Here is a 57,671-nt window from a genome sequence, read left to right as displayed (position 1 = left end):
CGGTGGCTGCGCTGGAGGCGAAGATCGCCGCGCTCAGCGACGAGGATCTGGCGGCGCAGACCGATCGCCTGCGTGAGCGCCTTGCCAAGGGCGAGTCGCTGGGCGCAATCCGGGCCGAGGCTTTCGCCACCGTGCGCGAGGCCGGCAAGCGCGTGATGGGCATGCGCCATTTCGACGTGCAGCTGATCGGCGGCGCGGTGCTCAACGACGGCAAGATCGCCGAAATGCGCACCGGTGAAGGCAAAACCCTGATGGCAACCTTGCCGGCCTATCTGAATGCCTTGACCGGCAAGGGCGTGCACGTCGTCACCGTCAACGACTACCTGGCGCGCCGTGACTCCGAGTGGATGGGCCGCATCTTCCGCTTCCTTGGCATGAGCGTCGGCGTCGTCGTGCCGGGCCAGAGCAATGCGGAAAAGCGCGCGTCCTACGCCGCCGACATCACCTACGCCACCAACAACGAACTCGGCTTCGACTACCTGCGCGACAACATGGCGTTCTCGCGCGGCGACAAGGTTCAGCGCGGCCAGCACTACGCGATCATCGACGAAGTCGACTCGATCCTGATCGATGAGGCGCGCACGCCGCTGATCATTTCCGGGCCCACCGACGACGACCCCGATCTGTATCGCAAGATCAACGCCTTCATCCCGAAGCTGCGGCGGCAGCAGGAAGAAGAAGGCGCGGGCGATTTCTGGGCGGACGAAAAATCCAAGCAGGTGCATCTGTCCGAAGATGGCCACGAAAGCGTCGAGAACGCGATGCGTGCCGCCGGCCTGCTCGGCGAAGACGACAGCCTGTACGACGCCGCCAACATCATCCTGATGCATCATCTGAACGCGCTGCTGCGCGCGCACAACCTGTATCGCCGCGACGTCGAGTACATCGTCCGCGGCGGCCAGATCATCATCATCGACGAGTTCACCGGCCGCATGATGGCCGGCCGCCGCTGGAGTGACGGCCTGCACCAGGCGATCGAGGCCAAGGAAGGCGTGACGATCCAGCAGGAGAACCAGACGCTGGCGTCGATCACCTTCCAGAACTATTTCCGTCTGTACGAAAAGCTCTCGGGCATGACCGGCACCGCCGACACCGAGGCCTACGAATTCCAGAACATCTACAACCTGGAAGTGGTCGTGATTCCGACCAACCGGCCGATGATCCGTATCGATCGCGGCGACCAGGTGTTCATGACCGCGGAGGAAAAATTCGACGCGGTGATTCACGACATCAAGGAAGCGCACGCCAAGGGTCAGCCAGTGCTGGTCGGCACCGCCAGCATCGAGACTTCCGAGTTGCTGTCGGGCTTGCTCAAGAAAGAGAACATCGTTCACGAAGTGCTGAACGCCAAGCAGCATGAGCGTGAAGCCGACATCGTCGCGCAGGCGGGCCGCCGCGGCGGCGTGACCATCGCCACCAACATGGCCGGCCGCGGCACCGACATCGTGCTCGGCGGTTCGCTGGAAGCGACGCTGCATGCGATTCCGGCCGAGGATACCGCGGCACGCGAAGCCGCCAAGGCCGAGTGGCAGCAGCGGCATGACGAGGTGCTGAAGTCCGGCGGCCTGCTGGTGATCGGCTCCGAGCGTCACGAGTCACGCCGCATCGACAACCAGCTGCGTGGCCGCTCCGGCCGCCAGGGCGATCCGGGCGCGACGCGCTTCTACCTGTCGCTCGACGACAGCCTGATGCGCATCTTCACGCCGGTGCGCATGCGCACGATGCTGAAGAGCATGGGCATGGAGAAGGGCGAGGCGATCGAACATCGCTGGGTCACGCGCGCGATCGAAACCGCACAGCGCAAGGTCGAGGCGCACAACTTCGACATCCGCAAGAACCTGCTCGAATACGACAACGTCGCCAACGACCAGCGCAAGGCGGTCTACGAATTGCGCGACGAGCTGATGGGCGCCGAGCGCGTCACGCCGATGATCGACGACATCCGCGGCGACGTCGTCGAGGCGGTGATCGACGTGCATATCCCGCCCGCTTCGGTCGAGGATATGTGGAACATCGCCGGGCTTGAAGAAGGTCTGCGCAAGGACTTCTCGCTGTCGCTGCCGATCAAGGACTGGCTGGAAAACGAGAAGGATCTCGACGAAAAAGGCCTGCGCCGGCGCATCGAAGACGAACTTGCCAAGGCTTACGCCGACAAGAAGGAAAGGATCGGCGCGAACGCGCTGGAGCATTTCGAGAAAGCCGTGTCGCTGCAGGTGCTCGACAACTTCTGGCGCGAGCACCTGGCGTCGATGGACTACCTGCGCCAGGGCATCCACCTGCGCGGTTACGCACAGAAAGACCCGAAGCAGGAATACAAGCGCGAAGCCTTCACGATGTTCAACGACATGCTGTCGCGCTTCAAGCATGAGGTGATCTCGATGCTGTCGCGGGTGCAGATGCAGACCGAAGCCGAAGTCGCGGCGATGGAAGAGCAGCGCCGCCAGCAGGAAGCGCGTCCGCTGCAGTTCCAGCACGCGGACGCACCGCCGAGCGTCGAGGATGCGGCGGCCGAGCCCGAAGCAGTCGCCGCTCCGCGCACCCTGGCCCCGCCGCCGCCGCCGGTTCCGCGCCCCGAAACCTTCGTCCGCGAGCAGCAGAAAGTCGGTCGCAACGATCCTTGCCCCTGCGGCTCCGGCAAGAAGTTCAAGAACTGCCATGGTGCACTGGCCTAGCAGTCAGCGTGTAGGTTGGGGTGAGCGCAGCGAACCCCAACATCGGCGCGGATGAATGTTGGGGTTCGCTGCGCTCACCCCAACCTACGCCCTAAGCCTCCCCCGCAAGCGGGGAGGGAATAAACTGGGCTCATGTCGATCCGGCTCACCGCACTGCACATCTATCCGCTGAAGTCCTGCGCGGCGTTGGCGCCGACCCAGATCGAGGTCGAGACGCGCGGGCTGGCTCACGATCGCCGCTGGATGATCGTCGACGCCGGCAGGCGCTTTATCACCGGCCGCGAGCAACCCCGGCTGGTGCTGATACGCGCCGAACCGACGCCGCGCGGTCTGCTGCTGCGCGCACCGGGCCTACCGGATCTGCTGGTTGCTCCGCCGCGCGCGTCGGCGGAACGGATCGAGGTCACGGTCTGGCGCAGCCTCGTCGATGCCGCGCTCGCGTCCGACGAGGCCCACACCTGGGTGTCGCGTTTCCTGCGCGCCGATTGCAAGCTGGTCTACATGGACGCGTCCGCCGCGCGGCCTGTCGATCCCGAGTATGCGCAGCCCGGCGACGAAGTCAGTTTTGCCGACGCGTATCCGTTGCTGCTGATTTCGCAGGGCTCGCTGGCCGCACTGAATGCCAAGCTGCATCAACCGGTATCGATGCTGCGCTTTCGTCCGAACCTGGTCATCGACGGAGTGCCCGCGCACGCCGAGGACGGTTGGAAGCGCATGCGGGTCGGCAAGATCGAATTCGAGCTGTTGAAGCCTTGCGTGCGTTGTGGCTTCACTACCGTGATTCCAGAAACCGGCGCGCTCGATCCGCGCGGCGAACCGCTGCGCACCCTGGCGAACTATCGTCGCGGTGTGAAAGGCGTGCAGGGAGTTATCTTCGGCATGAACGTGATTGCGCGCGGCCGCGGCCGGATGACAGTCGGCGATACGGTCGAAGTGCTTTCGTAGGTCGGCAATCCCTTGCCGACGTGCTCAAGTCATTGGGGAGCACACGTCGGCAAGGGATTGCCGACCTACGGCTGCTGCAATGCAGCGTTCCACCTGTCGGTGCTGACGCTGCCGTCAGTCGTGGATTCAAGTTATGCGGCAATGAAGCCGACAACATGTTGGTAAGTACTCGTGCAAGACGAATCGGAGTCAAACAGATGAACAGCATGCTGCATGCCCCGCTCAGCGAATTCAGCCTTGAAGCGCGCACCGACGACGCCGGTGCCAACCACACGCCGTATACCGTGAAGCTCGCCATTGCCGAGCAGCCGGTAAAGTCTTCACGCAAGGCCCTGCATAGAGTCAGCGTCGAGCTGACGTGTGATGGCCGCGCGGTTCGGGACGCCGACGTTGCCGTCGAATTCCATCCGCTGCACGCACCTCGGGCCCAGCCCATCTACTCGCTCAGCGAACTGGTGCTGGCGCCGCAGCATCGCGCAGAGAACGCCGGGCAGTTCGATGGTGCAGTCGCGCTGCAGGCGGGCGATTATCGCGTCGACGTGACGATCAATCACGAGTCGCATGCGGGTTTTGTGATTCACATGTAGACACCGTAGTTCGGCAAAGGATTGCCGACCTACGGAAAACCGAGCCCAACAAAAAGGCCGCATTCTGCGGCCTTTTTGTTGTTGCCAGTACAGCTAATCGCGCGTCAGGATGATGTAGATCGCGTGGATTACGCCGGGGATGTAACCGAGCAGCGTCAGCAGGATGTTGATCCAGAACTGCGCGCCGATGCCGACCTGCAGAAATACTCCCAGTGGTGGTAGCAGGATCGAAAAAATAATGCGGATCACGTCCATGACGGCTCTCCCTTGTTGGTTGAATCGAGCGATGGAAGCTACGGCGTTTTCGATGAATCATCGCTGACGAAAAAACCAAACCCCATTCCTGAAATCTAGCGGCGTCTACGCAGATCCAAGGTGCATGGGTAATCCGGGTTGGGCGTCTCCGCGGCCGGCCAGTAGTTTGCCGGCGTGTGGCCGTAAGGCGCGAAGCGCGACAGCCGCCGTGCCTCGGCCTCGTAGCTGTTGACCGGGAAGGTCTCGTAGCTGCGGCCGGCCGGATGCATCACGTGATAAGTGCAGCCGGCGATCGCACGCTTGTTCCAGTCGTCGTACAGATCGAAAACCAGCGGCGTATGCACGCCGATGGTCGGATGCAGCGCGGCTGCCGGTTGCCAGGCGCGATAACGCAGGCCGGCGACGAACTCGTCGCGCACGCCAGTCTCGCGCAGCGGCAGGCGGCGTCCGCCGACGGTGATGAAATGTCGGCCCGGCGTCAGGCCCTTGGCTTTGATCTGCATGCGTTCCAGCGACGAGTCGACATAGCGCGAAGTGCCGCCGACCGAGGCCTCTTCGCCGAGCACCGGCCAGGGTTCGAGCGCGTGGCGCAGCTCCAGTTCGACGCCCTCGTGCTGCAGCACGCCGTGCAGCGGAAAACGGAACTCGTAGTGCGGCAGAAACCATTCGTCCTTGAAGGCGAAGCCGGCACCGCGCAGATCGCCCAGCACTTCCTTCAGATCCTGCCAGCAGTAATGCGGCAGCATGAACTGGTCGTGCAGGCGCGTGCCCCAGCGCACCAGCGGCCGCTCGTAAGGTTTGTTCCAGAACCAGGCGATCAGCGCGCGCAGCATCAGCTGCTGAGTCAGGCTCATGCGCGGATGCGGCGGCATTTCGAAAGCGCGGAATTCGACCAGGCCGAGGCGGCCGGTCGGGCCGTCCGGCGAATAGAGTTTGTCGATCGAGATTTCGGTGCGATGCGTGTTACCGGTGACGTCGACCAGCAGGTTGCGCATGATGCGGTCGATCAGCCACAGCGGCACCTGCTGCCCCGGCGGCGGCAGCTGCTGTAGCGCGATCTCGAGTTCGTACAGGATGTTGTCCTGGGCCTCGTCGATACGCGGATGCTGCGAGGTGCTGCCGATGAACAGGCCGCTGAAGAAATAGCTCAGCGCCGGATGGTTCTGCCAGTAGCGCACCAGCGAGCCCAGCAGATCGGGCCGGCGCAGGAACGGCGAATCTGCCGGCGTCGCGCCGCCGACGACGAAATGGTTGCCGCCGCCGCTGCCGACCGCGCGGCCGTCGATCAGGAACTTTTCGGTCGCCAGACGCGCCAGGCGCGCTTCCTCGTAGACCGTCAGTGTGATCTCGCGCAGCTCGGCCCAGCTGTGCGCCGGATGGATATTCACTTCGATCACGCCCGGATCGGGCGTGACCTTGAGCACGTTGATGCGCGAATCGGTCGGTGGCGAATAGCCTTCGATACGCACCGGCGCGTCGAGTTCGGCAGCGACGTCCTCCACCGCGGTGATGATCTCGATGTAGTCCTCGACGCCCGAAGTCGGCGGCATGAATACACACAGGTAACCGTCACGCGGTTCCACCGTCAGCGCGGTGCGCACGTTGCCGCCCTGCAGGTAGGCACCGCGCCTGGACGGCTCGGGCTGGTCGCGTTCGGCGATCAGTTTCTGCTGGCGCTCGCGGCGGCGCTGTTCCTGCTCGGTGAGCGGCGCCTGCAGGAACGGCTGACGGCGGATGTCGGCGTCCTCCAGCGGATCGACCTGGCGCATCGGATCGTACGGAATGATGTGCGGATACTGCGCGGCCGGTATCCACGGCAACGCTTCCAGCGGCAGACGGAAGCCCACGGGGCTGTCGCCGGGGATCAGGTACATGCGGCCGCCGCGGAAAGTCCAGCGCTCGCTGATCCAGGCCCGCGACTGCCAGCGCTGCACCGGCAGCACATAGCCCTTGGGCTGATCCAGGCCGCGCGAAAAAGTCTTGGCGATGCGCGCGCGTTCTTCCGGGTCCTTGATCTTGTTGTCGTCGGTGGCGACGTTGTCCGGCAGGCGGCCTTCGCGGTGCAGGTAGTAGAACGCGTCCTCGTAGGCTGGTAGCGCATTGTCGGGATCGATTTCAAGCCGGCGTGCGAGGCCGCGGATCAGTTCGCGCGCCAGCAGCGGCGTCGCCTTGGACGTGCCTTCGGAGAGATCGCTGCGCACGATCGGCCTGCCGTCGCCGCGCCAGTACAGCGCGTAGGCCCAGCGCGGCAGCTGCTCGCCCGGATACCACTTGCCCTGGCCGTAAGTCAGCAGGCCGTTCGGCGCGAAGCGCTCGCGCAGCCGTTTGATCAGCGCGTTCGCCAGGCCCTGCTTCATCGGCCCGACCGCGGCCGTGTTCCATTCGGCGCCCTGGCGGTCGTCGATCGAGATGAAGGTCGGTTCGCCGCCCATGGTCAGGCGCAGATCGCCGGCGACGATCTGCTGGTCGACCTGGTGACCGAGCGCGTCGATCGCGGCCCATTGGTCCTCGGTGTAGGGCTTGGTCACGCGCGCCGATTCGTGCAGGCGCGTGACCTTCATCTCGTGCCCGAACTCGGTCTCTAACTCGTCTTCCTCGTCCTTGCGCACGAAGCTCATCGAGCCCGAGATCGGCGCCGCGCTGCCCGGCTCCGGCGTCGCGCACAGCGGGATATGGCCTTCGCCGGTCAGCAGGCCCGACGTCGGGTCCAGGCCGATCCAGCCGGCGCCCGGCAAGTAGACTTCGCACCAGGCATGCAGGTCGGTGAAATCGACTTCGGTGCCGCTGGGGCCGTCCAGCGACTTCACGTCCGGCGTCAATTGCACCAGATAGCCGGAGCAGAAGCGCGCGGCCAGACCGAGGTTGCGGAAAGTCTGCACCAGCAGCCAGGCCGAATCGCGGCAGGAGCCGGAGCCGATATCCAGCGTCTCTTCCGGTGTCTGCACGCCGGGTTCCATGCGGATCAGGTACTTCACCGCCTGCTGAACGCGCGCGTTCAGGCCGACGATGAAGTCCACCGTGCGCAGCGGCGTCAGATCGATCGAGTCAACGAAGGCCTTGAACTTGGGCGTCAGATCGTCCAGGCGCAGATAGGGTTCCAGCTCCTTTTTCAGCACATGTCCGTAGGAGAACGGAAACTCTTCGGCGTCGGGCTCGACGAAGAAGTCGAAGGGGTTGTAGACCGCCATGTCGGCGACCAGGTCGACGGTGACCTTGAATTCGCTGACCGCGTCCGGGAACACCACGCGCGCCAGCCAGTTGGAATACGTGTCCTGCTGCCAGTTGAGGAAATGCGGCTCGGGCTCGATGCGCAGCGAATAGCTCAACACGCGGGTGCGCGAATGCGGCGCCGGGCGCAGCCGGATGATCTGCGGAGACAGCGTGACCAGGCGGTCGTAGCGGTAGACCGTCTGGTGGAACAGCGCAGCGTGAAGGGTCATGAGTTCGCGGTCGGCCTGAGGCAGGCGGCGGGACGATGCCCGGCCGCGGTGGGGTTCAGCTTGGCTTGGAGTGGGTAAGCGTAAGCAAGAATTGTCGCAGATCAAGGCCGACGCGGCCGGATTGTCCTCAGGGCCGGGGCCGGACTGGCCGCTAAACTAGGCCGTATCGGGGCGCCGCGGGCGCGCTCAAGCCGAGGTTCTTATGTCTGTTTTCGTTCATCCGGAATTCGACGCCCACGAGATCGTGGCGTTTCACCACGACCGCGACAGCGGCCTGAGGGCGATCATCGCGGTCCACAACACGGCTCTGGGCCAGGGCCTGGGCGGCTGCCGCATGTTCCCCTACGCCAGCGACGACGACGCGCTGACCGACGTGCTGCGGCTGTCGCGCGGCATGACCTACAAGGCGGCGCTGGCCGGCTTGCGCCAGGGTGGTGGCAAGAGCGTGATCATCGGCGACCCGCGCACCGCCAAGACGCCCTTGATGATCGCGGCGATGGGCCGCTTCGTCGACAAGCTCGGCGGCCAGTACGTGGTGGCCGAGGATTCCGGCACCAATGTCGACGATATCCACCTGATGGCCGAGTTTACCCAGCATGTCGGCGGCCTCGCCGATGCGAAGGCGACGGCCGCAGGGCGCACCGGTGATCCCTCGCCGGCGACCGCGCTCGGGGTGTTCTACGGCCTGCGCGCGGCGGTGCGCCACAAGCTCGGTCGCGACGATCTGCGCGGCCTGCGCGTGGCGATCCAGGGCGTCGGCAATGTCGGCTTCCGGCTCGCCGGGCATCTGCATGCCGCCGGCGCGGAGCTGTGGGTCACCGACGCCTACCAGCCGTCGATCGATCGCTGCGTCGCCGCTTATGGTGCCCGGCCGGTCGCGATGTCCGAGATCTATGGCCTGGATGTCGACGTGTTCTCGCCTTGCGCGCTGGGCGCGGTGCTGAACGACCGCACAATTCCGCTATTGCAGGCGCGGGTGATCGCCGGCGCTGCGAACAATCAATTGGCCGAGCCGCGTCACGACCATGTGCTGCTGGAGCGCGGTGTGCTCTATGCGCCGGACTATGTGATCAACGCTGGCGGCATCATCGACATCTATTACGAAGGCGAGCACTACGACTGGAACACCGTCGATGCGCACCTGCAGCAGATCGGCACGACCTTGACGCGGATCTTCCAGCGCTCGGACGGCGAGCATCGGCCGACCGGCGGGTTGGCGGATCGCATGGCGGAAGAGATTTTCAAGCAGTAGGTTGGGGTGAGCGCAGCGAACCCCAACATCGGCGCGGAACCCTGTTGGGGTTCGCTGCGCTCACCCCAACCTACACGCTCCTACAAGGGGCCCGTGCTCACTCCGCCAGCGTCACCGTCTCCGACTCGCCTTCCCCCAGCACCACGGATGCCGTGGCCAGGAACGTCAGGCCATCGTTGGTGGTCGGATTCTCGCTGTCGGCATTGCAGGTCACCGCGAGCGTGTAGTCGCCTGCGGTCAGCGCCGGGAAGCTGTAGCTGAAAGTTGTCGAGTCCGAAGACACGACCACGTCGGCCGACGCGACCGGGCTGCTGCCCTGGTTCTGCACGTAGTCCTGCGGCGTCACGTTGGCGCCGCTGAACGCATACACCGCAACGCCGGTGCCGAGTGTGCGGCTCTGCTGGCAGGCGCTGGAGCGCACCAGCGCTTCGTCGACGGTGCCATCGATGCTGCCGCTGCGATCGGTGTAGACCACGCGCAGCACCGGCGTCAGCGTGTAGTGGCCGCTGACGCTGGTCGACGGATACAGCGAGAAGCGGGTCTCCAGCACGACCAGGCGCTCGGTGCTGTCCTTGTCGCCGAGTTCGGCGTCCATGTCGGCGTAGCTCAGGCCGCTGCCGACATCGATCGGATACTCGGCGCCGTCGCTGGTGACCAGCGCCGAGCCGCTGTCGGCGAAACGCAGGCGCAGGCCGGTGTAACGGCCCTGCGCGATCTTGGCGCCGTCGATCAGCGTGGTGGTGTCGCCGTCGGTGTAATCGAGCACGTTGACCGGATTGTCGATGCTGGAATCCAGCTCGTGGTTGCTGCCGTCTTCGTCCAGCAGGTCGACACCGTCGATCATCAGATTGACCTGGTCGGCATCGCCGTATTTGGCGGCCGCGAGATCGACGGTGATCTTCGCCTCGCAGCCGCTCAGCGCCACGCAGGCGGCGATCAACAGCAGCGGCAAGGAGCGCGACACGGGCGAAGCGCGAAGCGCCGATTCAATTGGCGATTCAATTGGCGTTTCAATTGCAGATTCAATCGACATGGGCGAAGGAGTGAACCGTGACGGTGTCGTCGAGAACTTCGTCATCGACAGTGAAGGAAGCGGTGACTTCGAAATCACCATCGGTGTCGGTCGTGGTGACTTCACCGGCGGTGTCGTTGGTGGCGCCGATGGTGCCCAGCGTCGAATCGCTACTTGCAAACGAGACATGACGCGTGATCGGCATCACCAGGCCGTTGTCGAAGGTGCCGCTGACATTGATCTGGCCGGTAGCCGGATACGTGATCTCCAGATCGTCGGGGCTCGCCACCAGGCTGGTCAGCTCGGTGTTCTGGATCTGCCAGGTCTTGGTCGTCAGCAACAGATCCAGCGTCGTCAGCTTCAGCGTGATCGCAGCGTTGCCGACGTATTGGCCGGCCGTCACGTACCAGGCATCGTCGCCGAGGACCGCGTCGATATAGTCGCTGTCGATCGACGAAATCGTGGTCTGCGTGGTCACGTTCTGCAGCGGCGCCGCGGTATCGGCGAAGCCGGCGTTGACGGTGAATGCCTCGGAGAAACCTTCGGGCAGGGCGCTCGCGTCGCCGCGCTCGAAGTAGTCGATCGCCAGCGATGTGACCGGCGTGATGCGGAAGCTGGTCGACACTTCGCGATCACAGTTCGGCAGGCGCGCCACCAGCCGCAGATTGTCGCTGCCGGTGGTCGAGTTGGCGTGCACCAGGCCGGTGCCGGAGTCGACGTAGGCATGCGAGGTCGCCGGATCGAAACGCCAGATACCGGTGGTGGTGATGTCCTGCTCGGGCTGGCCCTCGGTGACCACCGCTTCCAGCTTGAACGCCTGCGTCAGATCCTCGCCGATGTCGGTCAGCGCGTTGTCGATACGCAGGTCCGCAAGCTCGCTGACGTCGACCGTGATCGACGCGTGCAGGCTCAGGTAGGTAGCCGAAATCGTCGCGGCGCCGGGGCGCAGCGCGACCAAGGTGCCGGCGGGATACACCGTGCCTTCGGGGCTGGCGGTGACGCCGTCGCTGACGAATACGATGGACGGGTTCTGCGACACCCAGGCAACGCGCGTGTCGTAGGTACCGGTGCTCTCCTTGCTGCCATTGGTGAACACCACATACGCGTTCATCTGCACATTGGTGCACTCGGACATGTCCGCCGCCGCTTCCTCGCCGGTGAGGCCGAGATACAGCCGGGTCGGCTTGGTGCCGTCGCCGACCGTAGCCGAGCAGGCACACAGCGCGCAGGCTCCGGCGAGGGCGGTGACTGCAGCCACCGCCCGTGTAAAAGAAAACCTCATGGGATCAGACTCGCTGTGCGAAGAATGCGGGACGCGCAGGTGGGGCGTCGGTGGCGCAGCGCTGGCGATCAGTCCGTGAAATACAGCACGCGGTGATTGCTGGTGTCGCTCACGTAGAGCACGCCGTTGTAGACGGTCACGCCGGTAGGCAGGCTGAGCGTGCGATCGGAGGGGTTATCGTCCTTGGTGCCGTCCTGATCGTCGTCGTCCGGTGTGTTGGCGCTGTAGGTGTTCTGGCCGTAGACCTCGACCGCCGAAGAGCCGTTGGCGATCGGGAAGGAGTCGAACTTCAGCACGCGGTTGTTGTAGGCGTCGGCGACATAGATGCTGGTGCCGTCCGAGGTCACGCCGTAAGGCGTGCGCAGCGCGGCCTGGCCGACGCCGGCGCTGGTGCGCGAGAAATCGGTCTGGCCGATCTCGTAGGTCGCGGCGGTGCCGTTGGTGCGGGGCACGGACGACCAGTACATCACGCGGTTGTTGCCGCTGTCGGCGACCAGCAGGCGCAGGCCGTCGGTCCACAGGCTGCCCGGGTTGTTCAGGCCTTCTTCCTCGGCGCCGATGGCGACGTAGTCGGGGCCGAACGCGGGCTGGCCGAGTACCACGTCGGCAGCGGTGCCGGAAACCGTCGGCAGCGTGTTCCAGATCAGCACGCGGTTGTTGAACTGGTCGGCGACGAACAGCCGATTGTTGGCGATCATCGCCGACACCGGTGTGTTCAAGGCGCTGGCGCTGGTGCCGGTATCGCCGGTGGTGAAACTGGCTTGGCCGAGGACCACGTTGGGCGGTGTGTTGGCGGTCGGCAACGTGTTCCAGATCAACACGCGGTTGTTGCCGGAGTCGGCGACGACCAGGTGGGTGTCGGTGATCGACACGCTGCTCGGCAGCGCCAGCTGGGTCGCCGAGGTGCCGGACGAGCCGCTGGTGAAATCGGTCTGACCGATCACGAAATCCGGCGCGGTGGTGCTGCTGGCTGGAATGCTGTTCCAGCCGAGAATGCGGTGATTGCTGTAGTCGGCGACATAGAACATCGTGCCGTTGGTGGCGATGCCGCCGAACTGCTGCGCGAAGCCCAGCGCGTTGACGCTGCTGCCGCGGTTCGACAGGTAGCCGGTGAAGTCGGCCTGTCCGATGACCGTGAATGCGATGGGCATGTCGATGCTGTCGTCACTGCCGCCGCCGCCACCGCAGGCGGCTAAACCGAGGGTCAGCAGGGGAACGGCGAACAGCGCAGCGCGGCGCAGGCGCGGCTTCGATACAGGCATGGCGGACTCTCGTGAAAAGGAAGGAAGCGCGCCATGGATGCGGCGTCGGCGCGTTGCCGGCACGATAGGTGAGAGCTGCGTTGATCAGGGTTGCGGCATTGCAACCCCGGGTAACCAATGTAAAGCGGGGCTTAACACTTGAGACTTTTGCGACGGCTTGCGGGCTTGGCCGAGGTAGGTTGGGGTGAGCGCAGCGAGCCCCAACATTTCGTCCGCGCTGATGTTGGGGTTCGCTGCGCTCACCCCAACCTACGAACTACGACTACGCCTTACGCTCAGCGCGGCTGGCGCGGCAGCGTGATGGCGACTTCGAGGCCGCCGCTGTCGAGATTGCGCAGATCGAGACGGCCGCCCATCGATTCCACCAGATCCTTGGTGATCGCCAGGCCCAGGCCGGTGCCGCCGCTGTCGCGGTTGCGCGAGGATTCGACGCGGAAGAAAGGTTCGGTAACACGCGGCAACAAGGCCTCCGGAATGCCGGGGCCATGATCGCGCACGCGCAAGGTCAGCGAATCGCTGCGGTCGATCATGTCGAGCTGCGCGCTACCGCCGTAGCGCACCGCGTTTTCGAGCACGTTGGCGATCGCGCGCTCGAACTGGCCAGGCCGGCAATGCAGCTTGCGCGCGGTGCCGTTGAGCGTGACGTCGGCGCCGGTGTCCTGCAGACGCTCGACGATGATCGCGGCCAGCGCATTGATGTCGACGTCCTGCATCGGCTCGCCGCTGTGCACGCCGCGCATGAAGGTCAGGGCTTCTTCGACGCGCTTCTGCAAGGTGCCGATGTCGTCGGCGATCGGCGCCTGCAGATGTTCCGGCAGCAGCGCCAGGCGCAGCTGCAGGCGCGTGATCGGCGTCTTCAGGTCATGCGACATCGCCAGCAACGCATCGCTGCGGCCGTGCAGGAAGCGCAGCAGCCGGTCCTGCATGCGGTTGAACGCGTTGGCCGCGCGCCGCACTTCCGGCGGCCCGCGTTCGGCCAGCGGTTCGCCGCCGACGTCGCGGCCGAGCGCCTCGGCCGCGCGCGACAGCCGCTGCAAGGGCCGCATCACCCACCAGCAGGTGATCCAGACGATCGCGGCGGTGATGCAGAAGATCGAGATCAGGTGCTGCCAGGGCACGATCCAGTTGTGTACCGCGAAAGTCAGCTTCTGGCCCAGGGTTTCGTGCGCCATCAGCGGCGGCGTCTCCCAGGGCGCCGGCGGGCCGTGCTCGCTGGGATTATCACGTGGCGCGATGCGGAAACCGGGCTGCGCCATGAAGCTCGGAGTCGGCCTCGGCGGGCCGAAGTCGGTGCTCGACTGCAGCACCGATACCGGCCGCGTTTCCCACAGGAAGCGGATCGTCAGGTACTGGCTGATGACGATCACCGGCGACACCAGCAGCGCCACTCTCAGCGACAGCGGGATGCGGCCGTACGAGTGGCGGATCAGCAGGCGCAGATGTCGCAACGGCCTCATCTGCCGGGGTCTGCACTCACGAGGTACTGATCTCGGCGGTCAGCACGTAGCCGCGGTTGCGCACCGTCTTGATCAGGCGCGGCTCGCGGCCGTCGTCGCGCAGGCGTGCGCGCAGCCGCGAGATCGCGATGTCGATACGGCGCTCGAAAGGATCGGCCGGGCGGCCGGCGGTGGCTTCCATGATGCGGTCGCGGGTCAGCACCTGGTTGGCGTGCTGCAGCAGCAGTTCGAGCAGGCGGAATTCCAGGCTGGACAGGGCGACTATCGCGCCCTCGGGGTCGCGCAGCTCGCGGCGCACTGCGTCGAAGCTCCAGCCGTCGAAGCTCCAGCCGCGCAGCCGCGTCGACTGTGCGCCCGGCGTGGCGCTGGCGCGGCGCAGCACGGTGCGGATGCGCGCCACCAGCTCGCGCGGGTCGAAAGGCTTGGCGACGTAGTCGTCGGCACCGACCTCGAGGCCGACCACCCGGTCCACCGATTCGCCGCGCGCGGTCAGCATGATCACCGGCGTCGCCGAGCGCGTGCGCAGCTCGCGGCAGATGCTCAGGCCGTCGTCGCCGGGCAGCATCAGGTCGAGCACGATCAGGTCGGCGGGCTGCTCGGCCAGCGCCCTGGTCAGCTCGCGGCCGTCGGCGACCGCGCGGGTCGAGAACCCGTACTGGTCGAGCACCTGGCTGAGCAGCTCGCGGATCTGCTGATCGTCGTCGACGACGACGATATGGGGACGATGGGTCTGGTTCATGGCCAAGCGGTGGGCGGGCGGATTAAGGACTCAGACAGCGTTGGAGACATTCAGTTGCGGTTCGGCGAAGAAAGTTGCGCCGCCGTAGGTCGGCAATCCCTTGCCGACGTGAGGCCTCGATTACATATCGGGTGTGCACGTCGGCAAGGGATTGCCGACCTACGGCGACGGGCAGAACTCACAGGTTCTCGTAACGGTTCATGTCGAGAATGCCGGCTTCAAGCGGGTCCTGCTCGCGCTGGTAGCTCGTGAAGTCGTGGAAGATCGCCCAGAAGTCCGGGTGGGTGCGGCGTATGCCCCAATGGTCGACCACCGCGCTCAGGTCCTCGTCCTGCTTTACCGCCTGCATCGCGTCGACGAAAGCCCCCAGTTCCTCGGCCGGCACGTCGAAGATGAAGTTCGGATAGCTGCCGAGCACTCCCGGCAGCACGGTCAGCGTGTCCTGCTCCGGCACCAGCCGGCGATCCTCGCCGAGGATAAAGGCGACATTGGTGTGCGCGCGGTTGTGCACCAGCGTGTAGGCCAGGCGCTGGCCGCCGGCGCCTTGCACGCGCAGCAGCGTGACTTCCGGCAGCAGGCGCGCCACCGGCAGCGCGCTGGCCGGTTTGGCGGCCAGCGCGCGCAGGCTCTGGTTCGCCTCGTGCACCAGCGCGCTCTCCTTGGGCAGGCTGCAGTCGCCGCCGGCGCAGCGGTTGAGCAGGTCGGGCGGGCCGGCAACGCGCTGCAGCCTGGCCAGGATCTTCTGAGCGAACTCGTTCTTCGGATCTTGGGTCTTGTAGACGATGCGTGTCGGCGACTTCGTGTCGATATCGACGTAGGTGGTGAACAGCGCGAGCCGGCCGAGATCCTGGTACCAGTCGTCGAGCAGCGGCTTGCGCGACTTCGGCGGCAGGAACTGCAGGAAGGTTTCCTCGGCGCCGTTGCGGATCAGGTCGAAATACATGCGCGTTTTGATCTGGTGCGCGACGTTGCCGAACACATTGAAGTTCACCACCAGCTGGTAATACGAGCGCTCCAGCAGCGGATAGTCCATCACCCAGATCGTCTGCGGTACCGCGCCGAGCAGGCCGCGGCGCACCGAGGCGTTGTCGTAATGGCGGAAGATCGTCAGCAGCGCGTCGTGATTGTGGCCGTCGCCGTCCCAGATGTCGGACAGGGCGGGGCCGCGCGGCGCCACCTTGGCATAGTGCTGCTGCTTGAGCCGCGCGTACTCGTTGCGGTCGTGCTTGAACGCTTCCCAGTCCGGGCCCAGGGTCAGCAGCTTGCTGTCCTCGCCCGGCAGGCCGAGCAGCGGGCTGGCCCGCTTGCGGTAGGCCTCGTCATTGACGTAGGAATCCGAGCCCGGAGCGACGAACATCGTCCAGAACTGGTCGTTGATCACGTTGGTCGCGTCTGCGCCGGCGCAGACCGGGCCGCGGATGAAGCTGCGCACGAAATATTCGGCGTTGTCGAGCATGAACTGGTAACGCGCGGCAGCCGGAATCGCCGCGAACGTCAGGAACGGATTTGCGCGCTCGGCCTTGCCGTAAGCCGGCAGCGCGCCGGCCGCCCAGGGCGCGGCGAAGAACAGCTCGTCGTAGCGCTGGCGGCGTGCATCGCTCAGCGAATAGATGATGTGGGTTTTCTCGAGGACGGTGTCGGTCAGTATCCGGAAGCGGTAGTAGAACGGCGCGCCCTCGGGGCTGGGGTCGTCGTTCGGCGAGACCGTGGCGATCGGCTCCACAGTCTCGCCGCCCGGCGTGCGCGAGCGCAGCAGCTCGAAGAAATGCGGCGCCTTGCCGTCGGCCGATTCGCTCTCGAAGTAGATGTGCGCGATGAACAGATGCTCGTACAGATAGCGCGCCACCAGACGTTCGCGCGGGCCGGCGCGGTTCAGATAGGTTTCCCAGTCGCCGATCGCCTTGATCTCGGCCGCATCGGCCTTCAGCGGCGAGGGCTCGACCACCGCGCCCTGGGCGAGCCAGGTGTTGATCGTGTCGAATTCCTGGTCGGTCAATCCGCCGACCGCCAGCGGCATGCCCTCGTTCGGATGCCTGGATGTGAACTTGTCGAACTCCGCTATCGTCGGGCATTCGTTGGCGCGCGCAAAGCCGGTCTGGATGCTGTCCGGGATGCGGCCGTTGGCCGGCCAGGAATGCGATTTGCCGAGCGCGATCATGTTGCCGAGCAGCGAGGCCTGCAGTACCGGGATCTTGTCGTCGGCCGTCGAAGTCTTTTCGGGTTTCGGCGAATACAGCGCCGAATAAAAGCCTTTTTGGCGCCAGCCTTCGACGGTCTGGGCGTCGAGGCCGAGCCGCGTCGGCGGCAGCTTGTCGAGCCGCACGCCGTCGTAGACCTGGGCCTTGCTGGCGCCGCGCAGCACGCCGTCGTCGCTGGTCAGCTTGAGCTGGCAGGGTGCGTCGTAGCAGCCGTGGCAGGCCGCGCACTTGTTGTCGAAGATCGGCTGGATGTCGGCCTGGTAGTGGTCGGTCTGCGCGACCGCGACCGGCGGCGCGACGTTGACGTTCGGCGGCAGCGTGGCGCAGGCGAACAGCACCGCTGCCAGCAGGCTGGTGACGGCGAGCGAGACCGCACGCCGGGAAGTGGGGATACGCATTTATGGTCTGACGTCGTAACCGAAGCGCAATCCTAGCCCGTAGGTTGGGGTGAGCGCAGCGAACCCCAACATCGGCGCCAACTAACGTTGGGGTTCGCTGCGCTCACCCCAACCTACGACTACTACGTCGTGGGCGCCAGCTCCGGTGCGTCCGGTGAGCAGCGCAGCACTTCGTCGATCGTGGTGATGCCGGCGGCGACCTTGTCGCTGCCGGCGATGCGCAGCGGCGTCATGCCGTCGCGGATCGCGAGTGCGCGCAGATCGCTGGGGTCGGTGCTGGCGGTAATGCCGGCGCGCACGGCCGGGCTCATCTGCAAAATCTCGTAGATGCCGGCGCGGCCAAGAAAGCCGGTTTCGCGGCATTCCAGGCAGCCGGCCGCGGCCTGCGCGTGCTCCGGTGGCGGGCGCTTCCAGCGGCCGATCAGCTCCTGCCAGCGCTCGGCATCAAGCGTGACCGGCTGTTTGCAGTGCGGGCACAGCGTGCGCACCAGGCGCTGCGCGACGACGCCGACCACGGTCGCCTTGATCAGGTACGGCGGCACGCCCAGATCCAGCAGGCGCGTGATCGCGCTGGGTGCGTCGTTGGTGTGCAAGGTCGACAGCACCAGATGGCCGGTCAGCGCGGCCTGGATCGCGTTCTCCGCGGTCTCCAGGTCGCGGATTTCGCCAACCATGATGATGTCCGGATCTTGCCGCAGCAGCGCGCGCACGCCGCTGGCGAAGGTCAGGTCGATGTTGGGCTGCACCTGCATCTGGTTGAAGGCCGGCTCGACCAGCTCGATCGGATCTTCGATGGTGCAGACGTTGACGTCCGGTGTAGCGAGATGTCGCAGTGTCGAATACAGCGTGGTCGTCTTGCCCGAGCCGGTCGGGCCGGTGACCAGGATGATGCCGTTGGCGGCGGCGATCATGTCGCGCCAGATCGCGGCTTCGCTGACCGTCAGACCCAGTTCGTTGAAATCCTTCAGCAGCACTTCGGGGTCGAAGATGCGCATCACCAGCTTCTCGCCGAACGCGGTCGGCAGGCTGGATACGCGCAGCTCGATCTCCTTGCCGCCGGGCGAGCGTGTCTTGATGCGGCCGTCCTGCGGCTTGCGCTTCTCGGCCAGGTCCATCCGCGCCAGGATCTTGATGCGGCTGGTCACCGCCGGCATCACCGAGGCCGGCACCTGGTAGACCTCGTGCAGCACGCCGTCGATGCGGAAGCGGATGTTGCCGCGCTCGCGCCGCGGCTCCAGGTGGATATCGCTGGCGCGCTGCTCGAAGGCGTAGCTCAGCAGCCAGTCGACGATCGCGACCACGTGCTGGTCGTCGGCGGTCAGCTTGCCGGTCTTGCCGAGCTCGGTCAGCTGTTCGAGGTTCTGGATGCTCTGGGCACCCGGCGCCTGTTTGCCGCGCTGCTCGCTGGAGGCTTTCACCGAGCGCGCCAGCGCGTAGAACTCGACGATGTAGCGATCCAGATCGGCGGGGCTGGCGAGCACGCGGCGGATGTCGCGCTTCAGCGCGGGCGCCAGGTCGCGCTCCCAGTCGCGCAGCCAGGGCTCGGCGGTGGCGACGACGATCTCGGTCGGCGTGACCTTGATCGGCAGGATGCGCGCGCGCGCCGCATACGCATACGGGATCAGCTGGGTGACGCGGGCCACGTCCAGCGACAGCGGGTCGATGCGGTGATACGGCAGGCCGGCGTGTGCGGCCAGCCAGTGCACCAGCGCGTCCAGGCTCAGTTTCTGGCCCGGCTGGCTGGCGTTTTCCCAGTCGCACTCGGCGATCACCACCAGCGGATGGCGCCGCTCGCCGCCGCTGCGCGCCAGCAGTTCGGCGCTGCGTTCGCGCGTCGCCAGGCCGTCGGCGACCAGCGCGTCCAGCGTGTCGGCGAGGCCGAGCCGCTGGTCGCGCCGGCCGGCCGGCGCGGCTGCGGGCTCGGCTGCGGCTGCGGCCCAGTTCGGGGACTTGTTCATCGCGTTACGTTAGCATCGCCCACAGATTTCGATGCCCCTTGCCGACATGACCCCAAGAAATACCTGCCTGCCGGTTGTCCTGGCGGTGCTGATGCTGACCTCCGCCTGCTCGTCGTCGAAGAGCTGGGTGCCGGACGTGTCGTTGCCCGACTTCTCCAAATGGTTTTCCAAGGAGAACGAGGTGCTGGTGACCGAGGTCGCCAACAGCAGCCAGTGCAACGCGCCCGACGAGCAGACCCGGATCGCGCTGCTGCCGAGCGCGCAGGCCGCGGCCGACTGGCAGGCGGCGCGCGGTATCCAGCTGCCCGGTGCCGCCGATCTGCCGCCCGGCCGCTATGTCGCGGTGGACCTGGGCTTGCGCACGACGGCCGGCTACGGCCTCGCGGTCAGCCGCCAGGCGGGCCTCAACGACGGCGTGCTGGTGCTGAAGGCGACGAGCTTCGCACCGGCGGTGGATGCGATCAGCGCCCAGGTCATGACCAGCCCCTGCGCGCTGGTGCGGCTGCCGGCGATCGAGTTCAACTCGATGCGGCTGATCGACCAGAGCGGCAAGCTGCGCGGCAGTGCCGCTGGCACCGTCGGCAAAGCCTCGTGAATCGGTCCCATAATCGGCCCGGGCTGCTGAGCGCGCTGCTGGCGCCTTTGCTGGCGCTGACGGTGATATCACCGGCCCGCGCCGACGCGCCGACCACACCGTCCGACACCGTCGAGGCGTTTCACAAGGCACTGCGCCAGGGTGACGGCAAGGCGGCGCTGGCGTTCATGGCGCGCGATATCACCGTGTTCGAGCAGGGCTTCGAGGAAACCTCGCGCGACAGCTGGGGCAGCAAGCAGTTGCCCGACGCCAACCAGTTCGCCAAGCAGACCGAGCGCCGCGTGCTGCGCCGCGAAGCCAGCCAGGACACGAACACCGCCTGCGTGATTTCGACGACGCTGACGACCGGCGACTTCGACGGCCGCAAGCTCGAGCTAGAAGGCACCGAAACGATGCTGCTGCGCCGTGACGGTGATGGATGGAAGATCGCCCACATTCACTGGTCGGCCCACCCGAAAGAAGGCGCGGCGCCGTAGCATCGTTTCGTCTGCGGTTCGTCCTGTAGCGCTCGCTTGGCGAAGCATCACAATCAATATTGGATCGCGGACGCCGAAAGCTCTGGCGGCGCCGTGTCGAGATCGGGGGAGTCGTGCATGTTGAAGTCCGTGTTCACCGTTGCGCGCGGTGCCGTGATGGCCTTGCTGCTGGTGATCAATACCGTGTTCTGGGCGACGCCGGTCTACGTGCTGATTTTCTTCAAGCTGTTCACGCCGGTGGGTTCGCGCGCGCGCGACTGGTTGTCGCGCGGCGCCTCGGCGCTGGCCCAGACCTGGGCGGCGGTCAACACCTGGTTCGTCGACTGCTTTCTGCCGACGCGCTGGGATATCCGCATCGCCGCCGACATCAACGCGCAGGGCCAGTACCTGGTCTGCTCGAATCACCAGAGCTGGAACGACATCGTCGTGCTGATGAAGGCCTTCGGCCGCCGCGCGCCGTTCTTCAAGTTCTTCATCAAGCAGGAGCTGATCTGGGTGCCGGTGCTCGGCCTGGTCTGGTGGGGCCTGGACTACCCGTTCATGAAGCGTTACACGCCGAGTCAGATCAAGAAGAATCCGGCGCTGAAGGGCAAGGACATGGAGACCACGCGCAAGGCCTGCGAGCGTTTCCGCAACCAGCCCGGCCTGGTGCTGAATTTTCTCGAAGGCACGCGCTTCACGCCGGCCAAGCGCGACCGGCAGTCGTCGCCGTATCGCCATCTGCTGCGGCCCAAGGCGGGCGGTTTCGCGTTTGCGCTGGGCGCGTTGGGCGAGCGGCTCAACTCGCTGCTCGACGTCACCATCGTCTATCCCGAGGGTTCGCAGGGCTTGTGGGGTCTGCTGTCGGGGCAGATCGGCAAGGTCGTCGTCGAAGTGCGCCAGCTGACCGTGCCGCACGAGTTCTATGTCGGCAACTACGAAGCCGATTCCGACCACCGCAAGCGGTTTCAGCTGTGGCTGGGCCAGCTGTGGACCGAGAAGGACGCAAGGATCAGCGCGATCCTGGCCGAGCGAACCTGAGCCGAGTAGGTTGGGGTGAGCACAGCGAACCCCACGCATCGGCGCGGCGCTGGCTCTGATCTGGCGGTGATCGTTGGGGTTCGCTGCGCTCACCCCAACCTACCCCAACCTACACACTGGGCGGTTTCGGCGAAACCCACATCCTGATTTCGGCTTTGAATACCGCCTCGCCCGCGGTGTCGTAGATCGTCACCGCGGCCGGTACTTCCTTGCCTTGGTCGTCGTAGTCCGGCGGCGTCGCGAAGCGGGCGACGGCGCGTACGTCGGTCGGCACTTTTTTCAGGTACGACACCGTCATGCCTTTCGGTATCCAGCGATGCGTATCCGGTGGCACGCTGGCTTCGAGCATGATGCCCGCTACCAGTTCGGCCAGGTTGCATAAGGCAATCGCATGCACGGTGCCGAGATGGTTGGTGATCGCGCGATGTTTCTTCACCGTCGCCACGCAATGCCCAGGCGCGAGTTCGACGAACAGCGGGCTGATGCTGGCGAAATACGGCGCCTTCATGCAGACCACGCGGGTGAACAGTCGCGCGCCAAACGGGAGTTTCGACAGTCGCTGCCAGGCGCTGAGGACCATCGGCGCCTTGCGGGCGGCTGGGGTGCGGGATCGGGTCATCGCGGCGCCGTGGCGGTTTTTGAGGCGCGATTCTCAGTCGCCGCGCCGCTTTCCGTACAGGGCCGGCTTGACGGTGGCGGCGTGTCGGCGCGGCATGGCTTCGTTCTTGCTGCCAGCAGCATGCGAGGTGCCTCCATGAACGACAAGCTCGAGTTGGTCAAGCCGCGAAACCGGCTGGCCCCGCATTGGGCCGACCTGCCGGCGATCCTGCCTGCCGCCGCGCTCCAGGCCGGTGCCCTCGGGCTGGTTGCCGGCATGGCCAGCGGCGGCCTGGTCGGCTGGCTGCTATTCGACCGCTTCTGGATCGGCACGCTGGCGGTCGCGATCCCGCTGTCGCTGATCTTTCTGCTGCTGTTCCTGCGCACCGGCCTGATCGACAACGACCAGGGGCCGGATGAGCCGTAGGTCGGCAATCCCTTGCCGACGTGTACGCCCGATATGCAATCGAGGGCTCATGTCGGCAAGGGATTGCCGACCTACGATGACGCTGGTGCGGTCAACTAGCTCGTCGTAAAAGCTTTCGCCGCCGATTCCAGATCGCCGATCAGTGCCGGCAGTTCTTCGCGCAGCGCCGGCGCGTGCTGCTGCCAGCCCTTGCAGGCCTCGAGCATCGGCTCCGGTTTCTTCAGGCGTGCCGCAATGCGCCTCAATGCGAAGTCGATGCCGGTCTCGGTCGCATAACTGCGCAGCAGCGTGGTGAAACCGCTGTGCGTCGGCCGCCGCGGCCATTCGAACAAGGAGCCCGATGCAGCCACCGCGCGTGCGCCGCGACTGCAGAAATCCGCGTACGGCTCGCTGCTGTAGCGCGCCCAGTCGGTGGCGAGAACGTAGTCCCACAGCACGTCGAGAATGATCGGCGCGTAGCGGCGCGGGCCGGGCTCGAAGCGCGCCATCGCGCCCAGCACCAGCGGATGCTGATCGGTGATCGTATCGATGCGCCGATGCAGCCGGATCGAATGCGCGATGGCCGGCGCAAAGCGCGTCATGTCCGGCCCGCGCACGAAGTCGCCGAGGATCGCGCCGGCCATATCGGCGTCGGCGCGATCGGCAAGATAGAGATGGGCGAGGTAGTTCATGCGGACACTGTAGCGTCCCTGGGCAGACAATGATTTCGCAACTGTAGGAGCGGACCTTGTCCGCGATTGAAACTTGCAGAGCACAATCGCGGACAAGGTCCGCTCCTACAGTTCGATCTATAAAGCGAGCGCTGTTCGCGGCCACACCGCGTCGAGCAGGCGCGGCCCCGCACCGCGATCGAGCCGCGCCACCAGCAGCAGGCAGCCCAGCGCCGACAGCAGCGTCGCCAGTGCGAACGTCGGCGCATAACCCGCGGCATCGCCGACGATGCCGCCGGCAAACGCCGCAAGCCCCTGGGTCACGACGATCGCGCAGGCGTAGAGGCTGTAATCGGTGCCGGCGTGTTCGCGCTCGCTGGCGTCCATCATCAGTGTGAACAGCGCCACCGTCGCCATGCCGCCGAACAGATGCTCGGCAAGGCAGGCCGTCCAGATCATCGCGATGCCGCCGACGTGCAGCGCCGCGAGCGCATACGGCGCCAGGCTGATCGTCTGCGTCAGCCCGAAAACCAGCAGCGCGAAACGCCGGCCGAAGCGCCAGGCCGCCCAGCCGCCGGCCGCGGCACCGGCGAGGCCGGCGCTGGAGCCGAGCGTGCCCTTGATCAGCGCGATGCTCTGCTTGCTCAGGCCCCAGTCGCGCATGAACGGGCCGATCAGCGATGCCGCCATCGTGTCGCCGAACTTGTAGCCGGCAATCAGCAGCACGAAGCCGATCACGCCGGGCTGGCGCAGACGCAGCCACCAGCCGCTGACCAGGGTTTTCGCGTTGACTCGCGCAGCGGGCGTTGTCGCTGGAACCCGCAGCCACAGCGCCGGCAGCGAGCACAGCAGCAGCAGCGCCGACATCGCCAAGAACATCGGCCGCCAGCCGAAGCTGGCGTAGACATACAGCAGCAGCCCACCGCCGAGCACCATGCCGATGCGATACGCACCGACCTGGATGCCGTTGGCGAGCCCGCGCTGGCGCTCGTCGAGCAGGCGCACTGCGAGGCTGTCGGTGACCACGTCCTGGATCGATGCGAACACGTTGAACATGAAGAACGCCGCGAACAGCAGCGAGAAGCCGTGCTGCAGATCGACCAGCGTGAGCAGCGCCGCGCCGGCGGCGGTCGCCAGTTGCAGCGGCAGCAACCAAGTGCGCGGCGCGCCGATGCGATCCACCGCCGGGCCCCACAGAAACTTCAAGGTCCAGGGCAGGAACAGCAATGAGGTCAGGCTGATCGCCGTCAGCGACATGCCGGCGTCACGCAGCAGCACCGGCAGCGCCTGGGTGAAGAAGCCGTAAGGGATGCCCTGCGCGACGTAGAGTCCGGTCAGCAGCGTCAGCGTGTACGCGGCCGCTGGTGGCGCGGTGGATGACTTCATGTGTCGATCTTGTAGTTTGCGTAAGCCCAGCCGTTATACCGGTATCGTGTGCGGTCGCGCGCGTTCCGATCGCAGAGTCCCGTAGATGGTTTCACCGACTCGCGTCCGCTCGCGCGGCGTGTTCTAACTATAGGAGCCTATATGGAGGACGGTTTCTGAGCTTTTCGGCGCCCGGCGCAATCACCGCAGTCTCAGTACATCTCGGCGTGGTGGACCGGCGGTCACTGCTCGCCTGGCTGCTGGCGCTGCTGCTGTTGCCGCCGGCGCAGCGGCGCGCCTGGCCGCGCTGGCTGCAATACGCGGCGGCCTGGCTCGCCCGCGCGCTGGCGGTCACCGATCCAGCGCGTCCCGGTGTCTGGATCGAGGCCCTGATCTTCGCCAATCCCGCACTGCGCCTGCCGTCGCGCGCCGCTGAATGGCCGGGCGCGCTGGCCGCTGCGCTGCGCTGGACGTTGGCGCCGCTGCTGCGAGTGGCTGTGGCAGGCCCGAACTGGATCACGCGGCGCCTGGACCGTGTCGACTTCGTTCGCCAGGGCCAGCGCATCGACGGTCTGGCCGACCAGCTGACCCAGCGCTCGCGCTGGCTGCGCGCGGCCTTGCTGCCGGTCGCAGCCGCGCTGCTGCTGGTATCGGCGTCGACGCCGGTGGAGCCGATGCAGCAGTTCCTGTTTCTGTTCCTGTGCTGGAGCACCGCGATGCTGGTGCGGCGCATGCCGGGCGATCTGCCGTCGCTGATCCTGGTCGCGCTGTCGACGCTGGTTTCGGGCCGCTATATCTGGTGGCGGCTGACACAGACGCTGGACGTGGAAGGAACTGCCTCGCAAGTTCTCAGCGCCGGCCTGGTCGCGGCCGAGTGCTACACCTGGACAGTGATGGTACTGGGCTATGTGCAGAGCGCCTGGCCGCTGCGGCGCGCGCCGGCGCTGATGCCGCCGGATATCAGCTCATGGCCGAGCGTGGACATCTTTATCCCGACCTACAACGAGCCGCTGAAAGTGGTGCAGCCGACGGTGCTGGCCGCGCAGTCGATTGACTGGCCCGCCGACAAGCTGAAAATCTATCTGCTCGACGACGGCCGCCGCACGGAGTTCCGCAACTTCGCCGAGCGCGCCGGCGTCGAATACAAGATCCGGCCCGACAACTTTCATGCGAAGGCCGGCAATCTGAACCATGCGCTGCAGCACAGCAGCGGCGACATCATCGCGATCTTCGACTGTGACCATCTGCCGACGCGCTCGTTCCTGCAGATGACCGTGGGCTGGATGCTGCGCGATCGCAACTGCGCGATGCTGCAGACGCCGCACCATTTCTTCTCGCCCGATCCCTTCGAACGCAACCTGCACATGTTCCGACGCGTGCCCAACGAGGGCACGTTGTTCTACGGGCTGATGCAGGACGGCAACGATCTGTGGAACGCGACCTTCTTCTGCGGATCCTGCGCTTTGATCCGCCGCGGACCGCTGATGGAAGTTGGCGGCATCGCCGTCGAGACGGTCACTGAAGACGCGCATACCGCGCTCAAATTGCATCGGCTTGGCTACGGTACCGCGTATCTGAATCTGCGCCAGGCCGCGGGCCTGGCCACCGAATCGCTGTCGGCGCACGTCGGCCAGCGCATCCGCTGGGCGCGCGGCATGGCGCAGATTTTCCGTGTCGATAACCCGCTGTTCGGCCGTGGCCTGCATGCCTTGCAGCGCCTGTGCTATTTCAACGCGATGCTGCATTTCTTCTACGGCCTGCCGCGGCTGGTGTTTCTGACTGCACCGCTGGCGTACCTGTTCTTTGAGATCCACATCATCACCGCACAGGCCGGCATGCTGGCGCTGTACGCGCTGCCGCATTTGGTGCACGCGCAGCTGGCGAACTCGCGGCTGCAGGGGCGTTACCGCCATTCGTTCTGGGCCGAGGCCTACGAGACCGTGCTCGCCTGGTATATCGCCAGGCCAACGCTGTTTGCGCTGATCGCGCCCAAGATCGGCAAGTTCAATGTCACCGCGAAGGGCGGGCTGGTTGAGCGTGAATATTTCGACTGGGAGATCGCCAGACCGTTCCTGGTGCTGGCGACGATCAACCTGGTTGGCCTGGGCGTCGGCCTGCTGCGGCTCACCGTCTGGAACCACAATGAATCCGGCACCGTACTGATGAATCTGGCGTGGACGATCTACAACCTGATCCTGCTCGGCGCGGCGATCGGTGTCTGCCGCGAAGCGCGGCAGATGCGTTCTGAGCATCGCATTCCGCTGCAGGTCGAGGCCGAGCTGCGCTTCGAGGACGGCCACCGCATCCAGTGCCGCACCCGCGACGGCTCGATCAGCGGTCTGAGTATCGAATGCGCGGTGGACGCAGACTTCGAACTCGACACTCCGCTGACCGTGATGCTCGACGGCGGTGACAGGATGCATGGCTTCCCGGCGCGCGTCGTCGGTTGCGGCGACGGCAAGCTCGGCCTGCGCTTCGAGCCCCTGAGCCTGGACCAGGAGCGCAAGCTGATCCAGTGCAGCTTCGCGCGCGCCGATGCCTGGGTCAGCTGGGACGACAAGGCCGCGCCGGACCGGCCGCTGAGCAGCCTGCGCGAGATCGTCAGCTACGGCATCGAGGGCTATCGGCATTTCGTCGGCACCGCGCTGCAGGCACTGCTGGCGCGCTGGCGGCGCGTGCCGGTGATCGCGGCCGGGAATGTCTGATGGGCATCTGGGCCTGGTATTTCTTCGGCAAACTGTATCTCGCCGCGGCCGGCTACATTGGCCTGCACGTGCTGGCGAACCTGGCTTTCGCCGCCGCGCTTGTGCTGCCGTTGCCGCGGCCCTGGATGCGCATCGCGCGCCAGGTCGCCGCGCTGCCGCTGGGCGTCGCGCTGCTGTACTACGATTCCTGGCTGCCATCGATCCAGCGCACGCTGTCGCTGACCGGTAACGTCAAGCAGTTCACGCTGCCGTATCTGGCCGAACTGCTCGGCCGCTTTGTCGATCTGCGGGTGCTGGCGATCCTGATCGCGATCTGCGTGATCGTCGCCATTCTCGGCCGCAAGCTGCGCCTGTCGACCTTCGTGTTCGCCGGCCTGCTGCTGGTGCCGCTGGGCATCAAGCTCGCGGCGCTGGACTGGCATCCGCAGCTTGCGGCGGTCAACGGCGCCGCCGCGGTCACGGCGCCGGTCGCCGCAGCCACACCGGAAATTCTCGAACAGGAACTGCAGGCCTTCTATCGCAAGGAGGAGGCGCGGCGCATCGTGTTCCCGGCTGCCGCCGCCAGCAATGCGGCGCCGTTCGACCTGGTGATCCTGCATATCTGCTCGCTGGCCTGGGACGACATGGACTACGTCGGCGAACGCGAGCATCCGTTCCTGTCGAGCTTCGATTTCCAGCTGCCCAACTTCAACACCGGCGCCAGCTACAGCGGGCCGGCCGCGGCGCGGCTGCTGCAGGCCAGTTGCGGGCAGACGCCGGAAGACCAGCTGTACAAGCCGCGGCCGCCGGAATGCCTGCTGGTCAACGGCCTGCAGAACGCTGGCTTCGAAGCGCAGCTGGCGATGAATCACGACGGCCATTTCGACGATTTTATCGGCCTGCTGAGCCAGCGCGGCGGCCTGCACGCACCGCTGCTGAATCACGACGGCGTCGCCGTGCGCCTGCATGCCTTCGACGGCTCGCCGCTGTACGGCGACTACGACATGCTCGCGCACTGGTGGCAGCAGCGCCTGGCCTCGCCGGCGCCGCAGGTGGCGCTGTACTACAACAGCATCACCATGCACGACGGCAACACCGTCGACGGCGTCAAGCTCGCCTCCGGCAAGCAGAGCTACCGCTACCGGCTCGACCAGCTGTTCGGCGATCTGCAGCGCTTCATTGATCTGGTGCAAAGTTCCGGCCGCCGCGCCGTCGTCGTGCTGGTGCCCGAGCACGGCGCCAATGTCCGCGGCGACCGCATGCAGATAGCCGGACTGCGCGAGATCCCGAGCCCGGCGATATCGCTGGGGCCGACCGCGGTCAGGCTGCTGAACCTGCCGCAGCCGCCGAGTGGCGGACCTCAGCGAATCGAACAGCCGACGGCGCTGTTCGGTCTGGTCAACCTGATCCAGTCGCTGGTTCGCGACAATCCGTTTGCCGCCACCGGCAGTGTCGACCTTGCGCACTACGCTGCCGCGGTTGCACAGACCGAGCCCTCGGTCGCCGAGAACGAGCGCACCGTGGTCATGCGTCACGGCAAGGAATACTGGCTGCGCAGTCCGGACGGCAGCTGGCAGAAGTACGACGCGGCACGGTGATTCGTTTGTCTCCTTCCCCCGCTTGCGGGGGAAGGTTGGGATGGGGGCGAGACGCTAAAGAGTTGTGCCGCGACGAACGCCCCCACCCCGGCCCTCCCCCGCAAGCGGGGGAAGGAGAAATTGCTGGCTCGCCTCAAAAATCCGCATATGGATACAGCATCCGCGGCGGATAGTCCGGTGCTTCGTCGGTAGCTTCAAAGCGATAGCGCAGCACCAGGTAGAACAGGTTCGGCTCGTAGTAGTCAGAGCGGTCGATCGCGGCGCGGGCGCCGGCGCTCCAGTGCGGCGTCAGCTGGTAGCCCAGCGCAGCCGATAGCGAATAGCCGAATCCGCCGCCGTTGCCGCCGTCGTAGTACGGCGCGTCGTAGCCGGAAGGCAGCGGCGAACTCAGTGCCGCGGTCTGCAGCGCGGCGTCGTCGGGATAGAACGGTTCGCGGTCTTCATGGCTCCAGCTGTAGGACGGCGAGGCGCGCAGCTGGTAGCTCCAGCGATCGACGCGGCCGCGCCAGTCCAGCGGCGCCGACAGCGACAGGTAGGACTGCGGGCTGTAGTAGCCGCCATGGCCGAAGCTGTAATAGCGAAGATTGTGCTGGTAGTGCCAGTAGCTGGCGGCGAGGCCGGCGTAGAGCGTGTCGCCGGGCTGGTCGCGTAGTTTCCAGTCGCCGGCGAGCCGCAGTTTGAGACTAGCGTTGTCGGCGACGTTCTCGCCGCGATAGCGATCCAGCCCGAGGCTGGCGAAGAGTCCGAGCCGGCCGTTTTGTTGGTCGAGCTGCGCATGAGCGCCGGCGGCGCGTACGCCGCCCCAGATGCGGCCGCTGGCCGGATCGCGCGCGCCGGCATATGACAACAGGCTGCTGGTGACCGCGCGCTGCGAAACCTCGACGCGCAGATCGCTGCCGCCGAGCCGGCCGTCGTAGCGCAGGCCGCCGAGCAGATAGTTCACCGGAAACGCGGTCGGGGTATGGCCGATGTCGGCTCGCCAGTGCTCGGTTTCCAGGCCTACGCCTAGCGCCACGCCGCTGGCCTGGATGTCGACACCGTCCGCAAACGCGGCGAGTGCTGCAGGGCCGGCCGCCTGCACGCTGCCGAAGACCGCGGCGTGGTCGTAGTCCGCCGGCAAGCGGCCGGCGGACAGGCGCAGCATGTCGGCGCGCGCGAACAGCTGGCCCCAATAGCCCAGTGGAACGCGCAACTCGGCCGGCAGTTCGACGTGATCGAGATTCGAGATGCCGGCGCTGCCGGCCTTGTGCTCGACGATCGCGCCGATGGCGGCACTGCCGGGCCGCGCTGCGTCGAGCGATGCCAGCCGGAACTGGGCGGTTTTGCCGGCCTCGCTGTCGGGCGCTGCCCGCTTCTGCTCCGTGTACAGCTGCGCGGCCTGGTCGGGCAGCCCCAGCGCGCGGTACTCGGCGGCGAGGTCTAGACGCAGATCCGCGTCCGCTGCCGGCGTCGCCTGTGCCAGCGCATCGATTTCGCGCCGGGCTGCGCGGCTGCGGCCGGCTTTGCGCAGCGCGCGCGCGTAGTCCAGCTGCAGCGAGGCGTCCTGCGGTGTTTGTGCGTGCAGCTCGGCGTAGCGCTGTGCGGCTTCGTCGCTGCGGCCGGCGGCCAGCAGCAGTTCGGCCTGTTGGAGTCGGATGCGGCGATCGTCGGGCAGCCGCGCGCGGGCTTGTTCCAGAGCTTGCAGTGCGGCGTCGGTCTGGCCGCTACTCGCCTGCGCCGCAGCCTTGCGACGGGCGAGGCCGGTTTCGAGGTTGGCGTAGAGGCTGCTCTGATCGGCGTCGGCGATCGGCAGGCCGCGCAGCGGCGACAGCGCCTTGTCGACAGCCGTATCGTCGTGCAGGTCGGCAGCGAGATCGGCCCAGGACAGGCGCGGTTCGATCGCCGGTGCCGGCGCTGCGTCAGCGGCGGCACGCATCCAGGCCAGTGCGATGTCACCGCGGCCGAGTGTGGCCGCGCTGCCGGCCACCTCCGCCAGCAGTTGCGGATCGTCGGCCGCGATGGCGCGCGCCTGTTGCAGGCTCGCCAGCGCATTGGCGGTGTCGCCGGCTGCCGTCAGGCGCGCTGCGTCGCGGCGCAGCGGCGCGATCTGCAGCTGGTTCCCGAGCCGCCGCATCGCCGGCGTGCGCTGGTCTTCGGGTACAGAGAGCAAGGCGCTCATCGCAGCCGATTCGTCGCCGGCCTGCCACAGCAGCAGCGCCTGGGCGTGGCGCGTATCGGCGTCACGTGGCGCCGTGCGCGCCAGCTTGTCCATCAGCATCGTGGCATCGCTGCTGTTGCCGGCCTGGAGCCGCAGCCTGGCCAGGCGATACGCCAGCCAGGGATCGCGCGGCGACAGCGGCTGCGCCCGTTCCAGCCGGTCGCGCGCCAGCGCCGGCTGCTGCTGCGCCAGCGCGGCTTCGGCATCGTCGGCCAGCAGTTCGGCTTCGAGGCTGTCGAGCGTGGCCGGCGGCGGCGCTCCGGCATGCCGCGCCGCGACGAGCGCCGCCTCGGCCTGATCGCGGCGGCCGCTGGCGGCCCACAGCCGCAGCCGATCCATGAAGGCGGTGGCGTTGCCGGCGTCGAGCGTCAGCACCTGCTCGTAGAGCGCTTCGGCGGTCGCGGTGTCGCCGGTCTGCGCCAGCTGGCGCGCGGCCAGGCTGACGCGATAGAAGTTGCCGGTTTCGAAGCCGGCCGCGGCTTCCTGCAAGGCTTCTGCTTTCGGCAGCTCGCTGCGCGACTGTGCGGCCAGCGCGGCGTCGTGCCAGCGCGCGATCGCGATCTCGCGAGGAGAAGGCTGCGGTGGTGGTGGAGGCGGAGGCGAAGGAGGAGCTGCTGCGACGATCACCGCCGGCGGTGCCGCGCGAGCCGGCGACGGTTCGTGCTCGCTGCGAGCTTCCATTTCCGCGGCGCCGGGTTTCGGTCTTGGTTTCGGCGTCGCGGCCGCCTGCGTGGGCGCCAGCGTTTCGGCCGGCTTGTCGCGTTGCGCCGCCGCCGCGGCGCCGGTTTGGCTTTTGACTGCCAGCAGTTGCAGCGCCTTGCTGTCGTTCGGTACCAGGACCAGGTAACGCCGGATGCGGGCGACGGTGTCGGCGCCGGCCGGCAGGTCGTCGAGGCCGTTCAGCCACAGCTCGCGCGCATCCCATTCGGACACATCGGGCTGCTGTGCCAGCACCTCGATCTGGTCGAGCGCGGCGACGCGGGTCTGCGGCTGGCGCAGCAGATGGCGCGCCAGCGCCAGCCGGTAGCGCGGGTCGTCGGGATGCTCGCGGATCAGGCGCTCGTAGCCAGTACGCGCCTCGGCCCAGCGCGCGTCGTCGAGCGCGATGCCGCGGCAGTACTCGATGCCCAACTCGCCGTGCGGCGCGCCCTGCGGAAATATTTGTTTGAGCAGCTCGAGCACCGCTGCGCGCTGACCGCCCTGACGCAGCTTCCTCAGCGTCGCCAGCTGGATCCGATCGACCGTGGCCGCGCGTAGCGCCTGATCCAATTCTTCAGTCTGGAAGGCCCCGGGATGCTGCTGGCGCAGGCTTGCCAGCAGCGCCTCGGCACGCGGATAGCGTGCCGAGACGATCTCCAGCAGCCCCAGCTGCAGCAGGCCTTCGGCGTCGTCGGGACGCGCACGCAGCATCTTTTCCAGCGCGGAGCGCGCCAGATCGGCGCGGCCTTTCACCTGCCAGATGCGGGCGCTGCGCAACAGTTCGGGTTCGGTCGCGGCCGACGGCTGTGCCTGCGCCATGCCGGCCGCCAGCAGCAGCGCGAGCAGCAGTGCGATGCGTGCCCGTCTCACCTGCGGGCTAGACGGCGTTCGGCGACGCGGCGCAAGGCCCAGCGCAGCCAGAAAGCGGCCAGCAGTGCAGCCAGCACGGCAGCGCCGGCCAACAGCGGCAGGTGCTGCGAGAACAGCCACCACAGCCCGCTCCAGAACGGCAGGTGTCCCAGCGAATAGTGGTTGCCACTGTCGTAGGACTCGACGTGGCCGTCGCGCAGGATGACGACGTCGCCATGCATCAGTGCAACCACCCCCGGGTCGCCCAGCGCCTTCCAGACCAGGCTCTGATGCTCGCGTGACGAGGCCACCACGGCGACCGCACTGCGGCCACTGCGCAGCGGTGATTCGAAACCGATCAGCGCCGCCAGCGGCCCTTCGCCCTGGGCCGCCAGCCGCCATGCGGAAGGATTGCGCTCGGCGCCGCGGCGGGGGCGGTGCTCCCAAAGCGTGTCGGCGCGGCTGGCCAGGCTGGACAGGACCGATAGCTCGTGGTGCATTCCGTCGATCACGCCGGGCAGGGTCTTGTTCCAGGTGTGCAGCAGGCTGCCGCCAAGGCCACCGCCAATGATCAGCAGATCGCGGTCGCGGACTGTGTCGAGCTGGTCTTCGCGGACCCAGGCAGCGGCGGTCGCGGCGAGCCCGGTTGCGCGGCCCATCAGTCCCATCAGCGCCAGCGCCGCTTCGATGTCGTCCGCGGTCTCCGCGCGCGGCAATACGAGCGCGGTCTGCGACAGATCGGCATAGCGGGTGAACGGATAGCCGGCGTTGGCGAAGCGCTCCAGGTTTGGCATTTCCACGTAGTGCGGGATGCCGGTGAGGTCCAGCGTGGACTCGGGATCGATCGCCGAACGCACCAGATCCATGCCGGAGTCGCGGCAGGGGCCGGGGCGGTGGTAGTCGACGGCGAAGCGGAACTGCAGCTGGTTGATCGGCTGCAGCTGGAACGGCGGTATCAGCAGCTCGCGTTCAGACTTCGCGTCCTGGCCGTCGCCCAGATCGAGCACCGATTTCTCGGCGACCGGGCGCAACCGGAACGAGCGCACCAACTGCTCGTTCATGGTGACCGTCAGCATCGAGTTGTCGTCCTGGGTCGGCGGCGTATAGCGGTAGATCAGCTTCAGCGGCACGCCCTTGAGGTTCCAGTAGAACAGGTCGGGCGGCAGATGCAGATCGAGTGCTATCGGCATCGGCGCGTGGCCGCTTGCCTGCAGCGCCAAGGGATCATTGATCAGGCTGCCGAGCTTTACCGGCACGTCGGTGCGCGCCCAGCGCGGCGCATCGTCGACCTGGCGCGGTGGCAGCGGCTCGAAGTGCTCGATCGTGGCCACGGCACCCGTCAATGCCGACTGGCCGCTGGCCAGCGCGGCGGCGGCGGTCAGCAACTGCGCGTCGTCGCGTCCCTGGATCACCAGCAGGCGCGCAGCGGAACCGTCGGGATGCGCCAGCACGCGTAGCGTCGGCTGGCTCACCGCCGGCAGCGACAGCCCGGCCGGATGATCGGCATTGGTGGCGAACACCACCGCGTGAGTTGCGTCCGGCAGACGGTCGATCAGCACCGGGAATTCGGCGCCGCGATAGTCCGCCAGAGCGCCGAACCAGGAGGCGACGATGCCGCCGGCCTTGAGCAGGTCCAGCGAGCGGTTGCCGGCGAACACGAACGGCAGGTTCAGGCGGCGCACGTCGCGAGGGTCGAAGAACGGCACTGGCAGCGTCGCCAGGTCTGGCGTCAGCGGCAGCCGGTGCAGGCGCAGTTCCAGCCGGCTTTTGCCGCTGATCGAGGCCCACAGGCTGGTGTGCAGCGGATCTTCGCAGTCGGTGGTGTAGTGGCCGATCAGCTGGACCGTGAGCTGGTTGTAGTCGGTGAAATAGCCGGGGTCCAGCGCGACCTCGCGGCTCACCTCGGTGCCGCTGGCCTCGCGGCTCAGAGGAACAGCGGACAGGGTTTCGCCGTTGAGCCGGATTTTCAGATGCGACAGCTCCGGCAGCAAGGCCGGTGAGGCGGTGTAGCGCAGCTGCAGTTTGGCGCCGACGACGCTCTGGTCCAGGCGCAGGCCCAGCGGCCAGGTGTAGAGGCCATCGACACCGCGGATTTCCTCGGCCGCATGGCCGCCCAGCTCCTGCAGCTGGAACGAGACGGTCTGCTCGTCGTCGGCCTTGGCCGGCGCTGTCGGCGCCACGTCCTGCGCGCTGGCTCCGGCAGCGCAGAAAGCGCAGCACAGGAACACCAGCCCGCGCAGACGATTTCGCGCGGGCACCGGTGTGCTGCTGTTGAAGCTGCTCATCTACGGCTCTCTCCTGACCGCTGCGCGCCGCGTTGCGCGCCACTCCCCCATTTTTATGGGCGGTAACTTACTGACCGCATTGCGCCGCATGCTGAAGTAAGCAGCCGATCAGGTCCATGGCTATTTCGATCTACAGGCGCCCGGCGCCGATCGCCGGTTCTCTGCGGGTACTCAGGCCTGTTTCTCCAACGGTGCGTCGGCGACACGCGACATGCCGGCGGTGATCAGGAAGCGCATCGCATCCTCGAAACTCATGTCGACTTCGACCAGATGCTCGCGCGAGATCAGCACCGTGTAGCCGCCGATCTGGTAACTCATCGGCAGGTACACGGCGACGGTATCGTGATCCTGGGCCAGCCCGAAAGCCGCCAGGTCTTCGACGGTGATGAAGCCCAGCAGCCGGAACGGCAGGTTGGGCGGCGACACCATCACCACCTGGCCGAAGCGGCTCTGATCCTTCTTCGAGAAGAAGCCGGTCAGATCGCGCACGGCGCTGTAGACGGTCTTGATCAGCGGCACTTTCTCCAGCTGTTCTTCGGTCCACTTGACGAACTCGCGGAAGAACACTGCCTGCATCAGCAGGCCGATCACGAAGATCATGATCAGCGACACCAGCAGGCCCATGCCCGGCCACGATGCGGTGTTGGGCAGGAACAGCCGCACGAAGCCGCCGAAGAAAGTGTCGGCCGCACCGATCAGCCACATCACCACGGCCAGCGTGACCATGATCGGCAGCACCGCCAGCAGGCCGGTGAAGAAGGTCCGCGACAGCTTGCGCCAGCTCGGCTTGAACGAACCGGGCCCGGCGCCGGTGGCGCGCCAGTCGATCTTGCTCCAGTCGAACTTCATGCGCTAAAGCTCCATTGAAAGCGGCCGATCTGCGGGCTTTGCAGCAGGATCGTGTCGCCGGGTTTGACCGGGCCGACGCCCTCGGGCGTGCCGGTGTAGATCGCATCGCCAGGCTGCAGCTCCCAGGTCTGCGACAGGATGTGAATCTGCCGCGCGACGCTGTACAGCATGTTCTTGGTGAAACCGTGCTGGCGCAGTTCGCCGTTGACGTGGCAAGTGAATTCCAGCGCCTGCAGGTCCTGTTCGAGATAGGGCTTGAAGTCGCCCAACGGCGCGGCGTTGTCGAAGGCCTTGGCCAGCTCCCAGGGCGCGCCCTTGTTCTTGAGCCGGGTCTGCAGATCGCGCAACGTCAGGTCCAGGCCCAGCGTGATGCCGGCGACGCAGTCCATCGCGTCCTCGACTGCGATGTCGCGACCGCCGCCGGTCAGCAGCACCACCAGCTCGGCCTCGTGATGCACCTCGCCGAAAGCGCTCGGCAGGATCACGGTCTCGCCTTCGTCGACGACGCAGCTCGCCGGTTTCATGAAGATCACGCAATCGCCGTCGTTGGCATTACCCAATTCTTCGATGTGCTTGGCGTAGTTGCGGCCGATGCAGAAGATGCGCTTGACGTTCATGGTGTCCATACCGGTTTCGATGCCGGAATGGTAGACGCAAATGCTTGCGCAGGTCGGCAAGGGTGTGCCGACCTACGAGGCGGGCGGCGTTATGTCGTCCGCCAGTTTCTGGAAACGCGGATCGGCGCGCAGCGGGTCCCATACCGGGTCGAGCTTGAGACGCAGCGCCGACATCGTGTCGCCGGCAGGAGTCGACAGCAGCACGCCGATGATCTGCAGGGCGGTATCGGCGTCGCCGCTGTGGGCGGCGATCTGCGCCAGGCCGTTAAGGAAATAGTGGCCGCTGTAGGGGTCCTTGCTCAAGGGCAGCAGGTCTGCCGCCCGATGCGCGCTGCGGAGCGCATCGGTACCACGGCCGAGGCAGGCGTAGGCCCAGCTGATGCGGGTCAGCGCCGCCAGATCGTCGGCTTGCTGCGCGAGCTGTGCCGCGAGCAGGACACGCAGGTTCTCGCACTCGGGCTGTGCCAGTTTCTGCCGGCCGGCCAGAGTCTGGATCGCGACGCGAGCCACAAGCTTTTCGATGCGCTGCGCATCCGTCACCGTCGCGACCGCGCATCCCAGGCTTGCAGCGCCTCGTCGTAGCGGCGCTGGTACAGATACGGATAGACACGCGCATTGACCAGGTTGATGACGTCGCCGTCGTCGTTGTTGACCGGCGCCATGCGCGCTGTCGGCAGCCCGTCGAATGCCTGTAGTGCACCGGCGGCGTCGCCGAAGCCGATCAGGAAATTGCGGGCCAGGAACGCGCGGGCATCCATGAACTCCGGGTCCAGCACCCGCGCGCGGTTCAGCGCCTGCCCGGCCTCGGCGTAGCGGCGGACCAACATGAACGTCGCACCGTATTCGGCGAGCAGCGCGCCGTCGAGTGGTGTGTGCGAGACCGCGCTGGCGAGTCCATCCAGCGCGTTCTGCCAGTGGCCCTGGCGGCGATTGATGAAGGCCAGTGCGCTGATCGCCTGGGCATTGTTGGGTTCCAGTTTCAGCGCCTGCTCGAACGCCGTCTTGGCCGGCGCGTAGTCGCGAGAACCCCAGAAATAAAAGTAGCCGAGTGCGAGCTGCGCTTCCGCCAGTTGCGGCGCCAGCGCCCGCGCGCGATCGATGCTCTGTTTGACCTCCGACAATTCAGCAGCCGACAGTGGTTTGACCAGCCAATGGCGCGACAGCATGCACAGCGCCAGCCGCGCATGCGCCAGTGCAAAGTCGGGCGCCAGCGCCAACGCCTCGCGATAGTGGTCGTCGGCTCGGCGGTAGTCGGCGTCGAGACCGGAGTCCGCGGCCTGGCGCGCTTCGTACTCGGCTTTCAGGAACAGATCGTAGGCGGCGGCATTGTCGGTGGGCGCTTTCGCCAGCGCGGTGACTTCACGGGGCGACAGCCGGGTTTTCAGCGCTTCGGCGATGTCCTGCGAGACTTCGCTTTCAACGGCGAAGGCATCTTTCAACTCTCGGTCGTAGGTGTTGGCCCACAGATGTGTGTCGCTGCGCGCCTCGATCAGCTGCACGTTGACGCGCACGTGCTCGCCGGACTTCTGCGGCGACGGTCTTCAGATTGTCCGGCCGGCTCGCATACTTCTGCGTCGAGGTGCGCGAGATCACTTTCAGATCGGCGATGCCGGCGAGCCGGGTCAGGATTTCGTCCTGGATGCCGCTGGCGAAGTAGGCGTTGCTCTTGTCGTCGGACAGATTCTCGAACGGCAGCACCGCGATCGATTTCGTGTTGCCGACGGCGGCGATCTTGTCATCACCGCTTGCCGGCGGCTGGCTTGAATGCGGCCACAGCAGCCTGGCGAGCAGCATCAGCACCGCCAGCAGCAGTACGCCGATGATGGCGCGATTGAGCTGCTGCCCGGTGTGTTGCGCGCTCGAGGTGTCGATCGCGACATCCTCGGTCTTGACGATGCCCTGCGGCGTCAGCTCGTAGATCCACGACAACACCAGCGCGAGCGGAAAGCCGGCGACGATCGCCAGCACGATGATCCGCTGCACCAGCGCGGACACCTCGAAGATCGGAAACACCTGCGTGACGATCTGTACCAGCAACCAGCCGGCGACGGCGTACATCGCACCGACCTTGTAGACGTTGCGGCGTTGGAGTTCCGCGAAGAAGGAACGGTTGCGCATGGGGTCGTGCGGGTCGGGCGCTCAGTATGGTGACACAGCGATGTCGCAACATTCATAAACTACTGTCATTCCCGCGAAGGCGGGAATCCAGAGTTTGAAGGCGGGCGCTCGACGGCGCTGGATTCCCGCTTTCGCGGGAATGACGTTATTGAAAATAATGTGTCGTCCTACCTTCAGCTCGCCACGCCCGCTTTCCGGCTCACCCGCCCCATCCACAGATACAGCGCGACGATCACCGCGCTGAACGCAATGCCGCCGATCCAGACGGCCGCGTTGGCAAAGCCTTCGCCGACCAGGGCCAGCGGCGCGTCGCTGCCGGAGAACACGACGATGGCCGCGATCAGCACGCCCATCAGGCTCTCGCCGACGATCAGGCCAGAGGCCAGCAGCACGCCGAGCTGCTTGGCGCCTTCGACATCCGGCCCGCGGCTGGCGCGGCGCTCGTAAGCCCAGCCGACCACCGCGCCGACGACGATCATCAGGCTGGTGGACATCGGCAGATAGATGCCCAGCCCGACCGCCAGCGGCGGCAAACGCGCGCGGCTTTTGAAAGCGAGCAGCAGCTCGTCGACGACGATCAGCGCGACGCCAGCCAGCGCGCCGATACCGATCAGGCTCCAGTCGAGCTTGCCGGTGATGACGCCCTGCGCCAGCGAGGAAATCAGCGCGGCCTGCGGCGCCGGCAGCGCGCGCGTCGCATCGGCGCCGGGCGTGCCGGCGAAGCCGTAGGCCTGGTTCAGCAGATCCAGCACCGGCGGGATCACCGCGGCGCCGGCGAGCACGCCGATCAGCAGCGCGACCTGCTGTTTCCACGGTGTGGAATCCACCAGCTGGCCGGTTTTCAGATCCTGCAGATTGTCGTTGGCGATGGTGCCGACCGAGAACACCACCGCGGTGATGAACAAGGCGATCGCGACCAGCGCTGGGCCGCCAGCTTCGCCGACCAGGGGCTTGATGCAGAACACCAGCAGCAGCGAGGCGCCGAGCACGACCAGGATGCCGACGCCGGACAGCGGGCTGTTGGACGCGCCGATCAAGCCGGCCATGTAGCCGCAGACCGCGGCCACGAAAAAGCCGATGGCGACGATGTAGGCGAGGCCGCCGATCGCCAGCACGCTCGCGTGCGCGCCGAGGCCGGCGGCGGTGGAAAAGCTGCCGATTAGCGCGGCGATCGGCAGCAGGCACAGCAGCGAGATCAGGCCGACCCAGCCGATCGGAATATCGTGCTCGGTGCGCGGCAGGCTGGCGGCGTCGCCGGCGCGCCGAACTTTGGAGGCGGCGAACGCCGAACTCAGGCCCTTGAGCAAAGGCCGCGACAGCCGCAGCAGCGCCCAGATCGCGGCGACGCCGATGGTGCCCGCGCCGATGAAGCGCACCTGGTGCCGCCACACGCCCTGCGCGATTGCCGACACATCGCCGGCCACCGGGTGCAGCGCGGTCAGCCAGGGCACCGCGATGCCCCAGGCGCCGAACACGCCGACCAGCATCGCGATGCCGACCCACAGGCCGACCAGATGGCCGACGCCGAACAGCGCGAACGACAGCGCGAAGTCATAGCCCGACAGCGCGTTGCTGTTGCCGACGCGGAAGTAGCGCACCAGATCGGCGGCAAAAATCTGCGTCGCCACGATCACCGCGAACCCCGCCGACACCAGCGAGCCGATCAGCAGGCTCAACAGTCCGGCTTTGCCGGCCACCGCCGCGGCCTCGCCCTCCGCGGCATCCGCGGCGCCGTGGCCAACCTTCAGCACCTGCGCGCAGGCCACGCCCTCGGGGTAGGGCAGATCCGAATGCGTGACCAGCGCGCGCCGCAGCGGGATCGAATACATCACGCCGAGTATGCCGCCGAGCGCGCAGACGCTGAACGTCACCCAGAACGGAAAGCCGCTCCACCAGCCGATCATGACCAGGCCGGGCAGCACGAAGATGATCGACGACAGCGTGCCGGCCGACGAGGCCACCGTCTGCACGATGTTGTTCTCCTGGATGCTGACGCCCTTGAACTTGCGCAGCAGCGCCATCGAGATCACCGCCGCCGGGATCGACGAGGCGAACGTCAGCCCGGCCTTGAGGCCGAAAAAGACGTTGGCGGCGGTGAAGACGATGGTGATCAGCACGCCCAGTACCAGGCCGCGCAGCGTCAGTTCCTTGCGCTGCTCCTCGATGACGCTCGACATGGAAAGTCCTCTGGACAGTTTTTGGGATCGCTTTTAGCTGGAGCGAGTGTGGCGAAGAAGACGGCTTTGCGCACCTGGTTCCGGTCGGCCACCCCAAGCCGGCCGCACGGCATCGACACTCATGGCGCTGCCTCCGCTGCCTCCGCTGCCTCCGCTGCGGCGCTGCCGGCGATCAGTTGCTGGAAGCGTGGGTCGTCGCGCAGGCCGTCGAAATCCGGATCGAGGCGCAGCTGCGCCGGCGTGATCGGGACGTCGATCTGGCCGCCGTAAGGGACCGTGAGCAGATGACGCAGGGCGACCAGCGCTTCGTCCCTGCGGCCGAAGCGGGCCTGCAGGCGTGCGCGCATTTCAAGGATGGCGGGGCCCAAAAGCGCGTCCTTGGATTCGGGGACGAGTTGCGCGGCGCGGTCGAGCGCGGCGAAAGCCGCCGGCGCGTCACCGAGCCCGGCTTGCGCCATTGCCACTTCCACCAGTGCGGTGTGATTGTCGGGCTGAGCATCGAGCAGGCTGCGCATCGCCTCGCGGACCTGACGGTAATTTCCGGCGGCGCCGGCATCGCCGGCCAGGCGCTGCAGATCGGCGAGATCGAGGCGCGTCCCGCTCCAGTCCGTCGGCACGGCATTCGCATCCGGGCGCTGCAGCAGCTCGCGCAGCCCGGCGATGGCCGGCGCATAGCTCCGTTGCAGTCGCGCCAGCATCACGTAGTCGTCTTCGCTCGAGACCGAGACCGGCCGCGGGCCGATGGCCTGCGCGGCGCGTACCAGATCGCCCTGCGCGAGGTAGATATCGCCCAGGAACTGCCGCGACTCCTCGTCGTCCGGCGCAATCGCCTGTACGCGCGCGAGGTGCTTCAGCGCCTCGTCGAAGCGGCGCTCGCACATCGCGTTCAAGGCCTGCAGCTTGTGCAGTTGCACGTTCAGCGGGTCGAGCCGGAGTGCCTCTTCCACGTGTGCGTCGGCCTCCTGCTGGCGCCCCTGGCGCCAAAGCACGTAGCTGAGAACCGTCAACACCTCGGTGTCGTTGGGCCAGCGTTCGTGCAGGGCCGTAAAGCGCCGCTGCGCCTCGTCGTAATCGCGTTGTACGCGATAGATGTAATAGGCGCGGGCAGACTGCGTTTCCAGTGAACCCGGTTGCAGCTGCTCGGCGGTTTCCACCGCATGCAGGGCCGCCGCTCGGCGCTCGTCGGAGGCGTCCACGCCGAAAAAGATCATTAGGCTGTAGCCGCGCGCGAGCATCGCCCAGGCCTGCGCGAAGCCGGGGTCGGCCTTCACGGCATCCTCGAAGGCGCGTGTCGCGGCGTTGAAGTCCGCATACTGAAAGCCTCGGCGGTACAGTGACACACCGCGCAGATAGGCCTCGTAGGCGGCGGCACTGCGCGTCGGCAACGCGGTGATTTCCTGCCGCGCGCCGCCGCTGAGCCTGGCGCCGAGCGCGTCGGCGATGGCGCCGGCGACTTCGCCCTGTACGCCGAAGATGTCGTCGAGCCTGCGGTCGTAAGTCTCGGCCCACAGGTGGCTGTCGCCGGCAGCGCGGATCAGCTGCACGTTGATGCGCACTTTCGCGCCGGCCTTCTGCACACTGCCTTCGAGGATGTTGGCGACGCCGAGCTGGCGCGCGATTTCGGCGAGATTGTCCGGCGCGCTCGCGTAGCGCATCGTCGACGTGCGCGAGATCACGCGCAGTGTGCCGATCTTGGCGAGGCGCGTCAGAATTTCGTCCTGGATGCCCTCGGCGAAGTAGGCGTTGGCGTGATCGTCGGACAGATTCTCGAACGGCAGCACGGCGATGGATTTGTCGTTCGTCGGGGTAGCAAGCGCTGGATCGACAGCAGCCGTCGGTGTCGCCTGCGGCCATAGAAGACGGGCCAGCAGCACCAGCACGGCCAGCAGCAAAACGCCGATGATCGCGCGGTTGAGCTGCTGGCCGGTGTGGCGCGTGATCGAGGCATCCGCGGCGACTTCATCGGTCTTGACGATGCCCTGCGGCGTCAGCTCGTAAATCCACGACAGCACCAGCGCAACCGGAAAGCCGGCGACGATCACGAGCACGATGATGCGCTGCGCCAGCGCCGAGATATCGAAGATCGGAAATACCTGCGTGACGACCTGCACCAGCAGCCAGCCGGCCACTGCGTACATCGCGCCGACCTTGTAGACGTTGCGGCGCCGCAGTTCGGCGAGGAACGAGAACCGGGCACTCATGGTGTGGCGGTGTCGTCGGCCACCAGCGCCTGAAACCGCGGATCGCCGCGCAAGTTGTCCCAGTCCGGGTCCAGCCGCAGCAGCGCCGGCGTGATCGCGTAGGCATACGGAATCTTCAGCAGCCGCGACAGCGCGGCGACGGCCGGTTCACGTTCGCCGAAGTGTGCCTGGATGCGCGCGCGCGTCTCTTCGTGCCACGGGCCGTAGATCGCGTCCATCGACGTCGGCAGCAGTTTGATAGCGCGGGCGATGGTCTGCATGGCCGCGCCGCGCTCGCCCAGTGCCGCCTGCACCTGGGCCAACTGGTCGAGGATCACATCATTTTCTGGTTGACGGACCAGCTCGCTCTGCAAGGAATCGCGGGCCTGCGTCAGCGTCGCCTTGCCGGCTGCCAGATCGCCGGCGCGCAGCTGCAGGCTGCCCAGTGAGGCGCGATAGATCGCGCCCTGCAGCGCGGTACCGTGAAACGCCGACACCATCGCCTGTAGCGTGGATGCGCCTTGCGCATAGCGGCGCCGCAACTGCGCCTGCAGCGCAAGCGTGCTGACGACGTTGGGAAGATCGGCGTCATGCGGAGTCTTGGCGAGCAGGGCGTCGGCTTCGTCCAGGTGCCCGAATACGAGGTAAAGAGTGGCCTTGTTGGACATCAGGTTCGCATCGCCGGACTTGACCGCCAGTGCGCGGTCCCAGATCAGCAGCGCCGGGGCGGATTGCCGCATCTGCTGATAGGTCCAGGCGGTTTCGGTCAGCAGCGTCAGATCGTGCGGGTCGAGCTTGAGCGCGCGTTCCAGCAGTTGCACCGAGTCCTCGAAGCGACCCTGGCGGCGCGCGATGAAGCCCAGCGCGCGCAGGCCTTCGGAGTTGTCCGGCCAGCGCGCCAGCAGCGCCTCGAACGTGCTGATCGCGGACGCGTAGTCGCGCTCGATCCAGTACTGGTGATAGCCCTGGGCGAGCTGCGTATCGAGCGAAGCCGGCGCCAGCTTCAGCGCCTGATCCAGCGCCAGCTTGCCCGACTGTTTGCGCGCTTCGGTCTGGTCGTAGGACTGGAAGTATTGCGAGCCGTGGCTGCGCGACAGCTGCGCCCAGGCTTCGGCGAACTTCGGATCGTCCTGAGTGGCCTTGGTCAGCAGCGCGATGCCTTGCTCGACACCGACCGGATCTTCCTCGGCGCGGTGGATCAGCACCAGCGCGCGCAGCCAGGCGTCATAGGCGCCGGCATTGGTGGTCGGCGGCGTGGCGAGATCCTTCTTCTCGTCACCGCTGAGCCGGGCGTCGAGCTGCGTGGCGATGGCGCCGGCGACTTCGCTCTGCACGCCGAACAGATCGTCGAGCCTGCGATCGTAGGTGTCGGCCCACAGGTGCGTGTCGCTGGCGGCACGGATCAGCTGCACGTTGATGCGCACCGCGTTGCCGGCTTTCTGCACGCTGCCTTCGACGATGTTGGCCACGCCGAGCTGACGCGCGATGTCGGGCAGGTTTCCGGGTTTGGCGGCGTACTGCTGCGTGGACGTGCGCGAGATCACCCGCAGCGCACCGATCTTCGCCAGCCGCGTTAGGATTTCATCCTGGATGCCTTCGGCGAAATAGGCGTTGTCGGGATCGCGGCTGAGATTGTCGAACGGCAGCACGGCGATGGATTTGTCGTGAGTCGCCGCCGCTGGAAAGTCCGCGGTACGGCCGTCGACGTAACCCGCGCGCTCGGCGGCGAAGTAGGCCAGGCCCAGCACCACGAGAGCGCCCAGCATCAGGTTGAGCTTGCGATCCATACTGCGCCGCTCGCGTATCGCGACCGGCGTCTGATCGCTTGCCGAAAGCTCGTCGGTACGCACGATGCCCTGCGGCGTCAGGTCGAACACCCAGGCCAGCACCAGCGCGACCGGAAAGCCCGCGATGATCGCCAGCACGATGATCCGCTGCACCAGCGCCGAGATCTCGAAGATCGGAAGCACCTGCGTGACGACCTGCACCAGCAGCCAGCCGGCCACGGTGTAGGCGGCGCCGACCTTGTAGACGTGGCGACGCTGCAGTTCGGCGAGGAGAGACGGCTTGGTACTCATGTCGCGGCGGGGTTGGCGGTGGGCGGCATCGGCAGGCAGGCCTTGTCGAAGACGGCCTTGAAACGCGGATCGGCGCGGATCGGATCGAAAGCCGGTGCGCCGAGATAGAAACTGCCGAAGATTGCGTCCCGCCGGGTAGCCACGGCCGCCCAGGCTTCGAGCTCTGCGAGCGCGGTGGGGCAGTCGCCGAGCAGGCAAAACCAGACCGCCCGATACGGTGTGCGCACCGCCGGCAGACCGACGCCGGAGTCGTGGAGCAGGCGCAGCGCTGCCGGGCGCTGCGCTGGATCGGCGACGGCTTTCACCAGCACGCCGCGAGTGTCTGCGCTTTCGCCGCCGCGTGCCGCGCTCTTGCGCGCTTCCTGCTCGGCTTCGGCGAAATGTCCGGTATAGAGCTGCAGGAAGGCGAGCTGCAGATGCGGCATGTCGTTGATCGGTTCCGCTTCGGCGGCCTTGCTCAGGTGGTCCAGCGCTTCGGCGTAGCGACGCTTGGATACCAGCGCCGTGCCGAGTTGCATCTGCGAATCCCCTGACAGCGGATCGAGCGCGACGGCGCGCCGCTGCTCGGCGATGGCCTCGTCGAAATAGCCGGTCAGCAGCAGGTACTGCGCATGCTGGTCGATGATCTCGGCGGAGTTGGGGTCGAGCGTCATGGCGCGCCGGAACTCCTGCCCGGACCGGGTGTAATCGCCCAGATCCTTGAATACGGTCGCCAGCGCCGAATGCGCGCTGGCCGTCGAGGCATCCAGCGATAAGGCTTTCTCGGCCGCGCTGCGTGCCCGGCCCAGCGAGTCGGTCCACTCACCGAGGTCGTACCAGGGCAACAATTCGCGGCTCTGTGCCAGCGCACCCCAGGCCGCCGCGTAATCCGGGTCGATCGCCACGGCCTGTTCGAGCATTTGTGCGGCCGTCAGCAGAGCGGGACCCCGGTCGGCCATCTGCGCCAGACCCTTGAGATACAACTCGTGTGCCTGCGGGTTCCGCGTGCCGGTTCTTACCAGCGGGCCGGCCGGCTTGTCGCCGAGCTGCAACTTGAGCTGGTCGACGATCGCCGCGGCGATCTCGTCTTCGATCGAGAACACGCTGGTCAGCTTGCGATCGAATTTCCCGGACCACAGGTGATAGCCGTTGCGCGCATCGATCAGCTGAGCGGTGATGCGCACCGATTCGCCGGAACGCTGCACGCTGCCTTCGAGCAGGTAGGCCACCGCCAGCGTTTCGCCGACCTTGCGCAGATCGATGTTCTGCCCTTTGAACTGGAACGCCGATGTCCGCGCCGCCACGTGCAGGCCGGGCAGCTGTGCCGCAGCGTTGAGAATTTCCTCGGTGATGCCGTCGCTGAAGTATTCGTTGGCCGCATCGCCGCTCATGTTGACGAAGGGCAGCACGGCGATGGACTTGTCGCGGGCGCCTGCCGCGTCGGCCGCCGTATCGGGCATGAAGCGATGCATCACGAACTGGTTCAGCAGCAGCACGAGCACGGCTAGCGCGAGCACCGCGATGATCGCCTTGTCGAGTTTTTTGCCGGTGGCGCCTGTGATCGAAGCCTCGCGGTCGACTTCGCTTTCGCGTAGCACGCCCTGCGGCGTCCACTCGTAGAACCACGAGAACAGCATCGCGAACGGGAAGCCGGTCAGCGCTGCGATGACGATCCAGCGCACGATCGCCTCGTCGACGTGGAAGAACGGAAACACCTGCGTCGCCACCTGCACCAGCAGCCAGGCGCTGGCTGCGTAGAACGCCGCGGCGCGCAGCACGTTACGCCGCTGCAGTTCGACGAAGAACGAGGGCTTGACCTGCGGCGCGTTCATGGCTTACTCACAGACGTAGTCGTGCGGCGCACGGCGCCGGCACAGATCGGGCGGCCCGTACTGGTCCCAGAATTCGGCGAGGCCGAGCTTGCGCACGAACTCCGGAAACTGCGGCAGCGCGCGCGCCGACGCACCGTAGGGCGACCACAACCAATGAAGGACCAGCGGATCGTTGTCGGTTGGTGCGTCACGCGCGCTGTCCAGCGCCAGCGCCGGCTCGTCCAGCATCAGCAGCGCCCACGACGCACCGCCGGAAACGGTCTTCGGCTTCGTCGCCAGATAGCCCTTGAGCATGGCGTTCGCCGTCACACGATCCGTCGCCGTGCCGAAAAGGCCCCTGGCAATGACGTTTTCGGCGCCGGCCGGCAGGCCGATGAAGAACACTTTCGAGCTGCGCGCGAAAAGGCCGGTGGCATCGTCGTCGCGGCCTTCCCGATGCGCGAGTATGGCCAGCGCACGGTTGGCGGGAACGAGTCCGCCGCTCACCGCTGCTTGCAACAGGCGCCGCGCGTTGGCGTTGTCTCCGGCGAACTGGGCCGCGTTGCCGCGCCAGTACAGCGCATTGGGCAGCAGGGGATCGATCTCGAGCGTGCGATCCAGCTGCGCGATGCCGAGCGAGCGGTAGCCCGTGGTGATGTAGTCGAGGCCGAGCCAGAAATTGGCGGAGGTGTCACGGGCATCGAGCGCGACGGCGCGTTCGAGCAGGCCGCGGCTTTCCGCGAAGCGGCGCTGGTTGGACTTGACCAGCCCCAGCACGGCGAGCGGCTCGGCGAGCTGCGGATCGAGTTCGATCGCGGCCCGTGCCTCGCGCTCGGCCATAGCGTTGGCTTCGGCGAAATCCGTCGCCGCGTAGTTGCTCGACACGGCGTACAGCGCCGCCAGCCTGGAATGTGCGCGGGCAAACTTCGGATCGAGTTGCAGCGCCTGCTCGAGCGCCGCGATGGCTTGCGCAAAGCGCGGCCCGTCGCGATGGTTGAAGATCGTCGTCGCCAGCAGGTACAGCGAGTAGGCCTCCGGGTTGGCAGTCGCCACCGGCACCAGCCGCGCGCGCGGTTCGCCCTCCAGCACCACTTTCAGCGCCGCGGTGATCGCGCGGGCAATGCGCTCCTGCAGGTCGAAGATGTCGGTCAGTTCGCCGTCATAGGTTTCGGACCACAGGTGATAGCCATCCTTGACCTGGATCAGCTGCGCGGTAATGCGCACGCGGTTGCCCTGCTTGCGTACCGAGCCTTCGAGCAGGTTGGCGACCGAGAGCGCCTGGCCGATGCTGCGCAGGTCCTCGTTCTTGCCTTTGAAGGAAAACGAAGACGTACGCCCGGCGACTTTGAGTTCTGGGACCTTGGCGAGCGCGTTCAGCAACTCTTCGGCCATCCCGTCGGAGAAATACTCCTGGTCGTGCTCGGGACTGAGATCGGTGAACGGCAGCACGGCGATGGATTTCTCGTTCGCTGCTATCGAAGAAGTAGCGACGTCCGGCATGAAGCGATGCAGCACGAACTGGTTCAGCAGCAGCACGAGCACGGCTAGCGCGAGCACCGCGATGATCGCCTTGTCGAGCTTCTTGCCGGTCTGTCGGGTGATCGACTGATCCTGAGCGATTTCGCTTTCGCGCTGGATACCCTGCGGTGTCCACTCGTAGAACCACGAGAACAACATCGCGAACGGAAAGCCGATGACGGCGGCGGTCACGATCCAGCGCACCACCCATTCGGCGATGTGGAAGAACGGCAATACCTGCGTCGCCACCTGCACCAGCAGCCAGGCGCTGGCGGCATAGAACGCCGCGGCGCGCAGTACGTTGCGGCGCCGCAGTTCGGCGAGGAAGGCCGCCGCATTCACAGCCGCGCCTCGACGCCGTCGGCAATGATTTTCGCGAAGCGCGGATCACTGCGTAGTGGGTCCCACACCGGGTCGAGCTTGAGGCGCTGCATCGACATCGCGTCGCCTGCGGCGATCACCAGCAGCTGCACGATGATCGCGACGGCCTCATCGGCATGGCCGGTCTGCGCGTCGATCTGCGCTTCGCCGACGAGGAAATAGCTGCTGTTCCAGGCGTCTTTCTGAGGCGGCATCGCTGCGACCGCGCGGTGTGCGATATCGCGTGCCGCGTCGTCGTGGCCCAGGCAGAGTTCGGCCCAGCTCAGCGCGCTGGTCTGCTGGAATGCGGTCTGCTGATGTTCACGCTGCGTGACGAGCAGGCCGCGCAGTTCGGCGCATTCGGCCTGAATACCCGCGCGCCGGCCGGCCAGCATCTGGATCGCGACGCGCGCCGACAGCCGCTCGATGTGCTGCGCGGGCGTCTCGGCGGGCGGCATCGGCCAGGCCAGCAGTGCCTGGTCGAAGCGGCGCGCGAACAGGGACGGATAGACCCGTACATTGACCACGTTCATCACATCACCGTCGGTATTGGACGGTGGCGCACGGCGATCCAGCGGCAGGTCGGCGAAAACGGCGAGTGCCGCCGGCACGTCACCGCTGCCCATCAGATAGTTGACCGTCAGGAAGGTGCGTGACTGCATGTCGTCCGGGTCGATCGCCAGTGCCCGCTTCATCGCCTGCTCGGCGTCGCCGTAACGGCGCATCACGGTGTAGGTCTGGCCGTAGTTGCCGATCAGGGTGTTGTCGCGTGGCGCGTAGGCGATCGCTGCGGAGAGCGTCGCGGCCGCGTCCGCCCACTCGCCCTGACGGCGTTGCACGAAGCCCAGTGCGGCGATCGCCTGCGCATTGTTGGGCGCCAGCGACAGCGCACCGCGGAACTCTGTCTTGGCCGGCTCGTAATCGCGGAAGCCCCAGTAGTGCCAGTAGCCCGATGCCAGATGCGCTTCGGCGAGGCCGGGCGCGTGCGCCAAAGCGCGGTCGACCAGGGTCTTCACGTCGGCCAGCTCGGCCGGTGTCAGCGGCGTTGCGAACCAGTGGCGCGACATCATGCTGTAGGCCAGCTGCGCCTGCGCCAGCGCGAAGTCGGGGTCCAGCGCCAGCGCCTGGCGGTACAGCTCGTCGGCCAGCAGGAAATCGGCCTGCCGATTCGAGTCGGTGGCCTTGTGCAGCGCATATTCGGCTTTCAGGAAGCGGTCGTAAGCCGCGGCATTGGCGGTGGGTGCCTGCGACAGCGCGCTTATCTCCACCGGCGACAGCTTGGCCTTGAGCGCATCCGCGATCGCCTGCGATACCTCGCTTTCGACTGCGAATACGTCCTTCAACTCGCGGTCGTAGGTGCTGGCCCACAGGTGGGCGTCGCTGCGCGCGTCGATCAGCTGCACGTTGACGCGTACGCGCTCGCCGGCTTTCTGCACGCTGCCTTCGAGCAGCGCGGCCACACCCAGCTCCGCCGCCACGGTTCTCAGATTGTCCGGGTGGCTCGCGTACTTTTCGGTGGAGGTGCGCGAGATTACTTTCAGATCGCCGATGCCGGCGAGCCGGGTCAGGATCTCGTCCTGGATGCCGGTGGCGAAATAGGCGTTGGCGCGATCGTCCGACAGGTTCTCGAACGGCAGCACCGCGACGGATTTGCCGCTCGCTGGACCGCCTGTAGCGGCGACGGTCGGTGTCGGCGGGGGCCAGAACAGTTTCGCCATCAGGACCAGCACCGCGGCCAGCAGCACGCCGATGATCGCGCGATCGAGCTGCTGGCCGGTGCGGGGCGTGATCGACGCTTCCGGCGATACCTCATCGGTCTTGACGATGCCTTGCGGCGTCAGCTCGTAGATCCACGACAGCACCAGTGCGAGCGGAAAGCCGGCAATGATCGCGATGACGATGAACTGCTGAATCCGTTCGCCGACATGAAACACCGGGAACACCTGCGTGACCACCTGCACCAGCAGCCAGCCGGCAACGGCGTACATCGCGCCGACTTTGTAGACATTGCGGCGCTGCAGTTCGGCGAGAAACGAGGGCCTGGCTTTCACCGTGGCCGGCGGCGGCGCGCCGCCGCGGACACCGTCCGCCGCCGCCGCTGTACCGACCTGAGTGACTGCATGCCCGGCCCCGTTCCCCGACAGCCGATACTCTAGCGGATTCCTAGACAGATCTGAGACACGGCAGGTATCGGGGCAGAAGGGCCGGATCGGGGATCGCTCGATCCGCCGATACGCTGCTGCGCCGCTACTCGGGAGGATCGACGATCACGGTGCAGCTGACGCCGGCCGCTTCCAACGCGGGCCCTAGCCGGAAACGCTCACCTCGATCGGGCGTATGCAGGGGGAGATGTTGATCTGGGTCCGGCCGGTTCGCGCGTGGTAGACCTCGAGCGTGGCGCCGATGGTGTATACGTCGGCTACTTGCACATCGACATGCACCTGCTGGCGCGTTGCCGCCGGGTCTGCGCCAAACCTGGGTAGCGTACGCACTCCGGGATTCCAGCTGAAGACGATGCCGCTGCCCGGCACCAGGCTGCCCTCGGCGCCGTCGAGGCGCTGGCCGTCGAGGTCGAGAATGTCGATCCGGTACGGGCTGCTCTGCGCTCCCTCGATCAGGTCCTGGAACAGGCTGACGCGCAGGATCTGGCCGGGCACCACGCCCACCGAGGCGAAGGTTCTCAGTTGATCGGGTTCAGGCCGGACGCAGGGTTGAATGCTCAACACCGTGTTGCCACCGTTGGAATCGAACAGCTCCGCGGTCGCTGCGACGGGCAATCGGGAGACGCCGGTGACATCGACATGAAACTGCAGACGCTGACCGCGCTTGAGCCTCGCGGCCAGGTCGAAATCGACGAAGCTGCCGCGCTGCGCATCGAGCTCGCCGGTTTCGATGGCGAGCAGCTGTCCGTCGCGGGCCCAGACCTCGATCTTCCAGCCGGCCGTCGTGTCATTGTGATTCAGCAGGCTGACGCGCAGCACCTGGCCGGCGGCCACGCCGATCATCCCCATTGTGCGAACCGACTGCGCGTTGGTGTCGATCTGAGCCTGCGCAGAGCCCGCCGCCAGCGCCATTGGCAACAGCGCGGCGGATTGCAGAACCCGGCGTCGGGAAACCGCGCCCCGTGACAATCCGTTACTCAGTTCGTTACTCAATCCGTTACTCGTCTTGATCTCGTGCATGTGACTCTCCTGGATATTCCGAATGCATCGGCTTATCCATACAAACGGGATTCGATGGGAAAAAGCTCAAGACTCGCCGGGATTGAGTTCGGATAGCCGCGAATCGGCTGCGTCTGACAGGCTTTTCAAGCAGCCGTCAGGCTATGCTCTGGGCATGAACGAAGTGACGCAGCTGCTCCCGGGCGCCGTCGCTGGCGAGCCGGGAGCCCGGGATGCGCTTTACATGCTCGTATACAAGGAACTCTGCGTGCTCGCGCGCAGTAACTTGGCGCGCACCGACACCTGCAGCCAGCTCGATCCGCCCAGCCTGGTCAACGAAGCCTATCTGCGCATGGCGCATCGTCGCGATCTGTCATTCGAGAACCGCCGCGCCTTCTTCGGCTATGCCTCGCGCGTGATGCGCGCCGTGATCCTGGACTACGTGCGCGACCGCGCCGCGGACAAGCGCGGCGGCGGGGTGGCCGCCATCACGCTCAACACCGGCATCGAGGACTCGGCGATGCAGGGCTGCGATCTGATTGCGGTCGATGCGGCGCTGCAGTCCCTGGCGCGGCTCGACGCCCGCGGACACGATGTGTTCGAGATGCACTTTTTTGCCGGCATGGAGGTGCCCGACATCGGCGCGACGCTGGATATCTCGCCGGCCACGGTCAAGCGCGATCTGCGCAAGGCGCGCGCCTTCGTGTTCAGCGAACTGGGTCTCGCCCCGACGCCGTGAGCGAAACGCCGGCCGAGCGGCTGCGGCGCGAGGCTTACGCCGTGTTCGAGTCGCTGATGGATCTCGAATCGGCAGCCAGGGACGCCGAGCTGGATGCCCTGCGGCAGACCCGGCCCGAGCTGCATGCGCGTGTCATTGCGCTGCTGGCCGCCGACCGCAGTGCCGAATCCTCGCCGTTGATCGCCGCCGGGGCGCTGCGTGCACTGCAGGCTGAAGCCGCGCACACGGACCGTGAAGGCACCGACCTCGGCCCCTACCGCATCGAGCGCGCGCTGGGCCGCGGCGGCATGGGCGAGGTCTGGCTGGCGCATCGCAGCGACGGCCTCTACACCGCAGCGGTGGCGCTCAAGCTGCTGCACGCACACCTCGCGCAGTCGGCGATCCGCGGGCGCTTCCTGCGCGAGGGCCGGATTCTCGGCGAGCTGGCGCATCCGCACGTGGCGCGTCTGCTCGACGCCGGTATCGCCGCCAGCGGCGAGCTGTACCTGGCGATCGAGTACGTCGAAGGCGAACGCATCGACCATTGGTGCGATCGGCGGCAGCTCGACATCCGTGCCCGGCTGCAGCTGTTTCTGCAGGTTTGCGCCGCCGTGGCCCACGCCCATGCGCATCTGGTGGTTCACCGCGATCTCAAGCCCTCGAACATCCTCATCGACGCCGAAGGCGGCGCCAAGCTGCTCGACTTCGGCATTGCCAAGCTGATCGAGGACGACAGCGAAAACGCCACCGAACTCACGCGCCTGGGCGGCCGCGCGCTGACACCCGAATACGCCGCGCCCGAGCAGCTCGGCCGCGGCACCATCACCATCGCCACCGACGTGTACGCGCTGGGTGCGCTGCTCTACGGCCTGCTCAGCGGTCGCCGGCCTTACGGCGCGCCGGGACAGACCGCCGCGCAGATCGAGCACGAGATCCTGGCTGCCGAGCCGCCCCCACTGAGCCAGAGTCGTGCAGCGCGCGGCGAAACCACCACCACCGCGCAGATCGCGGCACAACGCGCGACCACGCCGCGCAAGCTGCGGATCAGCCTGCGCGGCGATCTCGACACCATCGTCGGCAAGACGCTGAAGAAAAATCCGGCCGAACGCTATCCCACCGTACTGGCGCTGGCCGACGATCTGCGCCGGCACCTGGCCAGCGAGCCGGTGCTGGCGCAGCCGGATTCGTTTGCCTATCGCGCCGGCAAGTTCATGCGGCGGCACCGCGTGGGCGCGTTCGCGGGAGCAGCCGTGGGCCTCGCCTTTCTGATCGGCATCGCGGGCGTGATCTGGCAGGCGCGGATCGCGCGCGCGGAATCGCTGAGAGCGCTGCGCGTGAAGAACTTCGTGGTCTCGGTTTTTCGCGAGCAGGATCCTTTCAGCCGTCCGGGTGCTGCCGCTCGATCGCCGCAAGGCCTGGTCAGCGAGGCCGCCAAGCGCGTCGACGAGGAACTGCGCGACGAGCCGCAGCTGCACGCCGAGATGCTGGGAGATCTCGGCGAGATCGCGGCCAACCTCAGCGACTACCCCGGCAGCGAGGCCCTGCTGAAACGTGCGGTCGATGAAAGCGGTGCGCTCTACGGTGCCGACAGTGTCGAGACAGCCCAGGCGCTCGAAAGGCTCGCCTATCTGCGATTTCGCCAGGGGCATCGCGACGAGGCCGAACAACTCGCCCGCCGTGCGCTCGACAATCTGCGCCAGCGCGGCGCCGCCGATAGCCTGCAAGCGGCATCGGTCGAGTCGCAACTGGCCAACTATCTCGCGTTCGGCAAGGGTGCACCGCCGGAGGCGATGCAACTGGTCGATGACGCGCTGCGCATTTTCGAGCTTCGCGATGGCCGCGATCACCCCGACACCATCAATGCCTTGAACCGGCGCGCGAGCCTGCTCGAGCAGGCGCGTCGGGATGCCGAAGCCGAACGCGACTACCGCGACACCGTTGCACGCCTGGAGCGCAGCCGCGGTCCCGATGCCGTCGCGCTGGCGAGGCCGCTGAGAGGTCTGGGGCTGGTGCTGGCTCGCGCTGGCAAAGTGGACGAGGCCGAACGATGCTATCTGCGGTCCATCGCGATCCTGCGCCCGCAGGTCGGCGAACGCGACCACGATCTGGCAACCAATCTGTCGTCGCTGGGCATGTTCTATGAGGAGCTGTCACGCACTGAGGACGCGGAGCGTGTGCTGAAGCAGGCCATTGCGGCACTGCCCGAAGACGACTCGCCCGCCCGCGGCGACGCGCTTCGGCATCTGGGCCGCGTCTACCTCGACCAGAAACGCTACGACGAGGCCGAGAGCGCGATGCGCGAGGCCTACGAGCTAAAAAAAAGTACGGTTGGCGACGGCAATGCTTTCACCTGGTTCTTTGCAACCGAATGGGGACGGGCACTGGCCGGCCAGGGGCGGATCGCCGAGGCCGAAGCCATCCAGCGCAGCGCGCTGCAGCACATCACGCAACTAATGGGAACGGCGGCCTACCAGATTGCGCTCATCGACGATTTTCTGGCGGACACGCTGGAGAAGAAGCCGGCTGGTCGCGCAGAGGCCGAAGCGCTGCGCCGCCGCGCGCTGGCGCTGACCGAGGCGAAGTATCCGAAAGAGCACCCGTTGTGGGCCAACCGCGCGCTGCTGCTCGCCAGCAATCTGGCCCAGCTCGATACACCGCTGTCGCGAACCGAGGCGATGCAGTTGCTCGACACCGCCATCGTCGACGACCGCGCGACGCCACGACAGGCCAGCGACTTGCTTGCGGCGCTGCTGCTGCGCGCCCAGCTGTATATGAAACAGCGCCAGCGTGACTCGGCAAGATCCGATGCCGCCGAGGCGCTCGCGATCCTGGCGAAGGCGGCCCGCCCCGACGCCGACAAGCTGCAGCATGCGCAGGCGCTGATGAAGCAGCTTGGCGGCTAGTGGCCTGTAACAGAGAGTTCGGTAGTGAGCATGGGCGATGGCTCGTGGGTCGAGGCAAGGCGGGAGGAGGAGTCATAGCCGTCGCTATGGCGACGACGAACAACGCCGCATCGGCGCACGAGACGCGCACAGGCGCTTCCGTATCCTCTGTCACAGGCTACTAGTGTCGTGAGTCAATGCCGGCCGTCCTGGCTCGGCCCTTTGTGAACCCGTTTACGAGCGCCGCAGCTCTTCGCTGCGCGGATGAGCTTTTCCTGTGATTTCCGCGTTTGGATCAGTAGGGCCGCCTCTTTCCGACGGTCCCGGGATTCTTCCCCCTATCCGGAAAGCGCTGGACGTGCCGGCCCAACTCAAGCGGCCGTCCGGCACCAGCGCAACAGGAGTCACCGTCACCATGAACATGTCCACCAAGGTCTTTCTGCTGTTGTCCGCGCTGTCGCTGGCAGCGCCCTTCTGTGCCCGGGCGGATGAGACACCGCTGAACTGCGAGGGCGCCACCGGCCACGTCAAATCCGTCGCGCTGGTGGGTACCCGATCGCCCACCGTCAACTACGAGGTGGCACGCGGCTTTGATCCCGACCCGCTGCTGAGCACCACGATCACCGTGCCGGCCTCGTACGCGGTGTCCGCCAGGAAGCTGGTCGAGGTGCCGAGCTGCGTCGTGGCCCACTTCAGTACCCAGGCCACGCCGATGGACAACTTCACGGTGTTCCAGGTCAATGTCGATGGCGTAGCGATGAATGGCCATGTGCCCGGTGATGCCGGCTCCCCGGCGGTGTTCGCGCCGCGGCTGGAGACGCCGCTGGATTACAGCACCGGCACCACTTATGGCCCGTCGCAGCAGATGCTCAGCTACACGTTCTCGCTGCCGGTGCTCGCCGGCACTCATACCGTGCAGGTGCTGTTCGCGGCCTGCTGCAGCCTCGAGGCCCAGACCGGCGGCAGCGTGAAGGCCGCAACGCTGACGCTGGACTACAAATAGCAGTAGCGCTCCACCCTAACCACGCCCTACCTTCAACCAGGAATACACCATGAAACACGGTCTCCCACTGCTCGCCGCTTGCGTCGCGAGCGCCTTGATCTCGACATCGGCCCACGCCGCAGCGCTAGCGGCAGCCGCGCCGGCGGCCAGGACCCGCAGCATCGGCTTCGCTCCCAGTTCTCTGATCGAGGGCCAGGGTGCGCGCGTGACGCTCGTCAATCTGATTCCGCCGGACCCGGTCATTCCGCCGGACCCCGTCGACTGCCGCTTGCTGGTGACGTTTTACGACGCCAGCGGCCTTGCCGTGGGCTCGCAGTCCGTCGACCTGGCACCGGGCCAGTCGGGAATCGTGGTGGCACCGACCACCGGCAGCCCGCCGACCGACGCCAATGGCAATCCCTTGCCGGTGTCGCTGCTGCGCCCCGTGGTGCAGGAGATCAAGGCCAGCAAGCAGTCGCCAACCGACTCCTGCCGCGCGCTGCAGGCCGGCGTCGAGGTCTTCGACACGCGGACGCAGCAGACGCTGTTGATGAATCCGGGCGCGATCCACGGCTTCAACCCTCAGCCCGATCCACCGGGCTGAGGGAGGGCGAGCGCATCCGCTGGATGATGGTCTCTACAGCGAGATGCGATCGGCATGGCGCGACTGAAACGGAATCCAGAACCCCGGCCCGAAAATTTTTACCGCGATCCGGATGAGTTCTTGTCCGCTGATTCGCGTTTGAAAGAGTAGGGCGGTAACGCGGGCCGGTGACGACCCTGCCGCGCCCTGCATCAAAGGGCGCGGTCTCGAACCGCAAACGAAAGTTGGGAGCCAAACAATGAAACTGCAAACGAAAGAAACGATCGGGACGCGCAAAACCCGATCGGCAAAGGCTGGCGCATTGATCGCCGGGCTGCTGTGGGCCAGCGCCGGTGGAGCCGCCACCGAAGGCAGTTCCAACAACTACTTCGGAACGGATGCGGGAGGTTCCGGCGGCACGTTCAATTCCTTTTTTGGCGCTTATGCCGGCGACTCCAATACCGGCGACAACAACACCGCTACCGGCGCCGATGCGCTGTATTCCAACACCAGCGGCATGGACAACACGGCTAGCGGCGCGCACGCGCTGTATTCGAACACGACGGGAAGCTACAACATGGCCAGCGGCACTGCGGCGTTGTACCGGAACACCGTCGGCTTCGCCAACTCGGCTAGTCCGATGGGAGACCCCCCGGCTCTGCCGGGGAGGCAGTAGACGTTCGACGTATCGGGCGGTCCATCAATGAAACTCCGGAGCGTGAGCCGCCAAGCAAACGCAGAGGAGTTTCATCAATGGAC

At 66.5% G+C, this 57,671-nt stretch carries 41 protein-coding genes (1 of these 41 running past the window's edge); 15 read left to right on the top strand and 26 right to left on the bottom strand.

Annotated features, from left to right (window positions below; all coding sequences use genetic code 11):
- The 3 genes from secA to JWQ90_RS10225 form a co-directional block, all read left to right on the top strand.
- Nucleotides 1-2,672, top strand: partial view of a preprotein translocase subunit SecA gene (gene secA / locus JWQ90_RS10235; protein ID WP_299693083.1) — the 3' portion only. Its footprint begins 79 nt before the window's first position; only the last 2,672 of its 2,751 coding nucleotides appear in the window; the start codon falls outside the window, past its left edge; the stop codon is at nucleotides 2,670-2,672.
- A 132-nt stretch (nucleotides 2,673-2,804) separates the two neighbouring features.
- On the top strand, nucleotides 2,805-3,617 hold the full coding sequence (locus JWQ90_RS10230) for an MOSC N-terminal beta barrel domain-containing protein (RefSeq protein WP_299693081.1): 813 nt from the start codon (nucleotides 2,805-2,807) through the stop codon (nucleotides 3,615-3,617).
- A 197-nt stretch (nucleotides 3,618-3,814) separates the two neighbouring features.
- Nucleotides 3,815-4,204 (top strand): hypothetical protein, encoded by a 390-nt coding sequence (locus JWQ90_RS10225; protein ID WP_299693078.1) that lies wholly within the window; start codon nucleotides 3,815-3,817, stop codon nucleotides 4,202-4,204.
- A 93-nt stretch (nucleotides 4,205-4,297) separates the two neighbouring features.
- Here JWQ90_RS10225 and JWQ90_RS10220 read toward each other — a convergent pair whose 3' ends face one another.
- Both JWQ90_RS10220 and JWQ90_RS10215 read right to left on the bottom strand, forming a co-directional pair.
- Nucleotides 4,298-4,459, bottom strand: coding sequence for a YqaE/Pmp3 family membrane protein (locus JWQ90_RS10220; RefSeq protein ID WP_299693075.1), 162 nt, complete (start codon nucleotides 4,457-4,459; stop codon nucleotides 4,298-4,300).
- A gap of 95 nt (nucleotides 4,460-4,554) precedes the next feature.
- Nucleotides 4,555-7,899 (bottom strand): DUF2126 domain-containing protein, encoded by a 3,345-nt coding sequence (locus JWQ90_RS10215; RefSeq protein ID WP_299693072.1) that lies wholly within the window; start codon nucleotides 7,897-7,899, stop codon nucleotides 4,555-4,557.
- A gap of 202 nt (nucleotides 7,900-8,101) precedes the next feature.
- On the opposite strand from JWQ90_RS10215, the gene JWQ90_RS10210 reads away from it, so the two are divergent.
- Entirely contained in the window at nucleotides 8,102-9,151 is a 1,050-nt protein-coding gene (locus JWQ90_RS10210; RefSeq protein WP_299693069.1) for a Glu/Leu/Phe/Val dehydrogenase dimerization domain-containing protein, read from the top strand.
- A 97-nt stretch (nucleotides 9,152-9,248) separates the two neighbouring features.
- Here the strand turns inward: JWQ90_RS10210 and JWQ90_RS10205 are convergent, their stop codons facing one another.
- From JWQ90_RS10205 to JWQ90_RS10175, 7 genes are all read right to left on the bottom strand, one after another.
- On the bottom strand, nucleotides 9,249-10,115 hold the full coding sequence (locus tag JWQ90_RS10205; RefSeq protein ID WP_299693066.1) for a DUF4382 domain-containing protein: 867 nt from the start codon (nucleotides 10,113-10,115) through the stop codon (nucleotides 9,249-9,251).
- 58 nt (nucleotides 10,116-10,173) lie between these two features.
- On the bottom strand, nucleotides 10,174-11,445 hold the full coding sequence (locus JWQ90_RS10200) for a hypothetical protein (protein WP_299693063.1): 1,272 nt from the start codon (nucleotides 11,443-11,445) through the stop codon (nucleotides 10,174-10,176).
- Nucleotides 11,446-11,513: 68 nt separating this feature from the next.
- On the bottom strand, nucleotides 11,514-12,707 hold the full coding sequence (locus tag JWQ90_RS10195) for an NHL repeat-containing protein (protein ID WP_299693060.1): 1,194 nt from the start codon (nucleotides 12,705-12,707) through the stop codon (nucleotides 11,514-11,516).
- Between the two features lie 275 nt (nucleotides 12,708-12,982).
- Nucleotides 12,983-14,164 (bottom strand): HAMP domain-containing sensor histidine kinase, encoded by a 1,182-nt coding sequence (locus tag JWQ90_RS10190; RefSeq protein ID WP_299693057.1) that lies wholly within the window; start codon nucleotides 14,162-14,164, stop codon nucleotides 12,983-12,985.
- Nucleotides 14,165-14,180: 16 nt separating this feature from the next.
- Nucleotides 14,181-14,903 carry a response regulator gene (locus JWQ90_RS10185; RefSeq protein ID WP_299693054.1) on the bottom strand — a complete coding sequence of 241 codons (723 nt, stop codon included), beginning with the start codon at nucleotides 14,901-14,903 and terminating at the stop codon, nucleotides 14,181-14,183.
- Nucleotides 14,904-15,081: 178 nt separating this feature from the next.
- The gene (locus tag JWQ90_RS10180) at nucleotides 15,082-17,499 is read right to left on the bottom strand and encodes a fatty acid cis/trans isomerase (RefSeq protein ID WP_299693051.1); all 2,418 of its coding nucleotides are present in this window, start codon (nucleotides 17,497-17,499) and stop codon (nucleotides 15,082-15,084) included.
- 122 nt (nucleotides 17,500-17,621) lie between these two features.
- Complete coding sequence (locus tag JWQ90_RS10175) at nucleotides 17,622-19,457, bottom strand: GspE/PulE family protein (protein ID WP_299693048.1); 1,836 nt, start codon at nucleotides 19,455-19,457, stop codon at nucleotides 17,622-17,624.
- Nucleotides 19,458-19,503: 46 nt separating this feature from the next.
- Between JWQ90_RS10175 and JWQ90_RS10170 the strand changes: the two genes are divergently transcribed.
- The 3 genes from JWQ90_RS10170 to JWQ90_RS10160 all read left to right on the top strand — a co-directional run bounded on the left by JWQ90_RS10170 (nucleotide 19,504) and on the right by JWQ90_RS10160 (nucleotide 21,548).
- Nucleotides 19,504-20,052, top strand: a complete 549-nt coding sequence (locus JWQ90_RS10170) for a protease complex subunit PrcB family protein (protein WP_299693045.1) — start codon at nucleotides 19,504-19,506, stop codon at nucleotides 20,050-20,052.
- Nucleotides 20,049-20,528: a nuclear transport factor 2 family protein gene (locus JWQ90_RS10165; protein WP_299693042.1), complete on the top strand. Its 480-nt coding sequence runs from the start codon at nucleotides 20,049-20,051 to the stop codon at nucleotides 20,526-20,528. Before JWQ90_RS10170 ends, JWQ90_RS10165 begins: the two co-directional genes overlap by 4 nt.
- A gap of 117 nt (nucleotides 20,529-20,645) precedes the next feature.
- The gene (locus JWQ90_RS10160) at nucleotides 20,646-21,548 is read left to right on the top strand and encodes an acyltransferase (protein ID WP_299693039.1); all 903 of its coding nucleotides are present in this window, start codon (nucleotides 20,646-20,648) and stop codon (nucleotides 21,546-21,548) included.
- 109 nt (nucleotides 21,549-21,657) lie between these two features.
- On the opposite strand, the gene JWQ90_RS10155 is transcribed toward JWQ90_RS10160, so the two are convergent.
- On the bottom strand, nucleotides 21,658-22,128 hold the full coding sequence (locus JWQ90_RS10155; protein ID WP_366919491.1) for a hotdog fold domain-containing protein: 471 nt from the start codon (nucleotides 22,126-22,128) through the stop codon (nucleotides 21,658-21,660).
- A 174-nt stretch (nucleotides 22,129-22,302) separates the two neighbouring features.
- Here JWQ90_RS10155 and JWQ90_RS10150 point away from each other — a divergent pair, with 174 nt between their 5' ends.
- Nucleotides 22,303-22,572 carry a hypothetical protein gene (locus tag JWQ90_RS10150; RefSeq protein ID WP_299693035.1) on the top strand — a complete coding sequence of 90 codons (270 nt, stop codon included), beginning with the start codon at nucleotides 22,303-22,305 and terminating at the stop codon, nucleotides 22,570-22,572.
- A 95-nt stretch (nucleotides 22,573-22,667) separates the two neighbouring features.
- On the opposite strand, the gene JWQ90_RS10145 is transcribed toward JWQ90_RS10150, so the two are convergent.
- Nucleotides 22,668-23,243 carry an ACP phosphodiesterase gene (locus JWQ90_RS10145; protein ID WP_299693033.1) on the bottom strand — a complete coding sequence of 192 codons (576 nt, stop codon included), beginning with the start codon at nucleotides 23,241-23,243 and terminating at the stop codon, nucleotides 22,668-22,670.
- A 117-nt stretch (nucleotides 23,244-23,360) separates the two neighbouring features.
- Entirely contained in the window at nucleotides 23,361-24,608 is a 1,248-nt protein-coding gene (locus JWQ90_RS10140) for an MFS transporter (RefSeq protein WP_299693031.1), read from the bottom strand.
- 209 nt (nucleotides 24,609-24,817) lie between these two features.
- On the opposite strand from JWQ90_RS10140, the gene bcsA reads away from it, so the two are divergent.
- Entirely contained in the window at nucleotides 24,818-27,292 is a 2,475-nt protein-coding gene (bcsA, locus tag JWQ90_RS10135) for a UDP-forming cellulose synthase catalytic subunit (protein ID WP_299693028.1), read from the top strand.
- Nucleotides 27,292-28,869 carry a cellulose biosynthesis protein BcsG gene (gene bcsG, locus JWQ90_RS10130; RefSeq protein ID WP_299693025.1) on the top strand — a complete coding sequence of 526 codons (1,578 nt, stop codon included), beginning with the start codon at nucleotides 27,292-27,294 and terminating at the stop codon, nucleotides 28,867-28,869. Before bcsA ends, bcsG begins: the two co-directional genes overlap by 1 nt.
- Nucleotides 28,870-29,002: 133 nt before the next feature.
- On the opposite strand, the gene JWQ90_RS10125 is transcribed toward bcsG, so the two are convergent.
- From JWQ90_RS10125 to JWQ90_RS10060, 14 genes are all read right to left on the bottom strand, one after another.
- Nucleotides 29,003-32,635, bottom strand: a complete 3,633-nt coding sequence (locus JWQ90_RS10125) for a cellulose biosynthesis protein BcsC (protein ID WP_299693022.1) — start codon at nucleotides 32,633-32,635, stop codon at nucleotides 29,003-29,005.
- Entirely contained in the window at nucleotides 32,632-34,899 is a 2,268-nt protein-coding gene (gene bcsB / locus JWQ90_RS10120) for a cellulose biosynthesis cyclic di-GMP-binding regulatory protein BcsB (RefSeq protein ID WP_299693019.1), read from the bottom strand. Before bcsB ends, JWQ90_RS10125 begins: the two co-directional genes overlap by 4 nt.
- A 171-nt stretch (nucleotides 34,900-35,070) precedes the next feature.
- Nucleotides 35,071-35,748 (bottom strand): DUF502 domain-containing protein, encoded by a 678-nt coding sequence (locus tag JWQ90_RS10115; RefSeq protein WP_299693016.1) that lies wholly within the window; start codon nucleotides 35,746-35,748, stop codon nucleotides 35,071-35,073.
- Nucleotides 35,745-36,374 carry a fumarylacetoacetate hydrolase family protein gene (locus tag JWQ90_RS10110; RefSeq protein ID WP_299693013.1) on the bottom strand — a complete coding sequence of 210 codons (630 nt, stop codon included), beginning with the start codon at nucleotides 36,372-36,374 and terminating at the stop codon, nucleotides 35,745-35,747. Before JWQ90_RS10110 ends, JWQ90_RS10115 begins: the two co-directional genes overlap by 4 nt.
- 63 nt (nucleotides 36,375-36,437) lie before the next feature.
- Entirely contained in the window at nucleotides 36,438-36,875 is a 438-nt protein-coding gene (locus JWQ90_RS10105; RefSeq protein ID WP_299693011.1) for a hypothetical protein, read from the bottom strand.
- Between the two features lie 26 nt (nucleotides 36,876-36,901).
- Complete coding sequence (locus tag JWQ90_RS10100; protein WP_299693008.1) at nucleotides 36,902-37,876, bottom strand: hypothetical protein; 975 nt, start codon at nucleotides 37,874-37,876, stop codon at nucleotides 36,902-36,904.
- On the bottom strand, nucleotides 37,782-38,483 hold the full coding sequence (locus JWQ90_RS10095) for a hypothetical protein (RefSeq protein ID WP_299693005.1): 702 nt from the start codon (nucleotides 38,481-38,483) through the stop codon (nucleotides 37,782-37,784). Before JWQ90_RS10095 ends, JWQ90_RS10100 begins: the two co-directional genes overlap by 95 nt.
- A 173-nt stretch (nucleotides 38,484-38,656) precedes the next feature.
- Nucleotides 38,657-40,660 (bottom strand): oligopeptide transporter, OPT family, encoded by a 2,004-nt coding sequence (locus JWQ90_RS10090; RefSeq protein WP_299693002.1) that lies wholly within the window; start codon nucleotides 40,658-40,660, stop codon nucleotides 38,657-38,659.
- 119 nt (nucleotides 40,661-40,779) lie between these two features.
- A complete protein-coding gene (locus JWQ90_RS10085; protein ID WP_299692999.1) occupies nucleotides 40,780-42,861 on the bottom strand; it encodes a tetratricopeptide repeat protein in 2,082 nt (693 codons plus the stop codon).
- Entirely contained in the window at nucleotides 42,858-44,918 is a 2,061-nt protein-coding gene (locus tag JWQ90_RS10080; protein WP_299692996.1) for a tetratricopeptide repeat protein, read from the bottom strand. The genes JWQ90_RS10085 and JWQ90_RS10080 overlap by 4 nt, the downstream gene beginning before the upstream one ends.
- The gene (locus JWQ90_RS10075; protein ID WP_299692993.1) at nucleotides 44,915-46,729 is read right to left on the bottom strand and encodes a hypothetical protein; all 1,815 of its coding nucleotides are present in this window, start codon (nucleotides 46,727-46,729) and stop codon (nucleotides 44,915-44,917) included. Before JWQ90_RS10075 ends, JWQ90_RS10080 begins: the two co-directional genes overlap by 4 nt.
- Nucleotides 46,730-46,732: 3 nt before the next feature.
- Nucleotides 46,733-48,568: a tetratricopeptide repeat protein gene (locus tag JWQ90_RS10070; RefSeq protein WP_299692990.1), complete on the bottom strand. Its 1,836-nt coding sequence runs from the start codon at nucleotides 48,566-48,568 to the stop codon at nucleotides 46,733-46,735.
- Nucleotides 48,565-50,637, bottom strand: coding sequence for a tetratricopeptide repeat protein (locus tag JWQ90_RS10065; protein WP_299692987.1), 2,073 nt, complete (start codon nucleotides 50,635-50,637; stop codon nucleotides 48,565-48,567). Before JWQ90_RS10065 ends, JWQ90_RS10070 begins: the two co-directional genes overlap by 4 nt.
- 255 nt (nucleotides 50,638-50,892) lie before the next feature.
- Nucleotides 50,893-51,768, bottom strand: coding sequence for a hypothetical protein (locus tag JWQ90_RS10060; protein ID WP_299692984.1), 876 nt, complete (start codon nucleotides 51,766-51,768; stop codon nucleotides 50,893-50,895).
- Nucleotides 51,769-51,922: 154 nt separating this feature from the next.
- On the opposite strand from JWQ90_RS10060, the gene JWQ90_RS10055 reads away from it, so the two are divergent.
- From JWQ90_RS10055 to JWQ90_RS10035, 5 genes are all read left to right on the top strand, one after another.
- Nucleotides 51,923-52,486 carry an ECF-type sigma factor gene (locus JWQ90_RS10055; RefSeq protein ID WP_299692981.1) on the top strand — a complete coding sequence of 188 codons (564 nt, stop codon included), beginning with the start codon at nucleotides 51,923-51,925 and terminating at the stop codon, nucleotides 52,484-52,486.
- Nucleotides 52,483-55,368 (top strand): serine/threonine-protein kinase, encoded by a 2,886-nt coding sequence (locus tag JWQ90_RS10050; RefSeq protein WP_299692978.1) that lies wholly within the window; start codon nucleotides 52,483-52,485, stop codon nucleotides 55,366-55,368. Before JWQ90_RS10055 ends, JWQ90_RS10050 begins: the two co-directional genes overlap by 4 nt.
- A gap of 394 nt (nucleotides 55,369-55,762) precedes the next feature.
- Nucleotides 55,763-56,350: a hypothetical protein gene (locus JWQ90_RS10045; RefSeq protein ID WP_299692975.1), complete on the top strand. Its 588-nt coding sequence runs from the start codon at nucleotides 55,763-55,765 to the stop codon at nucleotides 56,348-56,350.
- A 49-nt stretch (nucleotides 56,351-56,399) separates the two neighbouring features.
- The gene (locus tag JWQ90_RS10040; RefSeq protein ID WP_299692972.1) at nucleotides 56,400-56,933 is read left to right on the top strand and encodes a hypothetical protein; all 534 of its coding nucleotides are present in this window, start codon (nucleotides 56,400-56,402) and stop codon (nucleotides 56,931-56,933) included.
- Between the two features lie 238 nt (nucleotides 56,934-57,171).
- Nucleotides 57,172-57,588 carry a hypothetical protein gene (locus tag JWQ90_RS10035; RefSeq protein ID WP_299692969.1) on the top strand — a complete coding sequence of 139 codons (417 nt, stop codon included), beginning with the start codon at nucleotides 57,172-57,174 and terminating at the stop codon, nucleotides 57,586-57,588.
- Nucleotides 57,589-57,671: the final 83 nt, after the last annotated feature.

Origin of the sequence: Hydrocarboniphaga sp. (assembly GCF_028291725.1) — a bacterium.
Taxonomy (GTDB): Bacteria; Pseudomonadota; Gammaproteobacteria; order Nevskiales; family Nevskiaceae; genus Hydrocarboniphaga.
This window is presented reverse-complemented; position numbering and strand designations above follow the sequence as displayed.

Coding starts and splice junctions, on each gene's coding strand:
- JWQ90_RS10220 (WP_299693075.1), bottom strand. CDS start 4,459: ATGGACGTGATCCGCATTATTTTTTCGATCCTGCTACCACCACTGGGA.
- JWQ90_RS10075 (WP_299692993.1), bottom strand. CDS start 46,729: ATGAACGCGCCGCAGGTCAAGCCCTCGTTCTTCGTCGAACTGCAGCGG.
- JWQ90_RS10080 (WP_299692996.1), bottom strand. CDS start 44,918: ATGAGTACCAAGCCGTCTCTCCTCGCCGAACTGCAGCGTCGCCACGTC.
- JWQ90_RS10110 (WP_299693013.1), bottom strand. CDS start 36,374: ATGGACACCATGAACGTCAAGCGCATCTTCTGCATCGGCCGCAACTAC.
- JWQ90_RS10160 (WP_299693039.1), top strand. CDS start 20,646: ATGTTGAAGTCCGTGTTCACCGTTGCGCGCGGTGCCGTGATGGCCTTG.
- JWQ90_RS10060 (WP_299692984.1), bottom strand. CDS start 51,768: ATGCACGAGATCAAGACGAGTAACGGATTGAGTAACGAACTGAGTAAC.
- JWQ90_RS10215 (WP_299693072.1), bottom strand. CDS start 7,899: ATGACCCTTCACGCTGCGCTGTTCCACCAGACGGTCTACCGCTACGAC.
- JWQ90_RS10175 (WP_299693048.1), bottom strand. CDS start 19,457: ATGAACAAGTCCCCGAACTGGGCCGCAGCCGCAGCCGAGCCCGCAGCC.
- JWQ90_RS10195 (WP_299693060.1), bottom strand. CDS start 12,707: ATGCCTGTATCGAAGCCGCGCCTGCGCCGCGCTGCGCTGTTCGCCGTT.
- JWQ90_RS10090 (WP_299693002.1), bottom strand. CDS start 40,660: ATGTCGAGCGTCATCGAGGAGCAGCGCAAGGAACTGACGCTGCGCGGC.
- JWQ90_RS10055 (WP_299692981.1), top strand. CDS start 51,923: ATGAACGAAGTGACGCAGCTGCTCCCGGGCGCCGTCGCTGGCGAGCCG.
- JWQ90_RS10170 (WP_299693045.1), top strand. CDS start 19,504: ATGACCCCAAGAAATACCTGCCTGCCGGTTGTCCTGGCGGTGCTGATG.
- JWQ90_RS10155 (WP_366919491.1), bottom strand. CDS start 22,128: ATGGTCCTCAGCGCCTGGCAGCGACTGTCGAAACTCCCGTTTGGCGCG.
- JWQ90_RS10180 (WP_299693051.1), bottom strand. CDS start 17,499: ATGCGTATCCCCACTTCCCGGCGTGCGGTCTCGCTCGCCGTCACCAGC.
- JWQ90_RS10095 (WP_299693005.1), bottom strand. CDS start 38,483: ATGCGCAACCGTTCCTTCTTCGCGGAACTCCAACGCCGCAACGTCTAC.
- JWQ90_RS10115 (WP_299693016.1), bottom strand. CDS start 35,748: ATGAAGTTCGACTGGAGCAAGATCGACTGGCGCGCCACCGGCGCCGGG.
- JWQ90_RS10035 (WP_299692969.1), top strand. CDS start 57,172: ATGAAACTGCAAACGAAAGAAACGATCGGGACGCGCAAAACCCGATCG.
- JWQ90_RS10040 (WP_299692972.1), top strand. CDS start 56,400: ATGAAACACGGTCTCCCACTGCTCGCCGCTTGCGTCGCGAGCGCCTTG.
- JWQ90_RS10085 (WP_299692999.1), bottom strand. CDS start 42,861: ATGAGTGCCCGGTTCTCGTTCCTCGCCGAACTGCGGCGCCGCAACGTC.
- JWQ90_RS10210 (WP_299693069.1), top strand. CDS start 8,102: ATGTCTGTTTTCGTTCATCCGGAATTCGACGCCCACGAGATCGTGGCG.
- bcsB (WP_299693019.1), bottom strand. CDS start 34,899: ATGAGCAGCTTCAACAGCAGCACACCGGTGCCCGCGCGAAATCGTCTG.
- JWQ90_RS10140 (WP_299693031.1), bottom strand. CDS start 24,608: ATGAAGTCATCCACCGCGCCACCAGCGGCCGCGTACACGCTGACGCTG.
- bcsG (WP_299693025.1), top strand. CDS start 27,292: ATGGGCATCTGGGCCTGGTATTTCTTCGGCAAACTGTATCTCGCCGCG.
- JWQ90_RS10200 (WP_299693063.1), bottom strand. CDS start 11,445: ATGAGGTTTTCTTTTACACGGGCGGTGGCTGCAGTCACCGCCCTCGCC.
- JWQ90_RS10150 (WP_299693035.1), top strand. CDS start 22,303: ATGAACGACAAGCTCGAGTTGGTCAAGCCGCGAAACCGGCTGGCCCCG.
- JWQ90_RS10190 (WP_299693057.1), bottom strand. CDS start 14,164: ATGAGGCCGTTGCGACATCTGCGCCTGCTGATCCGCCACTCGTACGGC.
- JWQ90_RS10225 (WP_299693078.1), top strand. CDS start 3,815: ATGAACAGCATGCTGCATGCCCCGCTCAGCGAATTCAGCCTTGAAGCG.
- JWQ90_RS10145 (WP_299693033.1), bottom strand. CDS start 23,243: ATGAACTACCTCGCCCATCTCTATCTTGCCGATCGCGCCGACGCCGAT.
- JWQ90_RS10045 (WP_299692975.1), top strand. CDS start 55,763: ATGAACATGTCCACCAAGGTCTTTCTGCTGTTGTCCGCGCTGTCGCTG.
- JWQ90_RS10230 (WP_299693081.1), top strand. CDS start 2,805: ATGTCGATCCGGCTCACCGCACTGCACATCTATCCGCTGAAGTCCTGC.
- JWQ90_RS10185 (WP_299693054.1), bottom strand. CDS start 14,903: ATGAACCAGACCCATCGTCCCCATATCGTCGTCGTCGACGACGATCAG.